42 protein-coding genes and 1 tRNA gene (1 of these 43 running past the window's edge) are annotated in these 57671 nt (G+C 62.5%); 27 read left to right on the top strand and 16 right to left on the bottom strand.

The features are described from left to right. Together AC1VS5_RS02535 and AC1VS5_RS02530 are read left to right on the top strand one after the other, a co-directional pair. On the top strand, positions 1–1021 hold the 3' portion of the coding sequence (locus AC1VS5_RS02535) for an isocitrate/isopropylmalate dehydrogenase family protein (protein ID WP_481217586.1). 62 nt of this gene lie to the left of the window's left edge; only the last 1021 of its 1083 coding nucleotides appear in the window; its start codon lies off the left edge, out of view; it ends in the stop codon at positions 1019–1021. 222 nt (positions 1022–1243) lie between these two features. Further along, complete coding sequence (locus tag AC1VS5_RS02530; protein ID WP_481217585.1) at positions 1244–2416, top strand: hypothetical protein; 1173 nt, start codon at positions 1244–1246, stop codon at positions 2414–2416. 313 nt (positions 2417–2729) lie between these two features. On the opposite strand, the gene AC1VS5_RS02525 is transcribed toward AC1VS5_RS02530, so the two are convergent. The 4 genes from AC1VS5_RS02525 to AC1VS5_RS02510 all read right to left on the bottom strand — a co-directional run bounded on the left by AC1VS5_RS02525 (position 2730) and on the right by AC1VS5_RS02510 (position 7188). Then, a tRNA-Thr gene (locus AC1VS5_RS02525) sits at positions 2730–2805 on the bottom strand. A gap of 258 nt (positions 2806–3063) precedes the next feature. Beyond that, entirely contained in the window at positions 3064–4746 is a 1683-nt protein-coding gene (locus AC1VS5_RS02520) for a UDP-glucose--hexose-1-phosphate uridylyltransferase (protein ID WP_481217584.1), read from the bottom strand. Beyond that, complete coding sequence (locus tag AC1VS5_RS02515; protein ID WP_481217583.1) at positions 4737–5927, bottom strand: galactokinase; 1191 nt, start codon at positions 5925–5927, stop codon at positions 4737–4739. The genes AC1VS5_RS02520 and AC1VS5_RS02515 overlap by 10 nt, the downstream gene beginning before the upstream one ends. A gap of 196 nt (positions 5928–6123) precedes the next feature. Next, a complete protein-coding gene (locus AC1VS5_RS02510; RefSeq protein ID WP_481217582.1) occupies positions 6124–7188 on the bottom strand; it encodes an aldose epimerase family protein in 1065 nt (354 codons plus the stop codon). 592 nt (positions 7189–7780) lie between these two features. Here AC1VS5_RS02510 and AC1VS5_RS02505 point away from each other — a divergent pair. From AC1VS5_RS02505 to AC1VS5_RS02440, 14 genes are all read left to right on the top strand, one after another. Next, entirely contained in the window at positions 7781–9583 is a 1803-nt protein-coding gene (locus AC1VS5_RS02505; RefSeq protein WP_481217581.1) for a glycoside hydrolase family 35 protein, read from the top strand. A gap of 1 nt (position 9584) precedes the next feature. Then, positions 9585–10049, top strand: coding sequence for a PTS sugar transporter subunit IIB (locus AC1VS5_RS02500; protein ID WP_481217580.1), 465 nt, complete (start codon positions 9585–9587; stop codon positions 10047–10049). A gap of 101 nt (positions 10050–10150) precedes the next feature. Beyond that, positions 10151–11053 (top strand): PTS mannose/fructose/sorbose/N-acetylgalactosamine transporter subunit IIC, encoded by a 903-nt coding sequence (locus AC1VS5_RS02495; RefSeq protein ID WP_276765655.1) that lies wholly within the window; start codon positions 10151–10153, stop codon positions 11051–11053. After that, the gene (locus tag AC1VS5_RS02490) at positions 11034–11885 is read left to right on the top strand and encodes a PTS system mannose/fructose/sorbose family transporter subunit IID (RefSeq protein ID WP_413464575.1); all 852 of its coding nucleotides are present in this window, start codon (positions 11034–11036) and stop codon (positions 11883–11885) included. The genes AC1VS5_RS02495 and AC1VS5_RS02490 overlap by 20 nt, the downstream gene beginning before the upstream one ends. 237 nt (positions 11886–12122) lie before the next feature. Beyond that, positions 12123–12785 (top strand): hypothetical protein, encoded by a 663-nt coding sequence (locus tag AC1VS5_RS02485; protein ID WP_329740233.1) that lies wholly within the window; start codon positions 12123–12125, stop codon positions 12783–12785. Positions 12786–12970: 185 nt separating this feature from the next. Then, positions 12971–13399 (top strand): PTS sugar transporter subunit IIA domain-containing protein, encoded by a 429-nt coding sequence (locus AC1VS5_RS02480; protein WP_019128874.1) that lies wholly within the window; start codon positions 12971–12973, stop codon positions 13397–13399. A gap of 95 nt (positions 13400–13494) precedes the next feature. Beyond that, a complete protein-coding gene (locus AC1VS5_RS02475; protein ID WP_417057243.1) occupies positions 13495–14214 on the top strand; it encodes a GntR family transcriptional regulator in 720 nt (239 codons plus the stop codon). A 66-nt stretch (positions 14215–14280) separates the two neighbouring features. Then, positions 14281–15447, top strand: coding sequence for an AgaS family sugar isomerase (locus tag AC1VS5_RS02470; protein ID WP_204627637.1), 1167 nt, complete (start codon positions 14281–14283; stop codon positions 15445–15447). 185 nt (positions 15448–15632) lie between these two features. Then, complete coding sequence (gene nagA / locus AC1VS5_RS02465) at positions 15633–16799, top strand: N-acetylglucosamine-6-phosphate deacetylase (RefSeq protein ID WP_418742177.1); 1167 nt, start codon at positions 15633–15635, stop codon at positions 16797–16799. Between the two features lie 183 nt (positions 16800–16982). After that, positions 16983–17696 carry an SIS domain-containing protein gene (locus AC1VS5_RS02460; RefSeq protein WP_481217579.1) on the top strand — a complete coding sequence of 238 codons (714 nt, stop codon included), beginning with the start codon at positions 16983–16985 and terminating at the stop codon, positions 17694–17696. 213 nt (positions 17697–17909) lie between these two features. Further along, positions 17910–18674 carry a DeoR/GlpR family DNA-binding transcription regulator gene (locus tag AC1VS5_RS02455; protein WP_481217578.1) on the top strand — a complete coding sequence of 255 codons (765 nt, stop codon included), beginning with the start codon at positions 17910–17912 and terminating at the stop codon, positions 18672–18674. A gap of 240 nt (positions 18675–18914) precedes the next feature. Continuing rightward, positions 18915–19343, top strand: a complete 429-nt coding sequence (lacA, locus tag AC1VS5_RS02450; protein WP_346679462.1) for a galactose-6-phosphate isomerase subunit LacA — start codon at positions 18915–18917, stop codon at positions 19341–19343. A 49-nt stretch (positions 19344–19392) separates the two neighbouring features. Next, positions 19393–19911 carry a galactose-6-phosphate isomerase subunit LacB gene (gene lacB / locus AC1VS5_RS02445; RefSeq protein ID WP_019128883.1) on the top strand — a complete coding sequence of 173 codons (519 nt, stop codon included), beginning with the start codon at positions 19393–19395 and terminating at the stop codon, positions 19909–19911. Positions 19912–20171: 260 nt separating this feature from the next. Then, entirely contained in the window at positions 20172–21107 is a 936-nt protein-coding gene (locus tag AC1VS5_RS02440) for a hexose kinase (RefSeq protein WP_287748465.1), read from the top strand. A gap of 290 nt (positions 21108–21397) precedes the next feature. Here the strand turns inward: AC1VS5_RS02440 and AC1VS5_RS02435 are convergent, their stop codons facing one another. The 4 genes from AC1VS5_RS02435 to AC1VS5_RS02420 all read right to left on the bottom strand — a co-directional run bounded on the left by AC1VS5_RS02435 (position 21398) and on the right by AC1VS5_RS02420 (position 26246). Beyond that, a complete protein-coding gene (locus AC1VS5_RS02435; protein WP_287748467.1) occupies positions 21398–22204 on the bottom strand; it encodes a DeoR/GlpR family DNA-binding transcription regulator in 807 nt (268 codons plus the stop codon). Positions 22205–22226: 22 nt separating this feature from the next. Then, positions 22227–23165 carry a DeoR/GlpR family DNA-binding transcription regulator gene (locus AC1VS5_RS02430; protein WP_287748468.1) on the bottom strand — a complete coding sequence of 313 codons (939 nt, stop codon included), beginning with the start codon at positions 23163–23165 and terminating at the stop codon, positions 22227–22229. Positions 23166–23291: 126 nt separating this feature from the next. After that, positions 23292–24212: a 1-phosphofructokinase family hexose kinase gene (locus AC1VS5_RS02425; protein ID WP_329740225.1), complete on the bottom strand. Its 921-nt coding sequence runs from the start codon at positions 24210–24212 to the stop codon at positions 23292–23294. Positions 24213–24284: 72 nt separating this feature from the next. Next, entirely contained in the window at positions 24285–26246 is a 1962-nt protein-coding gene (locus AC1VS5_RS02420) for a fructose-specific PTS transporter subunit EIIC (RefSeq protein ID WP_481217592.1), read from the bottom strand. A 980-nt stretch (positions 26247–27226) separates the two neighbouring features. Between AC1VS5_RS02420 and AC1VS5_RS02415 the strand changes: the two genes are divergently transcribed. Together AC1VS5_RS02415 and pyk are read left to right on the top strand one after the other, a co-directional pair. Further along, positions 27227–28078, top strand: coding sequence for a class II fructose-bisphosphate aldolase (locus AC1VS5_RS02415; protein WP_019128889.1), 852 nt, complete (start codon positions 27227–27229; stop codon positions 28076–28078). 708 nt (positions 28079–28786) lie between these two features. Beyond that, complete coding sequence (gene pyk / locus AC1VS5_RS02410; RefSeq protein ID WP_481217577.1) at positions 28787–30247, top strand: pyruvate kinase; 1461 nt, start codon at positions 28787–28789, stop codon at positions 30245–30247. A 562-nt stretch (positions 30248–30809) separates the two neighbouring features. Here the strand turns inward: pyk and AC1VS5_RS02405 are convergent. Then, positions 30810–31892, bottom strand: a complete 1083-nt coding sequence (locus AC1VS5_RS02405; RefSeq protein WP_481217576.1) for a threonine aldolase family protein — start codon at positions 31890–31892, stop codon at positions 30810–30812. 317 nt (positions 31893–32209) lie between these two features. On the opposite strand from AC1VS5_RS02405, the gene hisS reads away from it, so the two are divergent. After that, positions 32210–33523, top strand: a complete 1314-nt coding sequence (gene hisS / locus AC1VS5_RS02400) for a histidine--tRNA ligase (RefSeq protein WP_481217575.1) — start codon at positions 32210–32212, stop codon at positions 33521–33523. A gap of 288 nt (positions 33524–33811) precedes the next feature. Then, entirely contained in the window at positions 33812–36526 is a 2715-nt protein-coding gene (locus AC1VS5_RS02395) for a phosphoenolpyruvate carboxylase (RefSeq protein ID WP_481217591.1), read from the top strand. A gap of 392 nt (positions 36527–36918) precedes the next feature. Here AC1VS5_RS02395 and AC1VS5_RS02390 read toward each other — a convergent pair whose 3' ends face one another. Together AC1VS5_RS02390 and AC1VS5_RS02385 are read right to left on the bottom strand one after the other, a co-directional pair. Then, positions 36919–38079: a helix-turn-helix domain-containing protein gene (locus AC1VS5_RS02390; RefSeq protein WP_481217574.1), complete on the bottom strand. Its 1161-nt coding sequence runs from the start codon at positions 38077–38079 to the stop codon at positions 36919–36921. A gap of 349 nt (positions 38080–38428) precedes the next feature. Next, a complete protein-coding gene (locus AC1VS5_RS02385) occupies positions 38429–39499 on the bottom strand; it encodes a type IV toxin-antitoxin system AbiEi family antitoxin domain-containing protein (RefSeq protein ID WP_481217573.1) in 1071 nt (356 codons plus the stop codon). 341 nt (positions 39500–39840) lie between these two features. Between AC1VS5_RS02385 and rplM the strand changes: the two genes are divergently transcribed. From rplM to AC1VS5_RS02360, 5 genes are all read left to right on the top strand, one after another. After that, positions 39841–40284 carry a 50S ribosomal protein L13 gene (gene rplM / locus AC1VS5_RS02380; RefSeq protein ID WP_019128896.1) on the top strand — a complete coding sequence of 148 codons (444 nt, stop codon included), beginning with the start codon at positions 39841–39843 and terminating at the stop codon, positions 40282–40284. 3 nt (positions 40285–40287) lie between these two features. After that, complete coding sequence (gene rpsI / locus AC1VS5_RS02375; RefSeq protein WP_481217572.1) at positions 40288–40683, top strand: 30S ribosomal protein S9; 396 nt, start codon at positions 40288–40290, stop codon at positions 40681–40683. 394 nt (positions 40684–41077) lie between these two features. Next, a complete protein-coding gene (locus AC1VS5_RS02370; RefSeq protein ID WP_019128898.1) occupies positions 41078–41575 on the top strand; it encodes a PTS sugar transporter subunit IIA in 498 nt (165 codons plus the stop codon). A gap of 66 nt (positions 41576–41641) precedes the next feature. Then, positions 41642–42373 carry a glucosamine-6-phosphate deaminase gene (nagB, locus tag AC1VS5_RS02365; RefSeq protein WP_019128899.1) on the top strand — a complete coding sequence of 244 codons (732 nt, stop codon included), beginning with the start codon at positions 41642–41644 and terminating at the stop codon, positions 42371–42373. A gap of 695 nt (positions 42374–43068) precedes the next feature. Beyond that, complete coding sequence (locus AC1VS5_RS02360) at positions 43069–46170, top strand: AfsR/SARP family transcriptional regulator (protein WP_481217571.1); 3102 nt, start codon at positions 43069–43071, stop codon at positions 46168–46170. Between the two features lie 102 nt (positions 46171–46272). On the opposite strand, the gene yhbY is transcribed toward AC1VS5_RS02360, so the two are convergent. Beyond that, a complete protein-coding gene (gene yhbY, locus AC1VS5_RS02355) occupies positions 46273–46572 on the bottom strand; it encodes a ribosome assembly RNA-binding protein YhbY (RefSeq protein WP_087185904.1) in 300 nt (99 codons plus the stop codon). A 515-nt stretch (positions 46573–47087) separates the two neighbouring features. Here yhbY and AC1VS5_RS02350 point away from each other — a divergent pair. Both AC1VS5_RS02350 and AC1VS5_RS02345 read left to right on the top strand, forming a co-directional pair. Continuing rightward, on the top strand, positions 47088–50222 hold the full coding sequence (locus AC1VS5_RS02350) for a vitamin B12-dependent ribonucleotide reductase (RefSeq protein WP_481217570.1): 3135 nt from the start codon (positions 47088–47090) through the stop codon (positions 50220–50222). 447 nt (positions 50223–50669) lie between these two features. Continuing rightward, a complete protein-coding gene (locus AC1VS5_RS02345; RefSeq protein WP_329740215.1) occupies positions 50670–51407 on the top strand; it encodes a hypothetical protein in 738 nt (245 codons plus the stop codon). Positions 51408–51500: 93 nt separating this feature from the next. Here the strand turns inward: AC1VS5_RS02345 and AC1VS5_RS02340 are convergent, their stop codons facing one another. The 4 genes from AC1VS5_RS02340 to AC1VS5_RS02325 all read right to left on the bottom strand — a co-directional run bounded on the left by AC1VS5_RS02340 (position 51501) and on the right by AC1VS5_RS02325 (position 57582). Next, positions 51501–51926 carry a hypothetical protein gene (locus AC1VS5_RS02340; RefSeq protein ID WP_329740214.1) on the bottom strand — a complete coding sequence of 142 codons (426 nt, stop codon included), beginning with the start codon at positions 51924–51926 and terminating at the stop codon, positions 51501–51503. 319 nt (positions 51927–52245) lie between these two features. Further along, a complete protein-coding gene (locus AC1VS5_RS02335; protein ID WP_329740213.1) occupies positions 52246–53610 on the bottom strand; it encodes a PFL family protein in 1365 nt (454 codons plus the stop codon). A gap of 313 nt (positions 53611–53923) precedes the next feature. Next, positions 53924–54739, bottom strand: a complete 816-nt coding sequence (locus AC1VS5_RS02330; RefSeq protein WP_481217569.1) for a DNA/RNA non-specific endonuclease — start codon at positions 54737–54739, stop codon at positions 53924–53926. Between the two features lie 350 nt (positions 54740–55089). Then, on the bottom strand, positions 55090–57582 hold the full coding sequence (locus AC1VS5_RS02325; protein ID WP_481217590.1) for a homocysteine S-methyltransferase family protein: 2493 nt from the start codon (positions 57580–57582) through the stop codon (positions 55090–55092). Positions 57583–57671: the final 89 nt, after the last annotated feature.

The following is a 57671-nucleotide window of genomic DNA, read 5'->3' as shown; positions in this document are numbered from 1 at the left end:
GCGCCGCGTGGTCGAGGCGACCGGCGTCTCCATCACCTGGCACGTTGAGCAGGCTGGCGCGGGCGTTATGGACGAGTACGGGACGCCCCTGCCCCAGCGCGTGCTGGACGCGGTGTCCAAGGTGGGCGTAGCCATCAAGGGGCCCATCACCACACCGATTGGCACGGGTTTCCGCAGCGTCAACGTGGCTCTGCGCCATGCGTTCAACCTCTACGCCTGCGTGCGCCCGTGCCTTTCGCTTCCTGGAGACGGCTCGCGCTACCACGATGTCGACCTCGTGATCTTCCGCGAGAATACCGAGGACCTCTATGCCGGTATCGAATTCGATCCCGGCGCCCCTGAGGTTGCTGCGCTCGCCGGCCTCGTAGACCAGGCGGGCCTGCGCCCCTTCAGGGCAGACTCAGCCATCTCGATCAAGCCGATTTCCGAGGCGGGCTCGCGCGCCATCGCCGAGGCGGCGTTTGAGTATGCCGAGCGCTGCGGCAGGCGCAAGGTCACGGCGGTCCATAAGGCGAACATCATGAAGGCGACCGACGGCCTGTTCCTGCGCACGGTGCGCGAGGTCGCGTCGGAGCACCCCTCCATCGCCTTCGAAGACAAGATCGTCGACGCGGCGTGCATGGGCCTCGTGCAGGATCCGTCGAATTTCGACGTGCTCGTGCTGCCGAACCTCTACGGCGACATCGTGTCCGACCTGTGCGCGGGGCTCGTTGGCGGGCTTGGCATGGCTCCCGGTGCGAACATCGGGACCTCTTGCGCGATATTCGAGGCCACGCATGGCTCGGCGCCGGATATCGCAGGGCAAGACATCGCCAATCCCACCGCTGAGATTCTCTCGGCGGCCATGATGCTCGAGCATTTGGGCGAAGCGGAGGCTGCCGAGCAGATTCGCGCTGCCGTGCGCGCGACGCTTGCCGAGGGTGCTGTGGTGACGGCAGATGTGCGCCGAGCGCTCACGGGAAGCACCGAGGGGGCGGCGGGCACGAAGGCATACGCCGACGCCGTTATTGCGCACCTTTAGAAATGGGCGATTGAACCCGGCTCGAGTGACCGCGCGGGCCGGGTTTATCAATTATCGGGTTAAGTAAAGCCCAAGACGCGTAGAGCGGGCGGACGGCGGTATCCTAAACAGGATGCTGCGCGCGGCTGCTCGTAGCGCTGCTGTGCGCCATATCGTTTCGCGCATGCGTAAAAGCTGCTGGCTCCACGGAGCTGTTCGCTGGTTATCAGAGAGGTTGGACTCATGGGTTTGATTCTTAAGAAGGATGAATCGGAGCACGAGGTCATTGAGGGCATCGAGGTTATCGAGCGCTCGGATGTGCCGGATGATCTGCCTGAGAACCCGGTAGAGCTTGTTTCTGGTGCATCTGCAGAAGATATCGCATCTGGTGACGATGAGGCGCAGGATGCCCTGGCCGAAGGCATCGATGCCGATGGCCTTGACGACGAAGACGGCCGCGAGCCCGCCTCGGGCGACGGTGGCGATGGCGGCGACGATGGCGACGATGCCGACGGCGAGCCCGGAGACGACGAGCCGCTCGATGCAGACGATGACGAGCCTGCTCATACGGGCGTGCTCGCCAACGTGCCGCGTGGCGTGAAGATCGGCGGCGTGGCGGCCCTTATCATCGTTGCCGTGGTAGCTGTGGTGATCGGCTACGTGATCGGAAGCGGCGGGTTCGGCGGCACGGGTACCGGCACGGCGACGGTGGGTGAGGACCAGCTCGACACGGTGATCGCGTCCTATACCTACAACGGGGCGTCGCACGATATCACTGTGCGCAGCGCCATCGAGAGCGAGTACAGTCTCGAGTCCGCGCAGAACAGCGACGGCACGTACAGCGTTCCCTCGGCCGAGACCATCATCTCTACGGTTCGCAACAATATCCTCGTGAGCGAGGCGGAATCGCGCGGCATCGAGGTCTCGGATGACGAGATGGACCAGTTTGCCGAGTCCATGCTGGGAAGCTCCGACTACGCGACGCTCGCCACCCAGTACGGTGTCACCGAGGACCAGGCAAAAGAGATCGTCCACGAGCGCGCGCTCATCCAGAAGCTCTACAGCCAGGTTGTTCCGGAGGCATCGACCGCTACGGCTCCGACCGAGCCCACCGCCCCCGAGAATGGCGACACCTCGACGTCATCGGCCGAATATGCCCAGTACATCATCGACCTTGCGGGCGATGAGTGGGATTCCGAGAACAACACATGGGCGTCTACGGACGGCTCCTACTATGTGGCGCTCGGCGATGCCTTTACCGGCGATACCGCTACCTATGAGCAGGCTGTTACCGCGTACTATGTGGCATACCAGGAGTACAGCAACCAGATGTCGGGATATACGACCACGTGGACAGACTTCGCTAACGGGCTCTTCGCCAACGCGAACATCCGCCTCTATGGCGTTTACGCGTAGTGAGCATTGTGACGTACGGGCTGTTGCGATAGGAAGATAGTTTGAGGGACCGGAGCCGTTGTCGCTCCGGTCCCTTTTGTTTGCCGAGTTTGCTTGCCGGGCGGGATTCGGGCGCGCCCTGCGTTTCCGGGCCTAATCCGGACATTGCCGGGGTTTTCGGGCGACAATTCGCCATTTTGAGGGGTCTGAGCGTCCAGATCACGCCCGAGAACGAATTACATGTCCAAAAGTCGCCCGGCAACGCGCGGGTCATCTGAGCACCATAAAAACAAAACAGCCCGGATAGGCTACCTACCCGGGCTGCAACATACAATGGAGCCAGCAATCGGACTCGAACCGATGACCCCCGCTTTACGAGAGCGGTGCTCTACCAACTGAGCTATGCTGGCGGCCACATGCACGGCGCAAAGCGCCTGCGAACGACAATAATACGTGGAAACCGCCCACAGCGCAAGGTCACTCGCATAGAAATCCAAAAGCTACGGACAAAGCAGTAGCGGGATTGTGCTGGTGTGGCAATCTTCGGGCGCTTTTATGCAGCTCTGAGAGAAAAACCGGAACAGAATGCGAAAAAGCGCCCGAAAGAAATCGAGTGAAGATCCGCCGTTGCGGAAGGTCAGCCGCACCTGCGCAGCCGACAGGCCAGCTTACAGCGCGTCGATGAGGCGCTGCTGCGCCGCACGGCCCTCGTCGTCCCACTTGTAGACGCCGGCATCTTCGAGCACATGGCCGAAGACCTCGCCCACGCCCGCGCGCACGACGTCCTCCACGGTGTCCGCGGTTAGCGGCCCGTGGGCCTCAGCAAGCTCGAGTGCCCATGCGGCGTGCGGGGCGGAAAGGGCGTCTGCCTCGAGCGCCTTGGCCAGCGCGGCGGGCTCCCCCGAAAGCTCAACGAGGTGCTGCTCCACAGCCCCGAGCTCGTCAACCAAGCGTGGAGGCAGGATCGCCAAGCCCATGACCTCGATGAGGCCGATGTTCTCCTTCTTGATGTGGTGCCACTCCGCATGCGGGTGGAACACGCCCAGTGGGTGCTCGTCGGTGGTGACATTGCAGCGAAGCGCAAGGTAGAGCACGTAGTTCCCGCCCTCGCGGCATGCGACGGGGGTGATGGTGTTGTGGCGCTCGCCGTTGCTCTCCGCGATTACACCCACAGCCTCATCGGACCAGTCGCGCCACACATCGAGCACGTGCGCCGCAGCATCGAGCAACTGCTCGCGGTCGCGCGCCGCGAGTTTGAGCACGCTGAGCGGCCAGCGCACAACCGAGCACTCAACGTGAGGGAACCCGTCCATAGAGAATGTGGAAGCAACCTGGGCTTTCATCATGGGGAAGACGTGCCGCCCGCCCTGGAAGTGGTCATGCGAGAGAATCGAGCCGCCCACGATGGGGAGGTCGGCGTTCGAGCCCACGAAGTAGTGGGGGAACAGGTCCACGAAGTCGAGCAAGCGCCCCATGTTCTCGCGGTCAACGTGCATGAGCCGGTGTTCGGCGCTCATGGCGATGCAGTGCTCGTTGAAGTACGCGTACGGGCTGTACTGCAGGCCCCAATGCTCGCCACCGAGCGTGATGGGCACGATGCGCAGGTTCTGGCGAGCGGGATGCGCGCCGTTGGCCTCGCCCGCGCCGCGGCCGCGGTAGCCTTCGTTTTCCATGCAGAGCTGGCAGGCGGGATAGACATCGCCCGTCGCAGGGGCGGCGCCGGCCGCCGCGATGGCCTTGGGGTCCTTCTCGGGCTTGGAGAGGTTGATGGTAATCTCCAGATCGCCCCACTGCGTGGGAGAGGTCCAGCCGATGTTTTTCGCAATGGCCGCCGTGCGCACATAGCGCGCGTCGCAGCACATGCGGTAGAACCAGTCGGTCGCCGCCTCGGCACCGTCTTCGTCATAAAGCTCAGCGAAGGTGGCGCTTACCTCGGAGGGGCGCGGCATGACGAGGTCCATCACGCGGGTGGCGATGCGATCGGCGCCCGATGGCGTATCTTCCTCGCGCCCGTTCGCAACGCCTGCGGCAGCGATGCGCTCGATGACCGCCTCAAGATCGAAGCCATCGGTTGCGGGCAGCTCGAACTCGAGGACGCCTTCGGGGTCGGCAAGGTCGCGCGTGGGGGCAAGCGCGTATTGGTCGGCGAGCATCTCGGCCGCATGCGGAGCGCCTGGGCCGGTGGCGCCCATGCACTCGAGCACGGCGTTATAGGCCCACGTCTCATCTTCGGGGGCCAAGAGCCCGTTCGCTACGGCATAGCGCACGAGCGCTTCGATGTCTTGAGCGAGCGAGGGGGCCTGTGCGATAGTCTGTTCGCCTGCGACGGCCTGAGCATTGTTTACAGCCATGCGTATGCAGCTCCTTTGGGCACGATACGGTAATGACGGGAAGCGCCCTCGCCGAACCAGCTATCCATGCCGGCAAGGAAGGCGTCGACGCGCTCGACGGGAACGAAAGCCTGGATGCTGCCGCCGAAGCCGCCGCCGTGGATGCGGCAGGCGCCGCGGCCCTCGAGCAGACGCTCGGCAAGGCCCAGCGCGACCATAGCGGACTGCTCGGGCGCGCCTCCTACGGACACGTTCTGCAGGAACATGGCGGAGCTGGCTCCGGACTCGCGCGTGAGCTCCAGGAATGCGTCGATATCACCAGCCTGGAGGGCGTTCCAGCGCTTGAGCACGAGGTCGTTCTCGCGCCAATAGTGCAGGGCGCGCAGCACCGGGCGGTCGCCCAGCTCGCGGCGCAGGCGTACGACCTCGCTGTCGAAGGCAGCAGGATCAACCTCGCACAGGCGCTCCTTGCCAAAGACGGCGGCAATCTGCTTCATCTCGGCGGGGACGGCGGCGTACTCGCCGGTCAGAGCGCTGTGGTCGCTGCCCACGTTTACCAGCACGAGCGCATAGCCCTTGTCTTCGAAGTCGAAGGCGAGCTTTTCGGTGGCAGGGGTCTCGGGGTCGGCGAAGCTCATGTGGGCGAGGCCGCCGAGTGCCTCCGCAAGCTGGTCGAGCAGGCCGCAGGGCTTGCCGAAGTAGTTGTTCTCGGTGCGCTGGGCCATCTTGGCGAGCGTCACGGCATCGATTGCCGTGCCCTCCCAGAGCGCTTCCATCGCGCGACCGAAGGCGAGTTCCACAGCTGCAGAGGACGAGAGGCCGCTGCCGGAGGGGATGGAGCTCTGCATGATGAGGTCGAAGCCCTGGGGCGTACGCCCGGTCGCGGCGAGCTCGGAGGCCATGCCACGGGCGAGCGAGGCGGTCGTTTCCTGCTCGGAGGCCTGTACGGCGAGGTCGGAGAGGTCAATCTCGAAGCCGCCGTAGCCTACGCTCTCGATACGGGCGGTGCCGGTGCCGTTAAGCGCGCAGACGGCTTCGATGCGCGCGTCGAGCGCGCCGCCGATGACGTCGCCGCCCTCATGGTCGGTATGGTTGCCAGCGATCTCGGACCGTGCGGGCACGGTCACGGAAAGCAGGGGGTTGCCGGTGTTGCCGAAGTGTTCGGCAAAGCGGTCTACGAGCGGCGTTGTTGGTGAAGACATTGGTTCCTCCCTTTCCTGAGGCTGATGCTGACGATGGTGGCGAATACATATAACAGGGGACGGCTTGTCGATGCCATGGGGCGGACTGTGGGCGAAGCGAGCCCGTTGCCTTGCTCGTGAGGCTCGGTGCCGCGTGCGTCGTGAGGTCGTGCGTCCGCGGTATCGCGTGCGCTACCGGGGCACCGTGTGTGCCCCGCTATGCAGTGAAGAAGCGATATTCGTTGTGCGCGCGATAGGGGTGCGCCTCATCGAAGATCGCTTGCGGGAAGGACGGATGCGAGGGCGTTGCAGGGAAGAACTGCGGTTCCAGCGCGAACCCCTCCTGCACGCGGTACGTGCTATCGCCTTTACCGTGATCTTCATCGAGGAAGTTGCCGGTATAGAGCTGCATGCCGGGAAGCGAGGTCCAAACCTCCATGCCGCGTCCGCTCACGAGGTCCAGGGCGCGCACCGCAAAGCGGGCAGTGCCTCCATCCGCGGCGTTCGCGGTATAGCCATCGATGCAGAAGCAGTGGTCATAGCCATGGGCGAGCGCGAGCTGCTCGTCGCTGCCGGCGATGTCCTTCCCAATGAGCTTGGGTGCACGGAAGTCGAAGGGTGTACCCTCAACGGGCCGGAGCTCGCCGGTGGGTATCGAGGCCGCGTCGATGGGCAGATAGCGTTCCGCGGCAATCTGCAGTTGCTGGCCGTGGACCGAGCCCGAGCCCGCTCCCGACATATTGAAATACGTGTGGTTCGTTAGGTTGAAAAACGTCGCCGTGTCGGTGGTGGCGGTGTAGTCGGCCAAGAGTCGCATCCCGTCGAGCGCGTAGCGCACCGTGAACGTGCGGTTTCCGGGAAGCCCGTAGGCACCGTCGTCGACAGCGCGGGTGAACGTTATCGCGCATGTGTCTTCGTTAACATCTGCGTCCCAGATGAGCGCGTGCAGCCCGCAGGCGTGGTCGGTGTGCAGGTTGTTGCTGCCCTCGTTGCGCGGCAGGTAGTAAACCGTGCCGTCGATAGGCACCTCTCCGCGGAAAACGCGGTTGGCGCTCGGGCCAACGGTCGCACCGAAGAAATAGGGTGTGTTGGGATAATATGCCGCCGCATCATCGTAGCCGAGCACGATATCGGCGAGTTCGCCTTGCGACCCCGGTGCATCGATGCCCACGATAGTCGCTCCCAGGTCGGTCACGCGCACGGTGATCTGGCCGTTGCTCAATAGGTACAACGTTGCGGAATCTCCGGTTGGAAGGGTTCCGAACGGTTGCGACTCGATCATGACAACAGCCTCCAACCCCCGCCCACCGCTTTTACGATGCAGCCACTCAAGCGATGCGACGGATGCAATATGAGTATGTGCGCATGAGTAGCATAACGCACCTGCACCGGCTTGCAGTCCGAAGAATGCCGGTCTTGCGGGGAGTGGGGGCGAAAGGGCGTGTGTTTCAAACGCGTCTCGAAAGCGTTGCGATTCTGGGGACCGCTGACCGGACGAAGACGACCGTTCACGGAAGCTTCATACTATGCGTCATGGAGAGGGGAGGGCGGAGCGCTGAGAATCACGTTTCCACTGGTATACCTACTGGTTAAGTGGTTGTAACCACCTCGAAATACGATGCACTTGTATCGGAAATGAGTACCACCTTTCTCATACCAATTTACCTGCGGAAATAAAGATTTACCGCTCATGGGCAAAAACCAACCGTTCGCAGGCGCTTCATAAGTTTTCAATTTTTGTGGTGAGAATGTGGTTATACTGGTCTACCTGAGGCACCAATCTGTCACGCCGACAGGGTGCCGTGAAGGCGAAGGGACCGTGAGGATCAAGCCCGGTCTGCGCCTTGGTCGATTCGCTTGCCGTTGGGAGGGTCATGCACACCTTTGAGATCAGCAATGAGTTCCTACTTGATGGGGAACCTTTCACGATCCTCTCTGGTTCGATCCACTACACGCGTGTCCATCCCACCGATTGGCACCATTCCCTCTATAACCTGAAGGCCATGGGTTTCAACACGGTTGAGACCTACGTGCCGTGGAACATGCACGAGCCCGAGCCCGGTGTATTCGATTTCGCCGGCATCAAGGATCTCGCCCGCTTCCTCGACGAGGCTGCCGAGCTTGGCCTTTGGGCCATCGTGCGTCCCAGCCCCTTCATCTGCGCCGAGTGGGAGTGGGGCGGCCTGCCCGCGTGGCTGCTGCCCGAGCGCTCCATGCGCGTCCGTGCGAACGACCCCGCCTTCCTGGCACACGTTGCGAGCTACTACGATCACCTCATGCCCATCTTGGTGGAGCGCCAGATCACGCATAGTGGCAACATCATCATGATGCAGATTGAGAACGAGTACGGTTCGTACTGCGAGGATAAAGACTACCTGCGCGCCATCCGCGACCTCATGGTCGAGCGCGGCGTGAATGTACCGCTCTGCACCTCCGACGGCCCGTGGCGCGGTTGCCTGCGCGCGGGCACCCTCATCGATGACGACGTGCTCGCGACCGGCAACTTCGGTTCGCGTTCCGCGGAGAACCTCGCTGCCCTCAAGGCCTTCCACGAGGAGCACGGTAAGAACTGGCCCCTCATGTGTATGGAATTCTGGGATGGCTGGTTCAATCGCTGGGGCGAGAACGTGATTCGCCGCGATGCTCAGGACCTCGCCGATTGCGTGCGCGAGTGCCTCCAGGTTGGTAACGGCATCAACCTCTACATGTTCCATGGCGGCACCAACTTCGCCTTCATGAACGCCTGCTCCGCGCGCCATACGCACGATATCCATCAGGTGACTTCGTACGATTATGATGCGCCGCTCAACGAGGAGGGCAATCCCACCGAGAAGTGGTATCTGCTTCGCGATGTGGTGCGCGAGCTCTTCCCGAGCGCTTGGACCGGCGAGCCCCTCATCAAGGAGGCCGTCGCCGTCGAGAGCATCGAGTGCAAGGAGCGCGTGAGTCTCTTCAACGTGCTCGACGCCCTCTCCGAGCCCGTTACCTCTCAGTATCCGCAGCCCATGGAGGACCTGGGCCAGAGCTATGGCTATACCCTCTACACGACGCAAATTGAGCGCGATACCGCGCCGGACGCCGAGGAGCGCATCCGCGTGATCGACGGCCGCGACCGCGCCAAGGTGTACGTCGAGGGCACCTGTGTTGCCACGCAGTACCAGGAGCATATCGGCGAGGACATCAAGTGCGTGCTTCCCGCCGAGCAGAACCGCCTGGACATCCTCATGGAGAACATGGGGCGCGTGGGTTACGGCCACAAGCTGCTGGCCGATACGCAGCACAAGGGCATCCGCACGGGCGTCTGCGTTGATCTTCACTTCATCACCGGTTGGGAGCAGCGCTGCCTGCCGCTCACCGACATTTCTGGCATCGATTATTCCGCTGGGTTCGAGGAGGGCCAGCCCGCCTTCCACCGCTTCGAGTTCAATCTCGATGAACCCGCCGATACTTTCATCGACACGACGGGCTTCGGTAAGGGCTGTGCGTTCGTGAACGGGGTGAACGTCGGGCGCTTCTGGGAAGTTGGCCCCATCATGACGCTCTATGTTCCCCACGGCTTCACGCGCGCCGGCGTGAACGAGCTCGTTTTGTTCGAAACCGAGGGCGTGTACGAGAGCACGATCTCCCTGCGCTCAGAGCCCCTCATCAGGCATCTTGAGAAAGAAGGAGTTGAGTAACATGATCGTAGGCGCTCGTATCGATTTCCGTCTGATTCACGGCCAGGTCGCGAACCTGTGGGCCAACGCCCGTCAGGTGAGCCGCTTCATGGTCGTCGACGATCAGGTGGCTGAGGACGCCACCCAGAAGCAGGTGCTGCGCATGGCGACTCCCGCCACCTGCAAGCTCTCCGTGCTTCCCGTGGAGAAGGCCGCTGCCAACATCAACGCTGGCAAGTATGACGCTCAGCGTCTGTTCATCGTGGCCAAGAAGCCCGAGACCTATCTACGTCTGCTCAAGGCCGGCGTGAAGCTCGACGAGATTATCGTGGGCAACATGACCACGATGGATAGCGTCAAGAAGTTCGGCCTCAACATCAACTGCGACCAGAGCGACCTCGACGCATTCGCCGAGATCCAGGCCATGGGCGTGCCCATGGTTATGCAGCTCACGCCGCAGAACACCCCGGAGAAGTTCACGGTCTAACTTCCCGGACGCCAATTTGGCGCTACGCCGCGAGGGGAGATGCGCGGCTGTCCATAGCGTAGGAACGTATTGTTTCGAGAAATGTTAGAAGGGGGAAAACCATGATTGCTTGGTGGCAGATTATCTTGCTCACCCTGTACGCCGGCTTCCAGATCATGGACGAGCTGCACTGGTACTCCAGCGCCGGCTCCGCCGTGTTCTCCGGCTTCATCACGGGCCTCATCATGGGCGACATGGCTACCGGTCTCTACATCGGCGGCTCCATGCAGCTCACCATCCTCGGCGTCGGCACCTTCGGTGGCGCGTCCCGTATCGATGCTAACTCCGGTACGCTGATCGCCACGGCCTTCGCCGTGAGCTCCGGCATGGACCCGGAGCAGGCGCTCGCCGTCCTCGGCGTGCCCGTGGCGGCCATCCTCGTCTACACCGACATTGCCGGCCGCTTCGCCAACACCTTCTTCGGCCACATGTGCGACTCCGATGTCGAGAAGATGAACTGGAACGCCTACAACGTGCACTACTGGCTCGGCGCCGTCTCCTGGATGCTCAGCCGTATGCTCCCGGTCTTCCTGGCCCTCGCCTTCGGCCAGCCGGTCGTCGAGGCCATCACCGCGGCCCTCAACGGCGACTTCGCCTGGCTCGGCGCCGGCCTGACCGTCGCTGGCGGCGCGCTGCCCGCGGTCGGCTTCGCCATCCTGCTCCGCTACCTGCCGGTTAAGAAGCACATCGCCTACCTCATCCTCGGCTTCGTCATCGCCGCCCTCCTGGGCACGCTCTTCACGAACGTCGCGGGCGTGGCTGGCGACGTGGCCACCCTCGGTGGCGCCGTCACCCTCCCCGAGGGCACCGCGCTCGCCGGCGGCGACTACAACAGCCTGTCGATGCTGACCATCGCGCTCATCGGCTTCGCGCTGGCCTACATCTACTACGTGCAGAACAAGGCGCAGGCTGCTGCCCCCGCTGCGGCTGCCGCTGTGGAGGGAGATGACGACGATGAGCTCTAATGAGAAGCTTCTCCCGAACGGGACCACGGGCTATAAGCTCACGAAGGAAGACTTCGCGCAGATCAACCGCCGCAACCTCATCGGTTTCCAGGCTGGCTGGAACTACGAGCGTATGCAGCACTCCGGTTACCTGTGGATCATTCTTCCGCAGCTCCGTAAGATCTACGGGGACAACACTGAGGGCCTGAAGACCGCTGCTCGCACCCACTGCGCACCGTTCTTCAACACCTCCAACTTCCTCAACACGATCATCACCGGTATCGACCTGGCGATCGAGGAAGAGGAAGGCCTGCAGAGCCTCGAGACCGTCGCTTCGCTGAAGACCGGCCTCATGGGCCCGCTCGCCTCCATCGGCGACTCCATTTTCGGTTCGCTGCTGCCCACCATCTTCGGTGCTCTGGCCGCTAACATGGCCATCGCCGGCAACCCGATCGGCATCTTCATCTGGATCGCCGTGAACGTCGTGGTCGACTGGTTCCGCTGCAAGCAGACCCACATCGCCTACGACCAGGGCATGAAGCTCGTCACCACGATGAGCGACCAGCTCAACGCCATCACCGACGCCGCTACCGTCATGGGCGTGTTCATGGTGGGCGCCCTCGTGTCCACCAACGTCGGCATCGTCATCTCCGCCCCGATCGACCTGGGCGGCGTGACCGTCGACCTGCAGCACATCTGCAACATGATCTGCCCGAAGCTCGTGCCCGCCGCCCTCGTGGGCGCCGTGTACTGGCTGCTCGGCAGGAAGGGCATGACCTCGACCAAGGCGATCTTCATCGTCCTGATCATCGCCATCGTCCTCGGCGGCCTCGGCTGGATCGCCAAGGGCTAAGCCTCTCTGCTTTGGTCGGTGCTCGTTCGCTTGCGGGCGGGCACCGTTCCCTTCGGGGATTGCGAACAAGACGGGTGCACACCTCACGGCTGGAGCCTTGCTTCGCCACGTTCTCCCAGGAGGTGCGCGCCCGTTTTTTCGTATCATATGACTGCGCTGGCGTGAGCCGGCGTATCGCGCACGGGCGCACGCCCGCAGCTGCGCGTGTCATACGAGCTCGGTCGAAAGGTTCTATTCGTGAGACCAGAAGTCATCATCTTCATCGCCATCGTGGTCGTCTACTTCTTGGCGAGCACCATTCTTCGCCATTATCTCGATGTGAAGATCCAAGCGCTTTATTCGGCTGGGCTCTATGATGATGCGTTCAAGACGCTCAATAACTTTTTTGCTCGTATCCTGCTGCCTACCTTCAGGCAGTACACGCTGCGCTTCATGGTTCACGAGGCTCGCGGCGAGCGCGAGATGGCAACGCGCATGATGGAGCTCATGCTGCGCATGCGCAATTCCAAGAAGCGCCAGGCGCAGGTAACCGTCATGGGGTTCAACTACTTCATCACCATCGACGACAAAAAGCGCGCCAAGGAGCTGCTGAGCGATGTCAAGCAGCGCTGCGACCAGGCCGTTGCGGCAGATTGCCAGCTCACCTACGATATCATGTGCGGCAAGCGCCATGACTATATTGAGCGCATGGAGGGCATGCTCGATAGCGCGGATCCCGCGCTGAAGAGCAAGCTCTACCTGCTCATCGCGAAGCAGTATCGCAATGCCGGCGATACCAAGAGCGCAAAGAAATACGAGCAGATGCTCGATGACCTCGCAAAGGAATTCGAGTTCTCCATGCCCCAACCGGGCAGTGGGGAAAAGGCCGGCACCGTGCCGGCGGACAAGAAGGACGCCTAGGAAGGCGCCACCGTGCTCGGCTCAAACGGCCGAGCGCCCTGTTGGAAATTCGATGTCCGCATGCAATCGAGCATCGAGTTTTCGAACAGCTGGTAGTAACCAGTTACCACTCGCAGGCGGTAACAGCAGATGGACCGGAGCCTCGCGAGCGCAAGCGAACGGTCCACCTTTGAAAGGAGTATTTGATGATCGGCTTCATCCTTACCGGCCACGGTGACTTCTCCCTCGGCGTGAAGAGCGCTGTCGACATGGTCGCCGGCGACCAGCCCGCGTTCAAGGCCGTGCCCTTCGAGGGCTCCCAGGCCGCAACCTACGGCGAGGACCTTCGTGCCGCCATCACCGAGATGCGCGAAGAGTGCGAGGGCGTCCTCGTGTTCTGCGACCTGCTCGGTGGCACCCCGTTCAACCAGTCGATGCTCATCTCCCAGGATGTCGACAACGTCGAGGTCGTCGCTGGCACCAACCTCCCCATGCTCATCGAGCTCGTCATGACCCGCAGCTTCGCGAACGCCACGCTCGAGGAGATGGCAGAGCAGGCGGTAACCGTTGGCCAGGCTGGCGTTTGCCACAAGAAGCTCGAGCCGGCGGGCGACGACGAAGACGACGAGATGTAGGATGCACCGCTCGCCCTTCGGGCGGTAGCGCCATGTAGGGCCGAGAGGATGCCGAGACGTTTACGCGGAAAGGAGGGGCTTTCGTGGCTGTGAACATGAGACGCCAGCCGCTGTATGATCAGCTGGTCGATATTCTCTCCGAGAAGATCGAGTACGAGTACCGGCCGGGTGACCTCATGCCTTCCGAGCGCGAGCTCTCGGAGCGCTACGGTCTGTCGCGTACGACTGTGCGCTTGGCCCTGCAGGAACTTGAGCAGTTGGGGCTCGTGGTGCGCCAGCACGGGCGCGGCACCTTTGTTGCCGATCGCTCTGCGCAAACCACGAACCTCATGCAGTCCTATAGCTTCACCGATCAGATGCGTGAGATGGGGCGTGAGCCGCACACCACGATCTTGGAGTTCAGCGAGATTGAGGCAGACGCGAACCTCGCCGACCATCTGGGCGTTCGAGAGGGCGACAAGCTCTTCAAGCTCAAGCGCCTGCGCTCTGCGGACGATATTCCCATGATGGTGGAGCGCAGCTATCTGCCCATGCGCAAGTTCCTTTCGCTCAAGCGCCCGCTGTTGGAGAGCAAGCCGCTGTACGAGATTATCGAGCACGACTTTCACGAGAAGATCCGCGTGGCCGAGGAAGAGTTCTTCGCGAGCATCGCGCGCACGGCCGATGCCCATCTGCTCGGCATCAACGAAGGGGCTCCCGTGCTCGACCTCGTGCGCACCACATTCAACATGAGCAACGAGATCGTGGAGTACACGCTTTCGGTTGCCCGTGCCGACCAGTTCAAGTACAAGGTCTACCACCACCGGGGAGAGTAGGCTGCGGGTTTAGAGCGGCGCGGGCGTATGGACCCGGATGATGACCATAGATAAGGGGAAACGCAGATGTTTACTAAAACCGTCGAGGAGCTGAAGGAGCTCGGTGCCGATATCACGACCGCCGAGATCATGCAGCAGCCCGATCTTTGGGAGGACACCTTCCAGATCTATGCCGATAACAAAGAGGCCATCGAGGCCTTCCTCGCATCGGCCAAGGCCATGGCCGAGGGTCGTGTCTCGGTGATCTTCACTGGTGCCGGCACGTCCGACTATGTGGGCGATACGGTCGCGCCCTATCTGCGTCACGCAGGCGATACCGACGCGTACGATTTCAAGCCGATCGCTACGACCGATATCGTCTCGGCGCCGCGCGACTTCCTTCGTCCCGAAGACCCGACGATTCTGGTGTCGTTCGCTCGCTCCGGCAACAGCCCCGAGAGCCTTGCCGCCGTCCAGGTTGCCAAGAGCTACGTCAAGAACATCAAGTTCCTGAACATCACTTGCGCGCCCGAAGGCAAGCTCGCCGTGGAGAGCGCCGACGATCCGGATGCGCTTACCCTGCTCATCCCGCGCGCGAACGATAAGGGCTTCGCGATGACCGGCAGCTACAGCTGCATGGAGCTGCTCTCTGCCCTCATCTTTGACACCTCCTCCGACGAGCAGAAGCTCGCTTGGGTGCGCGAGGCGGCGGAGATGGGCCGCGAGGTCGTGGCTCGCGAGGACGAGGTCGCCGCGTACCTGGCCGGCGACTTCAACCGTGTGACCTATCTGGGCTCCGGCTCCTACGTGGGCCTTGCCCAGGAAGCGCAGCTCAAGATTCTCGAGCTCGCCCATGGTCTCGTTGCGACCTCGTGGGATAGCTCCATGGGTTATCGCCATGGGCCCAAGAGCTTCGTGGACGACAAGACCCTTGTGTTCGTGTTCGTGAACAACGACGCCTACACCCGCCAGTACGATCTCGACATCTTGAACGAGATCGCAGGCGACGAGATCGCGCAGAAGACCGTCGCGATTCAGCAGGCTGGTGAGACCGGTTTCGCGGGTGAGTCCTTCACCTTCGAGGGCCATGGCGAGCTGCCGGAGGCCTACCTCGCGCTGCCGTTCGTGATGGTTGCCCAGACGGTGTCGCTCATCAACTCCGTGCGCGTGGGCAACACCCCCGACACGCCGAGCCCCACCGGTACGGTGAATCGCGTGGTGAAGGGCGTGACCATCCACCCTTTTAGCGCCTAACTAACCCGAACGGCCTTTCCAGCTGCTGCGACTTCGCCCTCATTCGTCGCTTGCGCGGAAAGGCCGTAAACCGGTCATTTTGGGACGTGTTCAAAATGACCCAAATGGGGCGTTTTGGGACAGGTTGACCTGACAAGCGAACCCGTCTCTGACGTCGAATGGGCCTGTTGTTGAGAGGAGTTCTCTTGAGTACGTTTGCCATCTCGGCAGCCAAGTTCGTACTGCCGGGCGCCACCATGCAGGGTGGCTACCTCACCATCGAGGATGGGAAGTTCGCGGGTTGGACGGCCGAGAAGCCGGCGTGCGAGGTCGTCGAATATCCCGGCGCCATCGTGGGCCCCGGCCTTGTCGATACGCATATCCACGGCTTCCATAACCACGCGACCACCGATTGCGATCCCGCCGCTATCGACGACGCGAGCGTTGCGCTCGCCAAGTCGGGCACGACGACGTGGCTGCCCACGACCTTCACCGAGTCCGTCGAGGACATCGGCCGAGCTTGCGCCGCCATCGCGCAGGCCGACGAGGCCCGCAGCGAGGACTACGTGGGCGCGCACATCGGCGGCATCTTCCTCGAGGGGCCGTTCTTCACCACGGCGCACGTGGGCGCGCAGAACCCCAAGTTCCTCATCGATCCCACGGTCGAGGTCTTCGATGGCTGGCAGGAGCAGGCCGGCGGTCGCATCGTTAAGAGCGCGCTTGCGGCTGAGAAGGATGGCGCGCTCGAGTACATCGCGGCGCTCGATGCACGCGGCGTGGTGACGGCCATCGGGCATTCGGACGCTACTTATGACGAGGCGCTCGCTGCGGTGAACGCCGGTGCCAGCTGCTTCGTTCACACCTACAACGGCCAGCGCGGCCTGCATCATCGCGACCCAGGTGTGACCGGTTGCGCCATGACGACGCCCGAGACCTATGCCGAGATCATCTGCGACGGCAAGCATGTGGTGCCCGCCGCCATCAAGGCGCTTGTCGATGCGAAGGGTTGGCAGCATACGGTGCTCATCACCGACTGCCTCATCTGCGGCGGCATGCCCGAGGGCGAGTATGTTTCGGGCGGCATGCCCGTCGTCATGAAGGGCGGCCTGTGCTACGTCAAGGCCGAAGACGGCTCGACGGGTACCATCGCGGGTTCGGTTCTCACGCTTGCCAAGGGCGTGAAGAACATGGTCGACTGGCAGATCGTTACAGCCGAGCAGGCCATCCGCATGGCGACGGAGGTTGCGGCGAGGAGCGCGAAGATCGACCACGTGTGCGGCTCTATCAAGCCGGGTCGCGCGGCGGACCTTACCATCTTCAACGCCGACATGACGCTTGCGGCCACCTACGTGAGCGGCACTCTCGCCGAATAGCGCATGCTGCCCCGCGCGGGGTGGATACACTTGAATCGCGGCCTCGCTCTGGGCAGATGGGCGTCATTTTGGGACGTGTCTCAAATGACCCAAATGAGACGTTTTGAACACGTCCCAAAATGACCGCCAAAATGACCGATGGGCGGGGCCGCTGTTTAGTGCCTATGTGAAGGGAGCAGGGGAATGCTCAAGACAGCTGAGCGTTTCAAGGCAGAGATTCTGCGTCGTTTGGACGAGGTGACGGAGGGGCAGGACGAGGCCATCCACGAGGCGGCCGTCATCATAGCCGACACCATCGAGCGCGGTGGCATCATTCGTGCATTCGGCTCCGGCCATAGCCACGCGAACGCACTCGAGATCTGCGGGCGAGCGGGCGGCTACATTCAAACGAAGATCGTGCGCGAGCCGGCACTCGGCATCTACGAGATGCTCGATGGCGTAGGCGACCAGTTCTGGCTCAAGCTCGATGTTCGCCCCGAGGACTGTCTGGTGCTCATCTCGAATTCGGGTAGGAACCCGTTGCCGGTGGAGCTTGCGCTCCATGCGCGCGAGGCCGGCATCAAGGTGATCGTCGTGACCGCGCGCGAGGTGTCTGCTGCGGGTACGTCGCGCAGCAAGACGGGAAAGCTCCTCTATGAGCTGGGCGACGTAGTGCTGGACAACAAGTCGTGCTTCGGCGATGCGGCGCTCGAGGTGGAGGGCATTCCCACCAAGGTGGGCGGCACCTCGCTCTATACGGGCTGCCTGCTGCTTGACTGCGCGGTCATGGAGTCGCTCGACATCCTGCTCGAGCGCGGCGTGCAGCCGCCGCTCTACATGAGTGCCAACGTTGACGGTGGCCCGGAGTTCAACCAGAAGCTCCTCGACCAGTTCAAGGACCGCCTGGCGGAGTACTAGCGACAGAACGTGACGCCGGTGCCAGGGGAAACTGCCACGCATGGCAGCGGCGTGACACCGGTGCCGGGGGCTGTCACGCGGGCATGTGCGTGCCCGCATAAGGACGCCCGGGTTGGAGTCGCATCCGACCCGGGCGTCTTGTTGTCCATAAACCTTGTTCGTTTGTGAGAAAATCGAACATGTTCTATCAGGCTGGCGAAAGGGCAAGGTGCCATGATCAAGGCTGAGCGGCAGGAACGCATAAGGCAGTTGGTGGAACAGCGCGGCGCTGTGTCTGTTAAGGAAATTGCCCAAGCCTTGGATGTGTCCGAGATGACCGTTCGGCGCGACCTTGAAGAGATGTCGAATCTCGGTGATCTGGTCCGCGTCCATGGAGGCGCGCGAAGCGGTGGCTCGCGACGCCAGTCGATGCTGCGTGGAGAGTCAAGCCATGTGGAGAAACGCGGCAGAAACGCAGCGGCAAAGCTTGCGATTGCGAGGCGTGCAGTATCGCTCATCGAGCCTGAGAGCACGGTATTTCTAGGGGCGGGGACCACGGTTGAACAAATGGTGCCGCTGCTGCCCAAAACGCATCTGCGGATTGTGACCAATTCACTCTCAGTGTTTAACATGTTGGAGGGTGAAACTCACTATGACCTGTTTCTTATCGGTGGCGCTTTCAGGGCTCGTACCGCTGCTTTTGTAGGGCCACTTGCCGAGGAGGCAATCTCAAAAGTTGGCCTCGATATCGCGTTTATCGGCGCAAATGGAGTATGCGACGGGGAGGTCTCGACTTCGAATGCGGAGGAGGGGCACTTCCAAAAGCTGGCATTCGATAAAGCTGACGTTCGATATCTTGTGGCGGATGCAAGCAAGCTTGGGCGTCGGGATTTTTTCTCGTTCTATCGGCTGAACGACCTCGATGGCTTGATATGCGACGACGCCATCTCCTCTACAGAGCGGGCCGCGGTTGAAGAATACACGGATATCGTGCTGTAGGATTCCTCATTTCTGAAGCTGCTTCATATCAAAACAAACTAATACAAACAAAATCGAACTTAATAACTTGAAATAGATGTTAGATTGTGTTCAAATGAACATAATGATAGATGGTCGATAAGGTGCGATACGAGAAGCCTGCAGCATTCGTCGATTGCGTCGATGAGCTCGCTTCGGTCTTTGCGCTTTGTTGCCAGCTCGTCTGCACGCACGGCGTTTTTCGCGCACAAAGGAGGACACATGAGAGTCGTCATCGCATCCGACGCCGAGGGCATGTCCCTCAAGGAAATCATCAAAGATGTGCTCATCGCCGATGGTCATGAGGTGGTCGATTATTCCGAGGAGCCCGCAGCGGACTTCGTGGATTCCGCGCTCGCTGTGGCGCACGACCTGCTCGAGCACGAGGGCTCGCTCGGCTTCGCCTTCGACGGCTACGGCGTGGGCAGCTACATGGCTGCTACCCGGGTGAAGGGCATGGTGGCCGCCAACATCTCCGACGAGCGCTCCGCCTACATGACGCGCGAGCACAACAACTGCCGCATGGTGTGCATGGGCCCCAAGGTCGTCGGCCCCGAGGTCGCTACGAAGATCGCGCGCGAGTTCCTCGCCGCCGATTACGCCGCCGGACGCCATCAGATTCGCGTTGACATGCTCAACAAGATGGCTTAGCCAGCGTGAAATCAGGACAGAGGATTTTTTACATGAGAGGGGACTCGGTATGATTATCGCACTCGGTTGCGACCATATTGTCACTGATGAGAAGACCTACCTGCACGACCGCCTCGAAGAGGCGGGCTACGAGGTGCTGGACCTCGGCACCTATAGCCACACGCGCACCCACTATCCCATCTACGGCAAGGCGGTGGGCGAGGCCGTGGCATCCGGCCGCGCCGACCTGGGCGTGGTGCTCTGCGGTACGGGCATCGGCATCACCAACTCCGTTAACAAGGTTCCGGGCGCCCGCTGCGCCCTCGTCCGCGACATGACGAGCGCGCTCTACGCCCGCCGCTGCCTCAACGCCAACGTGGTCGGTTTCGGCGGCAAGATTACCGGCGAGTTCCTCATGGCCGATGTCATGCTCGCGTTCCTCGAGGCAGAGTACGAGGCCACGCCGGAGCACGATGCGCTCGTGGCGAAGCTCGACGCTATCAACCAGGCCGATCCCGAGGCGCAGGCCGACCCGCACTTCTTCGATGAGTTCCTTGAGAAATGGGACCGCGGCGAATATCACGACTAGCGAGATGAGACAGTTGTACCGGGTTAAACTGTCTCACGCACGCCGGGGGAGACAGTTGTGCCAGGCTAAACTGTCACGTTTTGCGGCTATCGGTAACGAGCCCTGATCGGTCGTCTTGCACCGCCCCATCTCCCAAGGTTGCCTCGCGGTAGCATCGACGAAGTCCCGTTCGCATTTCAGCGAGCGGGACTGCTCATGTCGCGAGGCCCTGCGGCGGGGGTTACAATATGGATACTTACATCCTGCTTCAAGGAGGAGCCATGATTCTCACGGTAACGATGAACCCGTCCATCGATACGGCGTACCACATCGACCACCTGGTGATCGATGACGTGAACCGCGTCGTGCCCGAGAAGACTGCGGGCGGCAAGGGCCTCAACGTGAGCCGCGTACTCGTGCAGCTGGGCGACGAGGTGCTGGCCACCGGCCTGCTCGGGGGCCATATGGGCGAGTTTCTTGCCGACCGCATGACGGACGACCATATCCCGAACGACTTCACGCCCATCGCGGGTGAGAGCCGCATCTGCATCGCGGTGCTCCACGACGGGAACCAGACCGAGTTTTTGGAGAGCGGCCCCACCGTCTCCTCGGAGGAGCTCGACGCCTTCATGGCGCATTTCTCCGAGCTGGTCGAGAAGGCCGACTGCGTGACGATCTCTGGCAGCTTGCCCAAGGGCGTGCCGGCGGACTGCTACGCCAAGATGGTTGCGGTTGTGGCCGCGGCGGGTAAGCCCGTGCTTCTCGATACCTCGGGCGCCTCGCTCGATGCCGCGCTTGAGGCCGAGGTCAAGCCGACGCTTGTGAAGCCCAACCTCACCGAGATCAATGGCCTTTTGGGCACGAGCTTCACGCCCGACGACCTGCCCGCCCTGCAGGCTGCCCTTGCGGCCGATGAGCGCTTCTCGGGCATTCCTTGGGTTGTGGTGACCATGGGTGGCGCAGGCGCCGTTGCCTTCCATGGCGAGAAGGGCTATCGCGTTGTCATGCCGAATATCCCGGCGGTCAACGCCACCGGTTCCGGCGATTCCACCATCGCCGGCTTCGCTCACGCGCTCGCGCGCGGTGCTGGCGACGATGAGGTCCTTCGTTGCGGCAACACCTGCGGCAAGCTCAACGCCATGGATCCCAAGACCGGTCACCTGGTCATCGAACGCTGGGACGAGGTCTATAACGCGGTGCAGATCACCGAGCTGTAACGAACGCAGCGACGCGGCACCCGCGCATTCACGGGCGCTTTGCCGCAGCACTATCGCGTTTGCGGGCACCCCACAGCGGCACCCGCGCATTCACGGGCGCCTTCCAACAGCACCGTCGATTTTCGGGCAGGAAATCGCAGAAAAAGAGGCTATAAAAAGCCCTATTCTGCGATATCCTGCCCGTTAACGTTTGGCTACGAATAGCGTGCTGGCGAGATGCCGTGCTTGTCGCCCGCTCAGCACGCAGCCGCGTTGCGCTGCCGCCTTCCCGCCGCAATCTGCTAGCCGGCCTACTGGTCGGCTGGAGCCACGATAAGCTCGCACCCCGCCTCCTCGGCATCGGCCGCAACGAGGCCGTGGGGATCGGCGTCTACCACGATGGCTTCGACGCCCTCGAGCGTTCCGAACCAAAGAAGCCCGGGCGCATCGATTTTCGAGGCGTCCATGAGCACGTAGGTCTCGTTCGCGCAGTGCAGGAACGCCTGCTTGAGCTCGGCCATCTCCTGGTTGTTGGTCATAAGACCACGTCCGGGCACGTATGAGGTGGGCGTTACGAACGCTTTGTCCGGCCTGAGCATCTCGAGCATGCGCAGGGTGAGCGGCCCCGTGATGTAACGATGCCCCTTGCGCAGGCTCCCTCCCAAGATGATGACATCGAGCGCCGGGGCGGACCGGTCGATATAGTCGGCGATGCTGAAATCGTCGGTAACGATGGTGATGCCCGTATGGTCGGCGAGCGCCCTCACGAATTCGAGCGCGGTGGTTCCGGAGTCCACGAGCACCGAGTCCCCATCTTGCACGAACGCGGCCGCGGTTCGCGCGATGGCGCGCTTTGCCTCGGCATTCACGTTAACGCGCTTGTCTTGGACCGATACGGTGAGCGTTTTGGACAGCGAAATGGCTCCTCCGTGCGTGCGCCTGAGCTTACCATCGCGGGCGAGGGCATCAAGATCCGCACGGGCGGTGACGCGCGAGACGCCGAAGCGTTCGGCAAGCTGGGAGACCTGCACCGAGGCGGTGCGGTCAAGCAGGGAAAGTATCTCGGCCCGACGTTCCTCAGGGGTACGCATGGCCTGCTTTTCCGCGGTGTCCAGCATGGCGGCTCCCAACTATGTGATGCTACGCGAGCGTCTCGAGGACCTGCACTGGCCGTGCCCCATCGTTGCAGGCAGAGGCAACGAGCCCCTCAGGGTCATAATCCATGATGACGCAGTCGACGTCGTGCGGCTTGGCGAAGCGCAGGAACAGCTGGCTCGCGCCGACCTTCGTCGCGTCCATGAGGATGATCTTGCTGCGTGCGTGGCGCATGAACTCGACCTTGGCGCGCGCGGTCTCCTCGTATTCAGCAAGGAAGCCAAAGCTCGGCTCGAAGCCATCCGCACCAAGAAAGACCTGGTCAACATAGACATCCGCGAGGCTTGCCGCGAGAAACGAGCCGGTGTAGTGGCGCCAGGTGCGTGCAAGCTGCCCACCCGTCGAGATGATCGTTACCTGGGGCATGTGCTGCTCGGCAAACTCGATGATGTGGCAGGAATTCGTAACGATCGTAAGGTTCTGCTTCTCGGTCAGAGCCTTCACGAATTCCAGAGTCGTTGAGCCCGAGCCCACAAGGATCATCTCGCCGTCGCGCACGCGCTCAGCAGCGGCTTGGGCTATGGCCTGTTTGGCGCGCACGTTCTTGTGGATGCGCTTCGAAACGACGGGAACGATGTATTCGCTTGCAGGCACCGCACCTCCATGGGTGCGCTTCAGGCGACCTTCGTCTTCGAGGTAGGCAAGGTCGTTGCGAATGGTCACTGCGGAAACCCCGCACCGCGCGCGAACGTCGGACACACTCACCGATCCGTGGTCGCGGAGCATGCTGAGGATGAGCCCGCGCCGTTCGCTGGCAAGCATGTGGCGGTCGGGGGCATCTGCTTGGGCGGAGGCCTGCTCGGATGCCGCCGTCGCGGCGCTGGGAGCGGGCGACTGCGCGGGCGTTGCGGTGGTTGCTGCGGCGTTCGCGGCAGCCCGTTCGGATGCCGGCGCCGATGGGGTCGATGTCGTTTGGTCTGCCATGACGTGCCTTTCCAAATGTCGCTGCATAAAAATGCGGCGCAACGAGATGATACCATCCCCTTGCGCCGCATCTCGTCCGTGCGCCTCGGGGCGCGCGGCTGCGAATGCGCCTTTAGGCTTGCGCCTCTACGCGACCTGCCTCACGTGCACGGTCTTGGCAAGCTCGTCAACGCGGGCGAAGTCTCCCAGCCCCGCACACATGGTAACGTTGGCGCCGGTTGCCATGGCGCGCGTGAGCGCCGGCTCCACGGCTCCGCGGTCGGCGAGCCACAGCGACAGGAAGCTTGCGAGGGTGGCGTCTCCCGCGCAAGCCGTAGAGAGAATCGAGTCCTTCTCGGCGGCGTTTGCATGCCACACGTGCTCTCCGTTCGAGAAATACGCGCCGTCACCGCCAAGGGTGAGCAGCACGTTTTGCGCGCCGCGCTCATGCAAGCGGCCGAGTGCGGCCACGGCGTCGGCGCGAGACTCGATGGCCTCGCCGAAGATATCGGCAAGCTCATCGTCGTTCGGCTTGATGAGCAGCGGCTTCTTCTCGATGAGCTCGCGCAGATGCGCATGCGAGATGTCGAGCACGAACTCGGCGCCCTTCTCTCGCACAATGTCGATGACCTCGTCATAGAAGCTCGGGTCCATCTCGGGCGAGAGGCTGCCCGACACGATGAGGCAGCTCATATCGTCGAGCCCGCGCAGCAGCTCGAGCAGCTCCTCCTGCTTGGTGCGCGGTACCGGGGCTCCGGCGTTCGGCATGACGAACTCGCCCTCCGGTGTGGAGAGGAACACGTTGATGCGCGTGATGCCATCGATTTCGATGGGTTTGACCGGGCAGATGCGCCCCGCCTCGCGAACGATGAACTCGCCGGAGAAGCCACCGAAGAAACCCAAGATCGTCGAGTCGACGCCGTAGTGCTTCAACGTGAACGAGACGTTGAGGCCTTTGCCGTTGGGCGTGTAGACCGCGTCGCGCGTCCGGTTGATGTGGTCGTGCGAGAGCGTGTCCGACGTGATGTTCATGTCGATGGCGGGGTTGGTGGTGAGCGTGTAAATCATGGAGGGCCTTTCTTGAGGGGAAGGGGAGCGAAGCGCGCGGCTTCACTCCCCGATGATACCCCTTGCGAGCGTTTAGGCGTTCAAGCGGTCGTTGATGAGCTTGGCGATGGTCGCCGCGTCATCGGTTCCCTTGACGGCGGAGCGGAATTCGTCGTCCATGAGCGCCTCGGCAACCTTGGAGAGCAGCTTGAGGTGCGTGGTGCCGGCCTCGGTATCGGGGATGAGGAGCGCGATTGCAACCTCGACGGGCTTCTGGTCGAGCGTCTCCCAGCCAGCAATGTCGGAGGTCTTGATGGCCATCACGGCGGCGTTGGTCACCGTGGTCGACTTGGCGTGCGGAATGGCGAAGTTGTCCGTCATGCCGGTGGTTCCCATGTCCTCACGGGCGATGAACGCGCTCATGAGCTCATCGGCGTCCTGGGCGATGCCCTGCTCCACGGCCTTCTTCGAGACGAAGGTGAGGAGCTCGTCGCGGGAGGCGAAGGACTCGCCCACGAAGACCTGCTCGGGCTTCACGAAGTCGGTGGTCTGCGGTGCCTGTGCGGCGGGCGCGGCCTTCACGGCAGCGGTCGCGGTGCCGGCGGTTTCGAGCACCGGCTGCTCGGCGTCCTTCTTGGCGTTCTTGTCGTAGTCGTACTTCTTGAACGCGGTGAAGAGCACGCCGCCCACCACGGTGCCGATGAGGATGGCGAGCACCCACAGCGGGCCGTTCTCGACGACCGGAAGCACGAGGAAGCCACCGTGCGGCGCGGGATCGTGAACGTTGAAGAAGATGGTCAGGATGGATGCGATGGAGGAGCCGATCATCATGATGGGCATGACCGGGATGATGTTCTTGGTCATGAACGGAATGGCGCCCTCGGTGATGTGGGTGCAGCCCAGGATGAGGTTGACGATGCCCGCGTCGTGGTCTTCCTGGCTGAAGTACTTCTTGCCCACGATGACGGCGAAGGTGGTGATGAGCGGCGGAACGATGCACGCGGCGGAGACGGCGGCCATGAAGTTGGTGCCGAAGTTGTAGGTCTCGGTGCCCACGCCCGCTTCAAGGGCGGTACCCAGAAGCAGCGTGCCGGTGGTGTAAGCGGCCTTGTTGACCGGGCCACCCATGTCGAAGGCGCACATGCAGCCAATGGCGAGGCCCAGAACCACGGGGCCGGAGCTGGAGAGACCCTGCAGGAAGTCCATCATGCCCTGGTTGATGGCGGCCATGGGGCCGGAGATGCCGAGCATGACGAGACCCACGATCGCAGTGGAGCACAGCGGATAGAGGAAGATCGCCTTGAGGCCGTTCAGGCTCTCGGGAATCTTGGAGAAGACCTTCTCGAGCAGCACGATGGTGTAGCCGGAGAGGAAGCCGCCCACGATGCCGCCAAGGAAGCCGAAGCCCACGCCCGAGCCGCCGGCGTCGATGAGGCCGGTCTCAGCGTTCACGGGCAGGCCCTGGATGGCGATCATGCCGGCCACGAAGCCGGGGACGAGTGCCGGGCGCTTGCCGATGGACTCAGCGATGTATGCCGAAAGGACGGGCACCATGAGGTTCATGGCGATGCCGCCGATGATCTTCAGCATGGCGGCGAAGGAGTTGTAATCCGAGGCGGTGGAGTCGTAAGACGTGATGCCCCACAGGAACGAGATGGCGGTGAGCACGCCGCCCGCGACCACGAAGACCAGCATGTGGCTGACGCCGTTCATGAGGTGCTTGTAGATCTGGTGGCCGATGGATTCCTTCTCTTCGAGGTCGTCATCGTCTGCCGCTGCAACGACTGCGGAGTCGTCGCCCTTGGCGGCGAGGGCACGGTCGATGAGCTTGCCGGCTTCTTCGACCGAGAGCGCCTTGGAGACGCCCACGGAAACCATGGGCTTGCCAGCGAAACGCTCAGCCTGAACGTCTTTGTCGGCGGCGACAACGACGGCGCGCGCCGAGGCGATTTCGCTGCGCGTGAGCTCGTTCTCGATGCCAACCTGGCCGTGGGTCTCGACCTTGATGGTGAGCCCGCGTTCGGCGGCTGCCTTCTCGAGCGCCTCCTTCGCCATGAAGGTATGCGCGATGCCCGTTGGGCAACCGGTGGCCGCGATGATGTCGTACTGTGCCACGCAGCCCTCCTTTCGAATTCTCGACGCCTGAGCGCCGAACCCTATGGGAACACGATTCCGCACCGCAGCGCCGATTGCTTGGCCGGCTCACGGCTTAGACACGATGCGACTTCTTGCGGTAATGGTATACGAAAGATTTCGAAAGAATCTATTGACCTGCAGAATTGATGCAAGTCTGTAGTTCACCGGTCAATTTGAACCGTTTATGCTTTCGATTTTGCCGAAATGATTAAAAACGAAAATGCGCGTGGTGGCGCGCTAGACGGGGAGGGCGGTGCGCTGGCGGAAGAGCGGCGCGCTGGCGGGAGAGCGGCGCGCTGGCCGGGACGAGCCGCGCGCCGACGGGGGAGGGCGGCACGCTGGCCGGGACGAGCGGCGCGCTGGCCGTGAACGAGCCGCGCGCTAGGGAAATGCTGATTATCGGGCGTCGGAGACGTCCACCCCGTCGAGGTTTCAACTTTTGGGCACTTCCCGACGCGGCGGGCGGGTAGAGGAAAGCGAGGGGAAGGGAAAGGCGCAGCTCAGGAGGCCGGTGCCCTCCCGGATGTGGCGTTGATACCCTGGCCCTCCGCTCCGAAGTGCCCAAAAGCTGAAATCGCGATCGCCCCAAAGATAAAAACAGCGTTTCCCGAGGGCGAGCGGCGTCCGCCCAGCTGGGAAATTCGACAGCCGGTTCCATGAATATGCAGATAGTGTGTTTCCTTTCAAGCTTAAAAAGAAAATAAAAGCAACAATAATGCTTTCCTTTATATGCAAAAAGCATGTAGAGTTCGCATTTCTAGCCATATTAGCCAAGTCGAGCCTTGTGTTTTCTTGCTCTTTTGGCGGAGCCCGCCCGAAGGATTCTGATTCTGCTCTTGCCTTGTGCTGCGTACAATAAACGCAAGGTTTAGCTGCCTTTGGCAGGGAGAGGAGACACAATGCTCGTTACCACTAAGGAGATGCTGCTCGACGCGCAGAAGAATCACTACGCTGTGGGCGCCTTCAATGTCGAGAACCTCGAGTTCGTGATGGCGGTCCTCGCCGCCGCGGAGGAGACCAAGTCTCCCGTGATCATGCAGACCACCCCCGGCACCATCAAGACTGCCGGCCTCGACTACTTCTACGGCATGGTTGCCGCCGCTGCCGCCCGCACCGACGTGCCCGTGGCGCTGCACCTCGACCATGGTGACGGCTACGACCGCTGCATGCAGGCCTTCCGCACCGGCTACACCTCCGTCATGATCGACGGCAGCCACGAGTCCTTCGAGGACAACATCGCCCTCACCGCGAGCGTTGCCCGCGCCGGTGCCGCCATGGGCGTGCCGGTTGAGGCCGAGCTCGGCAAGGTCGGCGGCAAGGAGGACGACGGCCCGGCGGTCGAGGGCGAGAACCCCTACACCGACCCCGAGGAGGCGCGCGAGTTCGTCGAGCGCACCGGCTGCACCTCGCTCGCTATTGGCGTGGGCACTGCGCACGGCGTCTACACCGAGACCCCGCACATCGAGCAGGAGGTCGTGAAGGCCATCCGCGCCGCCGTGGATGTGCCGCTCGTGCTGCACGGCACCTCCGGTGTGCCCGATGAGCAGGTGGCCGAGGCCGTGAAGAACGGCATCTGCAAGGTGAACTACGCCACTGAGCTGCGTCAGGCCTACACCAAGGGCTACATGGCCTTCATGGCCGAGAACCCCGGCGTGTTCGACCCGAAGAAGCCCGCCAAGCAGGGCATGGCCGAGATCACGAACATCGTGAAGGTTCGCATGGAGAACCTGGGCTCCGTGGGCCGCGCGTAGGTCCGAAGCCTTCCTAACTTCCGACGGTGGCGCCGGAGGTTCCACGCCGATGTCCTTGCGCTTTGCGCTGCGGATTACGGCTTGGGAACCTTCGGCGCCACTTGCATCTAGAGGCTTCAAATAGGGGATGGGAGTGCCGTGGTAAGGGCTTCGTTGCAGCTGCTGAGTTGGAGCGGCAACAGGGTCGGCGCCGCGGCAGTTGCGCCATCCGAGCGTCTTCTCGCACATTCATCCTCCCGCATAGCATCGCATTTTCGGGCGGGAATTCGCAGTAAAGAGGGGTTATTAATAGCTTCATTTTGCGATTATCTGCCCGAAAACTTTTTCGTCTAGTGGGGGATGGCCTGGTGGGGGGTTCGTCCTGATGGAAGGTTTCGCCCGGCTGGGTTCGTCCGGCTAGAAGACTTCGCTCGGCCGGTCTTGTCCTGTTAGAGGGTTCCATCCAACTGAGGGACTGTTCTTCCAGGGCATACGTGGTCCATGGGCGTCCAACGCAACCTTCGTGCAAGCAACAGGCAAACATTTGGTAAGAACTTCGTAGGACCCGCGCCATGCTGGGGGTTCTTGCTTTATGGTCTGAGGGGATGCAGAAAATGCGCGCGTCGCGTCATATCATTTCGACGTGCAATTCTCTACTATAGACAAATGGAACGGGCCAGCGCCGCGCCGCTCCGCAGGCTATGACGAACGGCTCAGATGGAGGAATTCATGAACAAGCGCACCAAGATCGTATGCACCATGGGACCGGCGTGTGACGACGAGAACATCCTTCGTGAGATGATTCTTTCGGGCATGAACGTCGCCCGCTTCAACTTCAGCCATGGCAGCCATGAAGAGCACCATGAGCGCATGGAGCGCGTGAAGCGCATCTCCCGCGAGCTCGACATCCCCGTGGGCATCCTGCTCGACACCAAGGGTCCCGAGATTCGCACCGGCTTCCTTGAGGGGCATGCCAAGGTCACGCTTGTTGCCGGCAACCAGGTTACGGTGACTGCCGCCGAGACCTCCGAGGAGCTCCAGGGCACCGCCGAGCATTTCTACCTCGACCACCTCGAGCTGCCGCGCGAGGTGCACGAGGGCAGCACGATCCTCATCGACGACGGCCTCATCGGCCTCACCGTCGATAGCGTCGAGGGCCAAGACATCCTCTGCACCGTTCAGAACGGTGGCGAGCTTGGTGAGAAGAAGGGCGTGAACGTGCCCAACGCGAAGCTCTCGCTGCCGAGCATCACCGAGCAGGACCGTTCGGATATCCTCTTCGGCTTGGAGGAGGGCATCGACTTCATCGCTGCCTCCTTTATCCGCGATGCCGATGGCGTGCGCGAGATTCGCCATCTCTGCCGTGAGAACGGCGGCGAGCACGTGGACATCTTCCCCAAGATTGAGTGCGCGCTGGCGGTCTATCACTTCGACGAGATCCTCAAGGTGTCCGACGGCATCATGGTCGCCCGCGGCGACCTGGGCGTAGAGGTGGCACCGGAGGTGTGCCCCACCATCCAGAAAGAGATCATCGCTAAGTGCAACGCGGCGAGCAAGCCGGTCATCACGGCCACGCAGATGCTCGATTCCATGATTCGCAACCCGCGCCCCACGCGCGCTGAGGTTACCGACGTTGCCAACGCGATCAACGACGGCACGGATGCGGTTATGCTGTCCGGCGAGTCCGCCGCTGGCAAGTACCCGCTCGAGGCCGTGCGGATGATGGCGAACATCGCGCTCACCACCGAGGCGACGATTCCCGAGCACAAGCCGTTCGATTTCGACCTTATCGATCCCGGCCGCAACCGCGTCAACGCCGCCGTGGGTCTCTCCGCGGTAACCACGGCGTTCAACGTGGGCGCCAAGGCCATCCTTACGCCGACGAACTCTGGCCGCTCTGCGCGCCTCGTGTCCAATTTCCGTCCGGTGCTGCCCATCCAGGCGGCTACGCCCAACGAGTGGGCCATGCGCAAGATGACCGTGTACTGGGGCGTTGAGCCCAAGCTTTCCGGCCACACCGTGGGGAGCATCGCGTACGTGGTGAACAACGCGATGGTCGAGGCCAAGGAGTCTGGCATCGTGAACAAGGACGACCTCGTGGTCGTGACCGCCGGTGACCCCGCGATCCCCGTGATCGTGCCGGGCAGCCAGGTGTCCACCAACGTGGTCTACGTCGCGCAGGTGCTGTAAGAGGTCTTCGAGCGCGAGGCGTGCTGGGGCGGGGCGCACCGTGCCCCGGTGGACGCCGCGATCCGGCGGGCCGTGCCCCAGTGGGCGTGTCTCAACGGACGCCGTGACCTCGGCGAGTGCCGCGCTGCGGCGGGCCGTGCCCCTGCCGCCTTCTGAATATGATCGCTGCGATGTGCAGGCGGAGGTCCAGAATTGGGCCTCCGCCTTGTGCGTTGCTGCCGCCTTTTCCTGCAGATGGTCGTTGCTGGCATATCGGTGTCGAACGAGCGTCGCCGATTTGGAGTTACATGAGGCCGCAACGCGTCGAATGCGGCAGATATGGAGTTATCGGCAGCGTCCCCCTCGCTCAGCGCTGCAGATACGGAGTTATTAACGGCGAGCGCTGCAGATACGGAGTTAAGGACGTCTGCCGGGGCCGGTAACTCCAGATTTGCAGCGCTCGGCGCGGGTAACTCCATATCTGCGACATCGAACGGCGCGTAACCCCTTATCTGCAGAGCTGAGCGGCAGCGTGCACGCACCGGGCCGGGCGAGTGCCGAGCGCATCGGCGCGGCGGCCGTCCTACTCCTTCACCGACCGGGCGAAGGTAATGGCCTCGGCGACAGCGTCCTGCGGGGTTGCCCAGCTGGTCACGAAACGGACAAGCCCGCGTCTGGTACCGGAAGGGTCGTCGGCCGCCATGGGTTCGCAGCCGAGACCCTCGGCAAGGCTCGCCGCCTCTCCCGGCGTGGCCCAGAAGAACTGCTGGTTGCCCGTTGTCGAAAGGAGCGGCTCGTAACCGGCGTCTGCGAGGCCGCGCGCGAGCTCGACAGCGCAGGCGTTCGCATGCCGTGCGAGCTGCCAGTAGAGCACCTCGCCCGCCGCATCGCGCGTTGCGGGGTCAAAGGCCGCCTCGTACATCACGCCCATCACGCGCCCCTTTGCGGTGAGCTGCCCCGCGCGCTTGGTGAGGTAGGGGAGCCGTTCGATGGCGCGTCTGCCGCGCGCGGTGCGCGGGTTCACCACGAGAGCTTCGCCGAAGAGCATGCCGTTCTTCGTTCCTCCCAAGGTGAACGCGTCCGCTCGCTCAGCGATGTGCTGAATGGTGAGGTCTGTGCCCGCCGCCATGCAGCCGCTTGCCATGCGTGCGCCGTCCACGTAAACAGCGAGCTCGCGCTCGGTGGCCCAATCACAGAGCGCATCGAATTCGGCGCGCGTATACACATATCCGAGCTCGCTTGTCTGCGAGAAGTAGAGCATGCCGGGGCGCGTGGTGGCGGCGCCGTTTGCCACGCTGGCGGCCCAAAGCGGCTCCATGCCAGAGCAGGTGAGGCGGCCCAAAGGGTCGCGCGTGGCCAGGAGGCGCCGTCCGCAGGCTTCAATCGCGCCCGTCTCGTGGATGGTGGGGTGCGCGTCGGCGGCGCAGAGCGGGCCCTCGAACTCCTCGGTCAGGCTTGTGATGGCAAGGATGTTCGCTGGCGTACCCCCCGGAACGAAGGCGACGGAGGCGTCTGGTTGCCCGATTTCGGTGCGGATGAGCTCGGCCGCCCGGGAGCAATGCTCGTCGGCTCCGTAGCCCACGCACTGCTCGAGGTTGGTTCGCACAAGCGCGTCGAGAATCGCGGGCGCGGCGCCCTCGCTGTAGTCGTTGCGGAATTGATGCATGGGTGCCTCTTTCATACGCGTCGGTTCGTGCGGCTGGATTGAAGGTGCGGCAGTGGGCCGGCAGCTGCTTCAGGGCCGAGGGCCGCTTCCGGCTCATTTGCCACGCCTTCACCGTCAACTCGACAGTTTACTCCGACTCCGCCATCGCGGCCCATTGCCAACTTATGTCGAGATTGCCCTTGCGGGTGGGCTCGGTTTGCGAGGGAAAACTCGCGCCCATATAATAAGTGCCCGAATAGCACGAGACCGTGGCGCGAGCGAGCTTCTCGGGTAGGCTGACTCGCCGCGCGGGGCGATTGACGATGGGAAGGCATGCCATGCAGGCACAGAAAGCAGAGGGCACCAAGGACCTGATCGGGCGCGAGATGCGCGCATGGCAGCGCATGCAGCGCGTGGCTGCCGAGGTGTTCGGGCCGTACGGTTTCGAGCCCGTGGAGACGCCTGCCATCGAGCAGGTCGACGTGTTCGTGCACGGCATCGGGCAATCTACCGACGTGGTGCGCAAGGAGATGTTCCGCGTATTCTCTGGCGCCAACCTTGAGCGCGCGCTCGCGGAGGGCACGGACGCCAAGCTCAAGGCCAAGCAGCGCCTCGCGCTTCGTCCCGAGGGCACGGCCGGCGTGGTGCGCTCCGTGGTAGAGAACAACCTCGTGCCGCAGGGTGCCTCGCCCGTCAAGCTCTACTATGCCGAGGCGATGTTTCGCGGCGAGCGCCCGCAGAAGGGGCGCCTGCGCCAGTTCCACCAGGTGGGTATCGAATGGCTCGGCGCGCCCGATCCGGCGGCGGATGCCGAGTGCATCATCATGCTCATGGAGTTCTACCAGCGCCTAGGCTTCGACCTTTCCAAGCTGCGCCTGCTCATCAACTCGATGGGCGATCCGGCGTGCCGGCCTGCATACCGCGATAAGGTGCGTCAGTTCATCCTCGACCATGCGGACGATATGTGCGACGAATGCCGCGAGCGTGCGGAGCTCAACCCGCTGCGCGCCTTCGATTGCAAGAACGACCATTGCCGCGAAATCATGAAAGACGCCCCGCTCATGCGCGATGAGCTGTGCGACGAATGCCGCGGCCACTACGAGCAGGTTAAGCGCTATCTCGATGCGGCGGGCATCGCCTATATCGAGGACCCGACCCTCGTGCGCGGTCTGGACTACTACACGCGCACGGTCTTCGAGGTGGAGGCGCCGGGCGCCGGCGTGGGTTCCATCGGCGGTGGCGGGCGCTACGATGGGCTCGTGGAGCTCGAGGGGGGTAAGCCGACCCCGGGTGTTGGCTTTGCGGTGGGCTTCGAGCGGGCCATGCTCGCACTCGGGGCGTTCGGCGTGGAGCTTGGCGACGAGCTTGAGCCCTGCGTGTACGTGGCGAACGCCGGCGACGAGCTTCGCGGTGAGGTGTTCGGCATCACCCATGAGCTGCGCCAGGCGGGTGTGCGAACCGAGGCAAACTATCAGGGCCGCTCCCTCAAGAGCCAGTTTAAGCAGGCCGATAAGCTCGGCGTGCGCCTCATCGCGGTGGTGGGTGGCGATGAGCTTGCCCAGGGCGTCGTGCGCCTGCGCGACATGGCAACGCATGACGAAGCGCTCGTTGCGCGCGATGAGCTCGTTGAAGAGGTTCGCGCGCGCTTGTGAGCCCCTAAGGCTCGGCTCTAGGGCTGCAGCTATAGTCGTGGTTCGCGGGTCGCGGGACCCCGGTTGCAGCTATAGTCGTGGTTCGCGATATGAACAGAGATATGAATAGTCGTTATCGCTTCGGCGGCATGCGGCCGCAACGGAGCAACTTCCCTATAATGTGACGCGGCGTGCCCATTGTGGGATGTTCCCGACCAGTAAGGAGGCACCGTGAAGAGTGTAAGCAACGGCGGCTATCTAGGCGGCGAGGTGGCGGAGCATAAGCTCGGCGCTGCCGACACCGACCTCGTGATCAGAAGCTACGCTGAGATTGAGCTGCCCGAGAGCCTGCGCGATAACCTGGCGCTTTTCATGCGCTTGGAGCGGCAGGTGCTCCGCGACTACAGTCCGAAGCTTTGCGACACCTTTGATCAGCTGCTCAACAACGTGACCCGCGCCAACGAGGGCGATCCGGGCGGCATGGCGGCGGCTGAGACCACCGACGGGGAGGGTGTCCCGACCGCGGACACCGAGAGCGCCCGCGCGTTCCGCGATGCGGTGGCTATGCTCGACAGCCTTGATATCGACGAGAAGCAGATGGTGGTGCGCGCGTTTACGTCCTTCTTCCATCTGGCGAATCTCTCCGAGGAGAACTACCGCGTGGAGACGCTCCTTGAGCGCGAGCGCGAGGTTTCCATCGATTCGGCCATCGATTCGTCGAATGAGCTCACGGTGGCCTACGACCAGCTCGTGCGCGAGATGGGGGGCGGTCCGGCGACGCAGCTCTTGGCCAAGCTCGAGTTTCACCCGGTCTTTACCGCGCACCCCACCGAGGCGCGCCGTAAGGCCGTCGAAGGCAAGATCCGTCGCATTTCGCAGCTGCTGGGCGAGCATCCGCGCCTTGGCGGCTCTGCTCTCGTGGAAAACGAGCGGCATCTCTTGCAGGAGATCGACGCTCTCGTGCGCACGAGCCCCATCGCGGTGAAGAAGCCGACGCCCGTCGAGGAAGCCGATACCATCATCGATATCTTCGACAACACACTCTTCGACACCATTCCCGAGGTATATCGTCGTTTCGACGACTGGGTTCTGGGCGAGTATGCCGGCTCGGTGCCGCCGGTGTGCCCGGCGTTCTTCCATCCCGGTAGCTGGATTGGTTCGGATCGCGACGGCAATCCCAACGTCACCGCTAAGGTATCGCGGCAGGTAGCGGCTAAGTTCGCTACGCATATGGTTCAGAAGCTTGCCGAGAAGTGCCGCCGCGTGGGACGCAACCTCACGCTCGAGGCACGCTACACCAAGCCGTCCGACGAGCTGCTCAATCTCTGGAACCATCAGGTCGAGATGAGCGAGGTGCTCACGAGCCGCGCCGATGCCATCAGCGCGTCCGAGCCGCACCGCGCCGTGATGCTCGTCATGGCCGATCGCCTCGACGCCACGGTGCGTCGCAATGCCGACACCATGTATCGCTCTGCCGACGACTTCCTGGCCGATCTGCGCATCGTGCAGCGCTCGCTTGCCGATGCCGGCGCACCCCGCGCGGCGTACGGTCCGGTGCAGACGCTGATCTGGCAGGTCGAGACATTCGGCTTCCATATGGTCGAGATGGAGTTCCGTCAGCATTCGCTCGTGCACACGCGTGCGCTGGCCGATGTGCGCGAGCATGGCCGCCACGGCGACCTTGCGCCCATGACGCGCGAAGTGCTCGATACGTTCCGTGCGATCGGTTCCATCCAGAAGCGCTACGGCGAGAAGATGGCGCACCGCTACATCATCAGCTTCACCAAGAGCGCCCAGCACGTGGCCGACGTGTACGAGCTCGCTCAGCTTGCCTTCGCTCACCCGGAGGACGTGCCCGCGCTCGACGTGATTCCGCTCTTCGAACAGCTCGAGGACCTCGAGGGCTGCGTCGACGTGTTGAACGAGATGCTCGAGCTGCCCGCCGTGCAGAAGCGCCTGGCACAGACCAACCGCAAGATGGAAGTCATGCTCGGGTACTCGGACTCGTCGAAGGACGCCGGCCCCACGACCGCTACGCTCGCGCTCCACTCCGCGCAGGCGCGTATCGCCGAATGGGCAGAGAAGAACGATATCGACCTCGTGCTCATGCATGGCCGCGGCGGCGCCGTGGGCCGCGGCGGTGGTCCCGCCAACCGAGCGGTGCTCGCGCAGCCCAAGGGCTCGGTTAACTGCCACTTCAAGGTGACGGAGCAGGGCGAGGTCATCTTCGCGCGCTACGGCAACCCGCTTCTGGCCCGTCGCCACATCGAGAGCGTTGCCGCGGCGACGCTGCTCAACTCCGCGCCTTCCGTGGAGCGGACCAACACCGAGACCACCGAGTGCTATGCAGAGATGGCGGAACGCCTGAACGATGTCTCACATGACCGGTACCTCGACCTGCTGAACACCGACGACTTTGCGCCGTGGTTCTCTATCGTGACGCCGCTTACCGAGGTGGGCTTGCTGCCCATCGGCTCGCGTCCGGCCAAGCGCGGCCTGGGGGCGCAGTCCCTCGACGACCTGCGCACCATTCCGTGGGTGTTCTCGTGGTCGCAGGCGCGCATCAACCTGGCGGCTTGGTACGGCCTGGGAAGTGCTTGCGAGTCGCTCGGCGACCTTGAGCTTTTGCAGCGCGCATACCGTGAATGGCCGCTTTTCAGCACCTTCATCGATAACATCGAGATGTCCATCGCGAAGACCGACGGGCGTATCGCCAAGATGTATCTGGCGCTCGGCGACCGCGATGACCTTGCGAAAAAGGTGTACGACGAGATGCAGCTCACGCGAAAGTGGACGCTCGCCATCGTGGGCGACGCGTGGCCGCTGGAGCATCGCCATGTGCTTGGCCGGGCGGTGCGCGTGCGCAACCCCTATGTGGATGCCTTGTCGCTCGCGCAGGTGCGCGCGCTTCGCGTGGTGCGCGAGCAGCAGGAAGAACTCTCCGAGGAGGCGAAGGCGGAGCTGTTGTCGCTCATCCTTTCGACCGTGACCGGCGTTTCGGCGGGGCTTCAGAACACGGGGTAAGCAAAGGCCGTTCGCTCCCGACGGAGGGGCGGGCATATCGTGCTGCACTCAAACAGTCCTCGAACAAGGGTCCCTTCCGGGGCCCTTGTTCTGTGAAACTGCGCCAGCGCGATATGTCCGCCCTCCTGCGCTTACGGCCCTCGGCTTGTGGAGGAAGAAAAGATGGCGGCCTCCTTTATGTGCGGAGCCTCGCGCCAGCGCGATATGTCCGCCCGTCTTGCAAAACTGCGCCAGCGCGATGGTAGGCAGTGCCGTCGCCGGATTGCGTTTGTGCTTCTCGCTATGATTGTCGTACGAATTGTCGCTTTTGACTTTGAAAATCGTCCATTTCATTCGACAATTTTCGCGATAGCACTGAGTGGCATCGCAGCGGCATCAGGTGATCGGGGCCATCACTCAGCATCGAGTCGTTTTGCGAGAGCCGCATACTCGGGGCTCTGCGCGAGAGCTCCCCAGAGGCGTGCGTCGAGAATCATGTGTCGAGCGGCCTCGGGGTAGCGGGCGTAGCTTGCGCTCTCGCGCATATGGGCGAGCGCCTCATCGTCGGTAATCGCGGGCAGCATGTTGCTTGCGACGCGGTTTCCTAGCGGGTTCTCTGGAATGCGCCCGTTGCCGAGAGCGCATACCTCGCCTGACGCTCGCTCGAGCAGCTCGAGTGTCGCCGCATCATCGCCGAGCGTGTTCATGATCGTTGCGGCGGCGATATGCATAGCAGGCAGCGTTGGTGCGGAGCGATGAGAGAGGTCGAATGCGCGGTCGATTGCTTCCATCGCATGGACATATGCGGCGACCTCGGTCGCGGATGCTGCGCGCGTTAACAAGGTCCCTGCTAGCGAGGTCAGCTCTAAAGCGGATGCCGTCACGCATGCGGCGAGCGTCGCTGCGGCTTCTTCCTGCTCGCCGGCGGCCAGCTGCGCGGAGGCGAGTTCTGTTCCTACGCGATGCGTTTGCGCTTGGTAGAGTGGCGTGAGCCGCGCAATCGCTTCGGTGGGGTTGCCCGTGAGCACGGAGGACGCCGCGCAAACGCGCGTGGCATCAGCCATGAGCTCCGCGTCGCTGCATCCATCAAGCACCGGTTCGCAAAGCGAGCGTGCGTCCTCAGCTAGTGCGCACATCGTCTCTCGCGCACGTTCTTGTGCTCGCTCGTCATCAGGTGCGTCCTGGCAGATGCCGAACGCCACGTGGTTTGCAGCGCTCAGCAGCTCTGATGCCAAGCGAACGAGCAATTTCCAGCACGAACGATGCTCGCGTGCGCGCATTCGAACGTACGTCGCCCCTTGAGACGCATCGGCAGCGAGCTTCTCGCGAGCGGTTTGCGCGCACGTCTCGATTTCGGCATCGGTGAGGTGCGCTCGCCAATCAAAGAGCTCGTCAATGCTGAGCGCGAATTGCGCCGCAATGCTTGGTAGCAGCGCCGCGTCGGGCATGCTCTGACCAAGTTCCCACTTCGAGACGGCTGCTTTGGTTACTCCTAAGCGGCGCGCGAGTTCCTCCTGCGTGAGGCCGAGCGCTTTGCGTTCGCGGGCAACGACAGCTCCTATACGGTTGTCCATGGCGGTCCTTTCGCTTGGAAACGATACCCAGATGCATCCGCAACCATTGTGCGATGGATAAATCGGCAGGTAAAGCGAGTAATAGTTGACCTTTGCGGCTTGCTCGTCAACCGTTCGGTAGCCGGCGTGCGCGTCCAGCGGCGACCGCCGCGGCAACCGGCACCCAGGCTCGCGGGCGCCCCGTGATCGGTCCCAACTCTGCAGGCGGTAGACGTTGCCGGACCCAAGTGCGCGGACGCCCCGTGCACGGCCCCAACCCTGCAGGAGCAGACGTCGCCGGCACCCAGGCGCCCCGTGCTCCAGGGCTCTTTGCTAAGAAAATCGTCGTAAAGTTTGTCGATAATTGCATTCAAGAAGCGATAAATTGTTCGATAATTTCTTTCGGAATCCTCATTTCCTGATACAAGAGGGCAGTGCGCGGAGATTTCGCCCCCAAACGCTTGATGGCGTCAGCAACATGCGGATCGCGCGGAATCCCATAGGCGGTGAGCTTCTCTACGAAGTGTTTGGTGTTGATGAGATCTTGGTACGAGAGCCGGAGTATCGGCATGCGGTACATGGTGAGCTGCGCCTCGCGGTGTTGCTCGTCGGCCAGCGCGCGGATGGTCGTTTGGCCGCGCCGCGCTGCGTCTCGGGTGTACTTGATCATGCCGTCGACCTCGCCGATAACCGATCGTCCGCTTGCATGCTGCCAGAAGAAATCGACGCGATACGAGCGATCGGATTCAAGCGGGCGCGGAAGCTCGACCTGGAGGTCCGGTAGCGCGAATCCTTGGGTAATCATGAGCGCTCGAGCTACTGATTCCGCCCAGCTCTCGCTGCGCGCGTTGGCGTAGCTCAGGGTGCCGATAGCGCGGCTGATGTTGGCGCACCCTTTGCCGAAGCGCGCGAACGCGTCCTGAAGACGCTGCGGCCCGCTGTTCAAAAGCGCAAGCCCTCGGTCAGCGAGAGGGAGCCCCTCGACAAACGTGCTTGAGCGGAGGCAGTCAAACAGCGTCCGCTCGAGCGAGGTGACGCGCACGCCCTCGACGACGGTTTCGCTGTCCCCCTCGATGACGTGCCAAATGACGTTGCCGCCAGACCGTCGCATTGCGCGCGTGTTCACGACATGAATCGCGTCCATGCGGCGGTAGGTGAGCGGCAGCCCCCACACAAGAGCTGCGGATTCATGGCAAAACGTCCACGAGGGATGCAGCTTCTGCAATCCATGTACGATGCGGAGCGCTTGCTCGTCGGGGCGAAGCGCATTCCAGTATGCCGTGCGAGCAAAGAGCGAGCGGCGCGGCCGTACCACGTGCCCTGCGCGTGCCCGTTGGTTCAGCAGGCGGGCTGTGCGCTCACTTGGGGCAACCAAGCAGGTTTTGGAACGCTCCGCCTCGGCAAATAACCGGTCAAGTTCCTGGTCAACAGCCCTGCTCATACGGGCCTCCCCACATAGCCGAAAGCCGTAAAGCGCCACAACGGCGTGCGATGGCGCAACGCAGCGCCCCATCTCTCAGAATTATCGAATAATTTATAGAAAGTAGGAACGAAAAATCGATAAAAAGTTCGACAATTTAGCCACAGAGAACGCCGCAACGGCATAGAACGGTCATGTGCGAAAAAAAGCCCCTGTGGAGCAAGGCCGGCTTCAGCCGCCTTCCGGATGCGAAGACTCTGAGAAAAAACGTTGACCCTGCAGCTAGATGAGGTATACTTCTACGGTCATTTGCAGAGCCCCGTGAATCTCTGTTACGACACGTCTTATTGGAGGAGTCCGAAGTGATTTCAAAGTCGACTCACTACGCCAAGCAGGGTGAGGTCGCCCGCAACTGGGTCCTCATCGATGCTGAGGGCAAGGTGCTCGGCCGTCTGGCCACGCAGATCGCCATGATCCTGCGCGGCAAGAACAAGCCGCAGTACACGCCCAATTCCGACTGCGGCGACTTCGTGGTGGTCATCAACGCCGATAAGGTCCAGCTTACCGGCAACAAGGCCGACCACAAGACCTACTATCGCCACACCGGATACAACGGCGGCCTCAAGGCTGAGAGCTTCCGCACGGCGATGGAGAAGCACCCGGAGAAGGTCATCGAGCGCGCCGTTCGCGGCATGCTCCCCAAGACCACTCTTGGTCGCAAGCAGCTCGCCAAGCTCAAGGTCTATGCTGGCTCCGAGCATCCGCACGCTGCGCAGAATCCCGTCAAGATCGAGGTGGAGGCATAAGCTATGGCTGAGAACACCGTTGTCTATCAGGGCACCGGGCGCCGCAAGAACGCCGTGGCCCGTGTCCGTCTCGTTCCCGGTACCGGCAAGGTGACCGTCAACAAGCGTGATGCTGTCGAGTACTTCGGCCGTCAGCAGCTGCTCGATGGTGCCCTCGCCCCCTTCAAGGCGACCGATACCATGGGTTCTTTCGACGTCATCGCGCTGTGCGATGGCGGCGGCATCTCCGGCCAGGCCGGGGCGCTCCGTCTGGGCATCGCCCGCGCGCTCCTCGCTGCCGGCGATTACCGTGCTGACCTCAAGCGCGCTGGCTACCTGACCCGCGACTCCCGCGTGGTCGAGCGCAAGAAGTACGGCCTCAAGAAGGCCCGTCGCGCTCCGCAGTTCTCCAAGCGCTAAGGTCTTATCGGCGTTATACCGATTCCTTTGCGGAGCCCACCGACTCGATCGGTGGGCTCTTTTTCTTTGCGCGTTCTCGCGGGCAGACGGTTGTGCGAGGGATGGGGCGGCGACGCGCCCGCGCGTGGGATGACCATGGCGCGTGGGAGGGCGTGCCGCGCCGGCGGGCGGCTGCGCGAGGGGCCGTGCTGGCACGCGGCTGCGCGAGGGCCTCGTTGGCACGCGGCTGTGCGAGGGACTGTGCTGGCAGGGCGCCTGCGCGAGGGTAGCGTCGAGCGCTTCAAAGCGGGGGCGGCGACTCGATGGGTTCGAAAGCTCCCCGCTCCATTCGATTTGCGGTACGATAGTGCCGATTCAATTCCGTCTGAGCTCATTGGTTGTTCCAAGGGGGATCATGCTCAAATCGTTTTTGAAATCGCTTCGCCTGCACGGGCGCGATAGCGTGCTGCTTTCGCCTCTGGCCGGCAAGGTGATCCCGCTCTCAGACGTCAAGGACCCCACGTTTGCCTCGGGCTCGCTTGGCGATGGCGTCGCGATCGAGCCGACGGGCAGTAAAGTTGTTGCGCCCTCGGATTCAAAAATCCAAGCGATCTTCCCCACGGGCCATGCCGTCGCGCTCCATACGAACGAGGGGCTCGATGTGCTCATCCACGTTGGGCTCGATACCGAAAAACTCGATGGCCGCCATTTCACCGTCCACGCCGCGGTGGGCGACACGGTCAAGAAGGGCGACGTCCTCATCGAATTCGACCGCGACGCGATATGCAAAGAGGGGTACGATATTACCGCACCTATCCTGATATGTAATTCCGTCGAGTTTTCCAGCATCAAGGGGAATGTTGGGGACACGGTTTCTGAGCTAGAGCAGCTCATCACGGCGCGCGAGCGGTAGCGCGCGGAACCTAGGCACGTCGAGCCAATCGGGCTCGCAGTCATACCCAGGTGAAAGGGGTTCGGTATGTTGAAGATCGTCAGCGCGCGCGACTACGATGACATGAGCCGCAAGGCGGCCAACATCATCTCCGCTCAGGTCATCCTGAAGCCGGATACGGTGCTGGGCCTTGCCACGGGCAGTACGCCCATTGGCGCGTATCACCAGCTCATTGATTGGTACAAGAAGGGCGACGTCGACTTTTCCCAGGTTCGTACCTATAACCTGGATGAGTATCGCGGCTTGAGCCACGACGACCCGCAGAGCTATCACTATTTCATGCGTGATAACTTCTTCGATCACATCAACATCGACCTGAACAACACGCATGTGCCCGATGGCGCCAATCCGGATGCCGAGGCGGCCTGCGCCGAATACGACAAGATGGTTGCCGATGCGGGCTACCCCGATCTTCAGCTTCTTGGAATTGGCAACAACGGCCATATCGGCTTCAACGAGCCCGATGACCACTTCTCCAAGGGCACGCATTGCGTCGACCTCACCGAGTCCACGATCAAGGCGAACAGCCGCCTCTTCGAGCGTGAGGAGGACGTGCCGCGTCAGGCATACACCATGGGCGTGCAGACCATCATGTATGCCCGCATGATTCTCGTGGTCGCCAACGGCGCGGCCAAGGCCCAGGCTGTTCACGATATGTGCTTCGGACCGGTTACGCCGCAGTGCCCCGCCTCGATTCTGCAGCTGCATCCGAACGTCGTCCTCGTTGCCGACAAGGAAGCGCTTTCGCTCTGCGAGTAGGGTGAAATAAAGAGGCTCATAGGGGTCATTCCGCCTGATTGGAAAGGGGCGCTCTCTTCGCTGGGGAGCGCCCCTTCTTTGCATGGAGGGCCCCGCTTTCGATACCGCCCAAGTTCATTCAGGGCACGGTTTATGAGAGAGCATAGAAGAGATCGTGCTCGATAAAGGCTTTTGGATGTCGCGTAGGCTCTTTTAGGGCGCAGCCGCTTGACACGATGGTTAGCTGTTCCATCGTGGATGGCGGCCGCGCCTTTTGCTGTTGGGTGGGTGCCGGTGCATGATTCTCTATCCTGTGCAGTTTTCAACAGAGCTTCTAGGTTTTCAACCGAGACGCACAAGAGCTGGCTGCAATCTGAACAAATGCTGGTAAGAACGGGTTCTCACGGCATGTAGAGGAGTGTTCCTAGTTGGTCCAAGTGTGCAATCAAAATTCTGTGAGAGGGGCTGCATAATACGTAGACGGTTTTGTGTGAGACCACGAATGTTTCATTTGTGTTGCACGAGATATCGGGTGAACCATTACACGGCCCATTAACTGCTATAACGCGAGAACCATTTATTGACACATTAATGTACCCCCACCTAAACAAAATCTGATCCTATTCTAAATCGGTGCGATGTTTGCAGGGACACGTCGCGGTATGTGGTCGCATGTCCCGGTACCGTGTGTTGTAGGGAAGGATGAGGAGTTGGGGATGAACACGACGGTAAAGAAACGCAAGAGCTCAGCGCCTTCAGCGAAAGCAAACAAGACGGGTCGTAGGCGCATGCGCGAGACGGAGGTTGGGCGCGTTCACGACGCGCAGTGGCCGTTGCCCATGGGGCCGAGTTTCACGGTTGCGAGGACGCAGCTCATTCGAGAGATGGTCCGGTCAGTGCGACGATCGGGGGTCGTCGTGCTATGCGCCCCGAGCGGATTCGGCAAGACTGCACTGCTGCTGCAGTTTGCCGACGAGGTGCGCAGAGATCCCGGTAGGGGAACGGTTCGCGTGGTCGATGCGCGAGAGGCGATGCTCGACGAGTTGATTGTTCAACTCGATACGATTGAACGTGAATGCGCGCAGGTGCTGCACCCGGTCATTGCCATCGACGACCTTCCCGCTTTCGAGGGCGAGGCGGCAAAGGAGTTTGTCGCCCATGTGCGCGGCATGCGCGAGCAAGGTGTGGAGTTTGCCATCGCCTGCACGCCATTGGCTGGAGAAACGGTGCGGTTGCTCTCAGATTCGGCGAAGCTCACGGCCAAACAGCTCGCGGTGCGCCCGCGCGAGTTCGCTGAGTGGTCGCGCGTGCTCGCCATTTCCAGCAAGCTTGATGTCTATAAGCTCACTCAGGGCGTACCGGCGCTGGTGGCGGCCTTGCAGGCGACAGTCGATACGATGGGGGAGGAGCGGCAACCGCTTGCCACGGCGACCTGCAATCTGTACAGTTCGGTCCTCGACGAGCTGGAGCGCGCCGATGATGCGATTAGAATACTTGCGGAAACGCTTCTTCTCGTGGGAAGTGGATCCCTGAGGGATTTTGCGGCGGCGGGAACGCCGGTAGATATGTCGTGCCTGCAGCGGCTCGTGCATGATTATCCGGTTTTCGGATACGATGCCGCGACGAACAACTTCGCGTGCATGGGGGCAGACGAGGGTGTTTTGCAGCCAATAGGAAAGCGTATCGCGAAGGGCATGCCGCAGATTGTGCGCCGTGCCGTGCGCATCCAGGTGAGAGCAGGGAGAGCGGGCCGGGCGGTTGAGCTTCTGGACCGATTCCTATCGCCTGCCGACGCTCTCCATGTGTTGTCGCACGATCCTATGCGATTCGTGCTTTCAGGGCAGGCCCCCTTCATCAATAGGATTATCGGCGGGTCGAAAGGTTTGGAGGAGCAAACGAATGCCGATCCCAACCTCGAGCTTGCCGTGTATGGCGCGGCGCTCATCTCGGGCGATATGCGCCTTGCTCGCACCTTGGCAGGTACGTTTGCGATACAAGCGGAGGGCCTTGCTTCGCACGTTGATCGGCATGATTGGGAAGTGGCCCGCGCATTGGGGTCTCTTTGGTCCTCCTGTCGTGGCGTCGGGCTTCCGGAGGTTTCGGGGTTCGCGGCGCTTTCTCCGGGCTCCTGCCAAGATGCAGAAGCGCTTGCCCTTCATGAGCGCTGTTTTCGCGGCCTCATCGAGCAGGGAGCATGGACGGGCGAGGTCGAGCGCTTCCTGGAGCGAAGAGTTGGAAAGCCCTTTCCGCTCGCCTCGGATTCGGTTGCCTGCGGGATTGACATCCCGAATCTTCTGCTTACCTGCGATGTGCTGCTTGCGGAGGCGCTCACTGGGGTGCTCGGCCGCATCGACGAACGAGATAGCGCGCTTGCGGCGCTCGTCGAGCCGCTCCGTGAGCAGCGCCTGCTGCCAATCTTGAATCACGTGCGGCTCGTGTGCTCGGTCCGAAGGCTTCTTTCGGGCACCCCGCTGGTCGACGAGCAAGCGGTGGTAGACGCCAACACGCTGGCGGTAAGGACGTCCGACCTGTCACTGCAGCTGTTCAGCACGATTATGGAAGGGTGGCAGGATCTCACGGTCAATCAGGCGGGCAGCGCGCGGTTTCGCGGGCAGCAGGCGGCAAGGCTAGCCGATGCCCGCCACCCGTTTCTAGCACGCGGAGCGTTCTTTCTCGAGCGGGTAGCGAGCCTGCGCAGCATATCGCAGCTCGCCATTCGGGAGGAAGCTGGTGCAATCGATCTTAACCGGCGCGATGTAGATGCCGAGGATGTGTGGGCTTGCGCGCTCTACCTGTCTGCAGCCCATTGCGATGCGGAACTGACGGCTTGGTGCTCGCTGCAGAAGGATACGCTGTTCACTCCTTCGTTCAGGCTGTTCGCACGCTTGGCGCTTTCGGTGATGGGCGAGAAGGCGGACGCACTTCGAAGGATGCTGCCTCGCCCCATGCTTCCGTACTACATCTTGGATGTCGGCGTGGTGTCCGCCCCATTGTTCGACGAGCCCGATCGCGCGGCCAAGCAGGAAGAGGCAGTGGGGCACATTACCTTCCGCATGCTCGGAGGGTTTTCGATTGAGCGCAACGGGCACATCATCACGTCAAACATCTGGAAGCGCAAGAAGACGGGCATGCTCGCGGCCCGGCTTGCCTTGGCACAGGGCGGGCTTGTTGATCGTCAGGTGCTGTATGACGAGTTCTGGCCCGAGATGGATTACAAGCACGCTCGCGAAAACCTCTACGCAACGGTATCGATGCTTCGGCATTCGCTCGGCGAGAACGGGAAAGATGGCCCGCAGTACATCGTGCTTCAAGGGGGAAGCATTGGCGTCAATCCGGAGTTCATTTCTTCGGATGTGCAGTTCTTCGAAAAGCTCGCGCGCATCGTGCTGCTCGGCCATGTGCAGCTCAGCGCTCCGAAGACCATAGAGCTCTGCCTGCGCATCGAGCAGCTCTATACAGGGCCGCTATTTGTCCCCACGGACGGCGTCACGACGTACTTCCAAAGGATGAAGCACGTGTTGCAGTCGAAGTTCATCGACTGCATGGTTCGCGGGATAGATGTTGCCCTCGCCGAAGAGGACCTGACATCGGCACTTTGGATGGCAGAGGCTGGTCTTCAACAGGATGCAACGAGAGAAGACTTGATGCGCAGCGCAATGCACGTTTACGACGAGCTGGGACGGCGAAAGGATATCGTGGAGCTCTACGGCGCGCGCATGCAGAGCTTGGAGATGCAGGGGAAGGGAGGCCCAGAGCCGGAGACGAAGCGGCTCTACCGTGAAATCATCGAACGGTATCGCTTGCGCAGCATCATGTAGCGGCGATGATGCTCGTCCACGCGGTCCGGCTGGGCCTTGGGGCCTGGCCTCGTGGTCTGGCCTAACATAATCCGGCTGGGCCTCGGGGCCTGGCCGATGGAACTAGTCGAGTTTGATCTTCTCGACGTCATCTCGGGAAGTTTCGCGGTAGATCGAGAACTTCCTGCCGATAACCTGGACGACTTCAGCACCGCAGCGCTCGGCGAGTTCGTTGGCGGCTTCGCGGACGTCGAGGCTCGAGGTGTCGAGCACTGAGCATTTGATGAGCTCGTGTGCCTCGAGCGCGGCGTTCGCCTGCTCGACCGTGCCGTCGTTCACGTCTCCCTTGCCGATGATGATGGTGGGGTTGAGATGGTGCGCCAAGCTGCGCAGCTGTCTGATGTTCTTGCCGGTCAATGCCATGGTTTTGCTCGCTTTCCGGGTGTGCTCGCATGCATGTTCTATAAGCCCGAACACGATACCGTAAAGAGCCGGTCAACGGCAAGGATGCATGCGAGACTTCACAGCTTCCGAGCAGGGTGGTCCTCACGTTTCACGTGGGCGGCCCCCCGCCCGGCGGCGGCTATCTCCAGGACGGCGCCGTGTGGCGTCGGGGGGTGCAGCGCGTATCTTGTGTGAAGGACCTCGTGCAGAGAACAAGGAGGGCGTGGTCTCTGCCTGCGTCTTTTCGGTGCGTGCGCGGTGCGTATTTACCCGCGCCGACGTTTGCGCAGGATGCACTCAAGGCCATCAACTATATGTTGTGATACCGTTCACGGAATGACACAAGATATTGGATGCGTGTTGACGGGATGTTGATAGAATCGAATACAGCTGTCGCGGCTTCGGCTCTTGGGCCGGAGTCGGTCCTATTCTGTCCGCACGCGGCGCAATACTCCATGTACCGCGAAGCGCCCTCAAGAAAGCGAGGCATATCCATGGCGACCACGATTGACGAGCTCGTAAGCCGCCGGTTCACAAGCGACCTCGAGCGGCCCGAGAATGCCGGGAAAACCGTCTACGACCTGTTTGACTGGTCGAAGCGCGACGTGCTTCTCACGGACTACAAAACGGGCAAGACGCTCTGCGAGATGCACGATCTTGAGTTTCCCGTGAGCTATTCCCAAAATGCGGTGGATATCATCGCGTCCAAGTATTTTCGCCGCGCCGGCGTTCCCGGCACCGAGCATGAGGTGTCGCTCCGCCAGGTGGCGCATCGCATGGTCGATTTCTGGGTCGCCGCGCTCATAGAAGAAGGCATGATCGAGGAGGGCGAGCAATCGCAGATACTGTATGACGAGCTCGTTTACCTCATCTTGGACCAGCGGTTTGCCCCCAATTCGCCGCAGTGGTTCAACACCGGGCTCAAGCGTTCGTACGGCATAGCCGGCGAACCTCAGGAGATGTATTACGTAGACCCTCAGAGCGGTGAGGTCGTCGAATCGATTGACCAGTACACCCGAACCCAGGCAAGCGCGTGCTTCATCGTGAGCGTCGAAGACAAGCTGTTGGGCGAGCACTCGATCTCGGATGAATATGTGACGGAGACCAAGCTCTTCAAGGGCGGGTCGGGCACCGGCTCCAACTTCAGCGCGCTTCGCGCCGAGGGCGAGAAGCTCTCGGGAGGCGGCGTTTCGAGCGGCGTCATGAGCTTCTTGCGCGGCCTCGACCGCAACGCCGACGCCATCAAGAGCGGCGGCACCACGCGCCGGGCCGCAAAGATGGTCTGCCTTGATATCGACCACCCGGATATCGAACAGTTCATCACGTGGAAGGCGAAAGAGGAGGACAAGGCCCTCGCCCTCATGAAGATGGGCTACGACGGCGATATCAACGGCGAGGCCTATTCCACCGTCTCGGGCCAGAATTCCAATAACTCGCTGCGCATTGACAACGAGTTCATGGCGAAGGTCATGGAGCTGCCGGAGAACCCCGAGGTGGCCTACGAGCTCAAGGGGCGCGTGGACCCGTCGTTCGATCACAAGGTTTCCGTCAAGCACATCTGGGACACGTTTAACGAGAGCGCGTGGCGTTGCGCCGACCCCGCCCCGCAGTTCAGCGACACGTTCAACGAGTGGCACACCTGCCCGGGCGGCGAGGACGGTGTGGTGGGCGCGAGCTACAACCGCCTGAACTCCACGAACCCGTGCGGCGAGTACGCATTTCTTGACGATTCGAGCTGCAACCTCGCATCGATCAACGTCTATCGTTTCTACGACCCCGCGACGGACCGCTTCGATGTCGAAGGGTACGAGCATGCAATCGACTTGATCCAGCTCGCGCTCGAGGCGTCCATCGCATGGGGCCAGTTCCCCACGAAGGACATCGCGCGCAAAACCTATCGTTTCCGTGCCACGGGCCTCGGCATCTCTAACCTTGCGAGCCTGCTTATGGCGAAGGGGCTGCCCTATGATTCTGCTGCCGCCCGCGCCCTTGCCTCGGCACTTGTGGGCACGCTGACCGGGCGCAGCTACACTGCTTCCGCCATCATGGCGCGCAAGGTGGGGCCGTTCGATTGCTTCGATATCAACAAGCGCCATATGATGCGTGTGATTCGAAACCACGCACGTGTGGCAGGCGCCCGCAACGATGCCTTCGAGGGCCTCACCGTCGAGCCGCCCATCGTGGACTTCGACCTGCTCGCCGCTGCGGGCGAGGAGGAGCTCGCTTCGGCGCTCATCGAGAGCTGGACGTTTGCCGAGGAGCTCGGCGAGCGCTACGGGTATCGCAACGCGCAGGTGAGCGTCATGGCACCGACGGGTACCATCTCGTTCGCTATGGACTGTGGGGCCACCTCCATCGAGCCGTTCTTTAGCCACATGGCGTACAAGAAGCTCTCGGGCGGCGGGTTCATGACCATCGCGAACCCGGTGATCGGCGATGCCTTGCGCCATCTGGGTTACACCGAGGACGAGGTGGAGGACATCCTCGCCTACGTGCAGGCAACAGATGAGAATGGCATGATCGTTGACGGCAAGATTGAGGGGGCACCGCATCTCAAGCGCGAGCATCTGCCCGTGTTCGACACGGCGAATGTTTGCGGCTCGGGCGAGCGCTTCATCGCTCCGCGCGGGCACGTGCTCATGGTGGCGGCGCTCACACCGCTCGTCTCCGGCGCCATTTCCAAGACGGTGAACTTGCCGCGCGAGGCTACGGTTCAGGATTTCAAAGACGTCATCATGCTTGCCTGGCAGACGGGTTGCAAGGGCATCACGCTCTATCGCGACGGCTCCAAGAATGCGCAGCCGCTCAACACGACGCTTGCCGACGACACCGACGAGAAGGATTTGGGCGAGCTCTCGTACGAGGCGCTGCTCGCATATGCGCGCGATGCACAGGGGCGCCTCGCCACCGCCCAGAAGCCTGCCCAGCGTAAGCGCATCGTGGGCATCCGCGACGGGCGCACGCATCTGGCGCAGATCGACGGCGTGAAAATCTACACGACGGTGAACCGAAACGATGCGGGCAAGATCTCCGAGCTCTTCGTAACGACCGACCGTGAGGGCACGACCATCATGGGCCTTCTGAACTCGCTTTCGAAGACCATCTCGGTCATGCTGCAGTACGGCATTCCGCCGGAGAGCATCTCCAAGATGCTGCGCGGTCAGATGTACGAGCCCTATGGCTTTGTTCAGAGCCATCCGAACATCAAGTACGTGACGAGTATCTCGGACCTTATTTCCAAGGTGATCGATATCGAGCTGGGGGACTACACACGCGTGCAGGTGAAGCCTGAGGGTTGGAGCCAGATTGCCGGCGCCACGCCCGCGCCGCCGGCGGCCGTGCCGCGCGTGGCCGAGCCCGATCCCGACGAGGAGCCAGTAGCCACCGAGGAAGAGCTTTCGCGTCTTACAGCGGTGAAGGAGCAGGAACTTGCCGAGGAGACGGGCGCTGTCGATACCGGCGATGTCTATACGGCGGCTTTTGTGAACGAAGCCGTGCATGACGCCGCCCTTCACGGAGAGCGCCTGTATGACGGAAGCACCTGCCCGACCTGCGGAAGCTCCCGCATGGTGCAGAACGGAACGTGCAAGGTGTGCATGGACTGCGGTACTACGACGGGGTGCAGCTGATACCGCTCGATAACCCATACGCGTCTTGGCATCCGGGTGCGTCTTGCCATTCGGATGCCTGTCCGCGCGGTATCGTCTGCCTGCGAGGTGCCGTTCACCGAGATCAAGGGTGTCTGGCTGCAATCCGTACCTTTTTGGTGGGGAGCCGGGGCTTCGAGGTGCGCGATGGTAAGCTGAGGGCTTGTTACGCGAGACAAGGGAGTTCCCATGTCACGAGAAGCCAAGCCTTCCCAGCCTCATCAGGCACCATCTTCTCGGCAGCCTGTTCATCGCTCCGCGCCTGCCGCGGGCGGCTCCCAGTCCCAGGCAGCCCATCACTCCGTGCCTCCCGCTCGCGGTGTCCAGCGCTCTGAGGCCGCTTATCGTTCCGCGCCTGCCGCTAGCGACGCCCATCGTCCCGCGCGAACTGGAGGCATCCGCCGTTCCGCATCCGCTGCAGGCGCCCATATGCGCGCGCCCGAGCGCGAGGTCCCTCGGCCTGCGGCGTCTGTCGGCCGCACCGCTGGAACCCATGCGAGCTGCGCTGCTCAGGCGCCTATCAACGCCGTTGACGCGGCTCACCGGGCCGCCCGATCCGACGCCGGGCAGGCTGAGCGGTTCCGTCGAGAGGCGGCCGGGCATGCGGTTGCTGCAAAAGCATCGCCTGAGGCGGGCAGATCGGGCCGCGCACTCGTAGTCGTTTCGGTGCTCGTTGGCATTGCGCTCGCGGTGGCGTTGCTCGTTGTGGTGGGCAGCGCGGTGGTCGGCGCCTTGTTGCAGGATGAGCAGCCTCGTACTGAGGTTGCAGCAAGCGATAGCGCGGCGAGTACAACGCCCGAGGACGTGTTTGTGCTCGCCACGGACGGTGGGGCGATAGAACTCGATGGCTCGGCCTACTCGCTCGTCTCGTCCGGCGACGGGTATTCCTTTGCAAGCCAGCGAGTGGGCTCGACGGATGAGCCCATGGCGCTTTTTGAGGTCACGGGAGAGCCGGTCGGCTTCGCGATCCATCGCGGCACGTTTTATGTGGTGTCAAATGCGGATGGCTCATGTTACGTGCAGTCTTTCGTTCCGAGCGACGGGTCGATCCCTGCGGATTACTACAGCGGCACGGGCACGATTTCGACCATCGATATCAAGAATGCGCAGCTCATTCTCACCGATGACGCGGGCGAGCAGCGCGCTATCGATTTGCCACAGGGGTAGGCTGCGCCCCGGGGTTGGCTCGCGAGGCAGGCGGCAGGGAAGTTGGGCATGTGGAAGCAGTCGCCGATCTGCCCTGCCGAATATCATTCGCAGCTATAGGTAGGCAAGGAGCGAGACGTAAGATTGGGCGCTTTCGGGAACGGAGAGCGTAAGCTCTTGGCCCAAGGCATCAACCGTGACGTATGAGGGATCGGCATAGGTGGTGACCGTTGCGCTTGCTCCTTGGTAGGTGGTGTTGAACGTTCCGCTTGCGGATGCATCCGAGGGAAGCGTCGTCACGCTCCACGATTCGATGTTGAGCTGGTCGATGGCGGAGACAACCTGGCTCTCGCTCATGCCGGTTGCAGAAGCGATAGCCGAAACGTTCTCGCGCAGCGTGCTGTCGATCTGACCCTTGATGCCCGATGCATCAAGGGCGGCGTTGGCAACGCCGGTGCCGATCATGTCTTCGAGCGGCGTGCCTTTGAGCGCAAAGTTCCACGCGGCCGAGAGCACGCCCAGCACGATTACAATTCCCAATAAGGTTCCGGCAATGGCCCGCGTAACCGTTCTCAAATTCTTCCGCCTCCTCAGCCCCGTTTACGTCTTGCATTTCCGTATGCCCAAACAGCCTGCATCGATCTTTATCTAGTGCGAGGCTCCCAAAAAGCCCACACCGGTCAAGCCCACGGCAGCGCCCATCGCCCCATGTGCCCGTACCTGGCCTTTGCCCTGCAAGTACGTAGCGCAGGGGCCCGGCATCTTCCTCCGCTGCGAGTTCCGCAGCTGCTCGTAGCTTTGCTACGAGCAGCGAGGACTGCTCGAGCGTCGGAGGAAGATGCCGGGCCCCGCCGGGAGCCTAGTTCTTGAGCGAATTGAGTGGTGCCGGGAATCGCCCACCGCGGTGCGCAAAGACCGTACCGGCGTGCGGGTTCACCTGCATGACCGGAGCGCGTCCAAAAAGACCGCCGTACTCGACCGTGTCGCCCACGCCCTTGCCGATGGCAGGGATCACGCGCACGGCCGTCGTCTTATTGTTGATCACGCCGATAGCCATCTCGTCGGCGATGATGCCCGCAATCGCCTCGACCGGCGTGTCTCCGGGGATGGCGATCATGTCCAGGCCCACCGAGCACACGCAGGTCATAGCTTCGAGCTTTTCGAGCGACAGGGCGCCTGCCTCGACCGCTTCGATCATGCCAGCATCTTCCGACACGGGGATGAACGCACCCGAAAGGCCGCCCACGCTCGAGGTGGCCATGACGCCGCCCTTCTTCACGCAGTCGTTGAGGAGCGCCAGCGCCGCCGTGGTGCCGGGGCCGCCGCAGGTGCCCACGCCGATGATCTCGAGAATACGTGCCACCGAGTCGCCGATAGCGGGCGTCGGGGCGAGCGAGAGGTCTACGATGCCCTTCTCCACGCCCAGGCGCCGCGCAGCCTCGCGGCTCATAAGCTCGCCGGCGCGCGTGATCTTGAACGCAGTCTTCTTGATTTCTTCGGCCACTTCCATCATGTTGGCGGTCTCAGGCAGTTGCTCGAGCGCGGCGGCCATCACGCCGGGGCCGGAGACGCCCACGTTGATGACGGCGTCGGCCTCGCCGGAGCCGTGCACGGCGCCGGCCATGAAGGGGGAGTCCTCGACCATGTTGGCGAAAACCACGAACTTCGAGGCACCCACGGAGTCCTCGTCGGCGGTGAGGCGCGCTGCATCGAGGACCGTCTGCGCCACCATGAGCACGGCATCCATGTTGATGCCAGCGCGCAGGCTCGCCACGTTCACGCTCGAGCACACGCGGCTCGTGTTGGCAAGGGCCTCGGGAATGCTTTGGATGAGCCGTCGGTCGGCGTCGCCGACGCCCTTTTGCACGAGAGCCGAGAATCCGCCAAGGTAATCGATGCCGAGGGTTTCGGCAGCGCGGTCGAGCGCGTGCGCGAGCGGGGTGAGGTCCTCTTCGGCGCAGCACGCGGCGATTTGCGCCACAGGGGTAACCGAGACGCGCTTGTTCACGATGGGAATGCCGTATTCGCGCTCGAGGCTCTCGGCCGTTTCCACCAGATGCTCGGCGGTCGACGTCACGTGGTCGTAGACCTTGGTGCACATGCGGCCCAGATCCTCATCGGCGCAGCCCATGAGCGAGATGCCCATGGTCACGGTGCGAATGTCCAGATGCTGCTCCGCGACCATGCCGCGGGTTTCGGCGATTTCTGCCGGGGTGATAGCCATAGGAGCTCCTGTCTGCCGTTTCACGTCCGTCTATTCTACCGTGGGCGGGTGCTAGGCTGCGCCGAAGCGCGGCGTTACCCGCACGTTAACATGAGAATGGTACGAACGTGGCACGCAGACGATCGGCGTGCGAAGGCGAAGGCGGGCGCCTGCGGCGCGCGAGCAGCGCGCGTGGACAAGGGCAGGCGCGCGGGTGCGAGCGGCATGCGAAGGCAAGGACGGGCGTGCGTTCGCGCGGCGTGCGCGGCCGCGAGCAGCGCGTGCGGTCGAGAGCGGGGCATCCTTGCGCGAACGAGGTCCGCGGGCCCTGTAGTTATGCAGCTTGCACGTCACCAGTGGCGTAGTCGATATCCCAACCATTGGCGGTGTTGTAGACAAGCACCCGTTCATCGATGCTCCCGTCGTCGGTCCTGATGTCCACGACCACGGCGCGGGGGATGGTCTCGTCACCTTGATAGATGGGGGTCGCAGCGTACCAGAGCATGCCTTGCGGGTTTTGGTCGAGCCACGTGCGTGCGAGGTCTTCGGTGTAGCCCATACCACCGGGCGAAACATTGTCACCGATGTTTTGAGTGCGGGTACCGGGCACGATATTCGCTGCTTCCATGGAACCGCCTAGACTCCAGGCGACGAGATGGCTGCGGTTCCACAAGCGTCCGTGGTAGGTGCGTCTTCCGTCAATTCCCTCGATTGAGATCTCGGGGTTTATGCGTGGCCAGCCAACAGGGTCTGCAGGGTCGGGTGCGTCATTGCGGTCCTGAGCCCTCACGGCGGCGCGCATCTCGCCCGTGATCCAGCCGCCCGCCCAGGTGGCTCGCCCAAGAGCGTCGAGGTCGCCGTAGGCAATGCCCGGATCGGCGCCTTCATCAACATCTTGCGCCGTGCCGAGCACGCGGTAATAGTCGGGGTAGTCGTTAGCCGACCAGGTGAGATCTGCTTCGCCTAGCTGCGCGATTCCATTGTTGGCCTGTTCAGGCGACCTGGTGTCGGTAGCCTCGATAAAACCCGATGCTGCGAGCAGCGCGTCAAGCGGATTTGGCCCATCGACGGCGGCGTAGCCGCCCAGCGCGGCGAGCACGGCGACCATAGCGGCGATCCATCGGGCAAAACGGCGGGGCAAGCGGGGCATCATCTCTCCTTCGGTAGCGGTTTGAAGCAAAACTTGCCTCAAAGGATCGAATTTTGGGCTAAGGGTCAAGTAGCAGAAAATCAGGCGCCCTCGTGAGCTGGTGTTTCTTGCTGCTGTGTAGGCAGTGTACTAAGGCTGTCCGCGAAAAAACGATCCTTTGGCAGGAGTTTTGCAAAAACGGGCGAAGCATGGTCCTGCTTGCGCGCGTTATTGCCGCGCCCGGGCCGTGCTTCGCCCATTGCACGCATTCTCGACGGCGCGTGAGGTCGGCATCGGCCTTGGGCGCACCCGCGACGGCGCGTGAGGTTGGCATCGGCCTTGGGCGCACCCGCGACGGCGCGCAGCCGGCATCACTCTTTGAGCACGTCTTCGACGATGCGCGCCGTCGCGGCGGCATCCTTGGCGTAGAAGTCCGCGCCAATCTGCTCGGCGTATTCCGGGGTGAGCACGGCCCCTCCGACGATGATCTTGACTTCCGGTGCCTCGCGGTGCAGAAGCTCGATCGTCTCTTCCATATTGGCGACTGTGGTGGTCATGAGGGCGGAAAGCCCCACGAGCTTGAGGTCGCGCTCGCGCACGGCATCGAGTATCGCGTGCGGGTCCACATCGCGTCCCAGGTCGAAGACCGCGTAACCATAGTTTTCAAGCAGCATGCGAACGATATTCTTGCCGATATCGTGGATGTCGCCCTTTACGGTGGCGAGCGCAATGCCGCCTTTGTCGCCGAGCTCGCTGGCCGGCATGACCGCGCGGATGGTGTCAAAGCCTGCACGCGCCGCTTCCGCCGAGGCCATGAGCTGGGGAAGGAAGAAGGCTCCGCGGTCGAATCGGTCGCCAACCTCATCGAGCGCAGGGATAAAACATTCGTTGATGAGCTTCATGGGTTCACATTTTTGTAGCGCCGTACGCGTGGCGGCTGGCATATCGCCCTTGCGTCCAGTGATGATGAGATGGCGAACGGTGTCGCTTACGTCGGCTGAAGAGGCGCCGGGCTCAGCGGCGCTACCGCCCGTGGTGCTCGCTGCGGCAGCGTTCATCGTGGCAGGTGCCGCCATGGCGTTGCCGCTACCTCCAGTGAGGGAAGCCTCGGCGCGCCCATCGGCAGCCTTATAGGGGTCGGGGGCACCCGCGTAGCGCTCGATGAATGCGGCCGAGCCCTCGTCTTCGGCGTTCAGCACGCGGAAGCTGCGCACCACATCCATATAACGATCCGAGCCGGGGTTCATGATGGCGGCATCGAGCCCCGCGCCGAGCGCGGCGGCGAGGAAGGTCGCGTTTAGGAGCTCGCGCGCAGGCAGACCGAAGCTCACGTTCGAGACGCCAAGCGAGGTGCGCACGCCCAGATGCTCTCGGCAGAGCTCGACGGCACGAAGGATGTCGAGCACTTGGTGCTGGTTCGTCGAGGCGGTCATGACGAGGCAGTCTACGAGAATCCGCTCGCGGCCGATCCCATAGCGTGCGGCTTCCTTCACGATGCGCTCGGCAATTTGCAGGCGCGCTTCCGCCGTCGCGGGGATGCCGGCCTCGTCGAGCGTGAGGGCTACGATGTCGCAGCCGTAGTGCGCCGCGATGGGAAGCACCGCATCCATGCTCTCGCGCTTTCCGTTTACCGAGTTGATGATGGGTTTCCCTGGGTAGCGTCGCACCGCAGCCTCGATGGCGACGGGGTTGGTCGAGTCGATTTGGAGGGGAAGGAGGGTCGAGCCCTGCAGCTCCTCGCACGCGCGCACCATCATGGCGGGTTCGTCGATCTCGGGCAGGCCTACGTTCACGTCGAGCACGTCGGCGCCCTGTTCCTGCTGGCTGATGCCCTGACCGACGATGTAGGCGAGGTCGCCGGCACGGAGCGCTGCCTGGAGCTTCTTCTTGCCCGTCGGGTTGATGCGCTCGCCGATGACGGCGATGCGACGGCCGTCGAGCATGGTGAGCTTTTGGGCGCTCGTGCAGGTGAAGGGATGTGTCGCCTGCCGCGGCTTGGGCTTATGGCCGCCAAGCTTCTGGGCGAGGAGACGGATGTAGGCGGGGGTGGTTCCGCAGCAGCCTCCAACGATGCCCGCACCATCGGCGATTATGTCGCCCACTGCTTCTGCATAGTCTTCGGGCGTGATGTCGTAGACGGTTTGGCCATTCTCCACGCGAGGGAGCCCGGCGTTCGCTTGAACGATAAGGGGCTTGTTGGTCACGGCGAGCATGCGCTGCGCGAACGGGCGGATTTCCCGCGGTCCGAGTGAGCAGTTGATGCCGAGGGCGTCCACCCCGAGCGCGTCGAGCGATGCGGCGGCGATCTCGGGCGAGGTGCCGAGGAACGTTCGGCCGTCGGCCTCGAAGGTCATCGTGGCGATGACGGGCAGATTCGTACACTCCTTGGCGGCGAGCACGGCTGCCTTGACCTCGAGGAGATCGGTCATGGTCTCGATGACGATTAGGTCGGCGCCCGCCTGCTCGGCCACACGTGCCTGTTGGGCGAAGAGCGCGTACGCCTCATCGAACGAGAGCGTTCCCAGGGGGCGCAGCAGCGCGCCGATGGGCCCGATGTCGGCCGCGACATAGCGCGGATGCGCGGCGCGTGCCGCCTGCACCGCAGCTGTGAAGACGTCCTCAACCGACGCTGCGTCGCCGAGCTTGAGCGCATTGGCACCGAAGGTATTGGTGGTGACCACCTCGCTGCCTGCCTCAACATAGGCGGCGTGCACGCGAGTGATGACTTCTGGGTTCGTGAGGTTGAGGAGCTCGGGGACCTCGCCCGCCGCCATGCCCGCAGCTTGCAGCATGGTGCCCATGCCGCCGTCGAAGAGCAGGTGGCGCCGGCCCTCGAGGACGAGGCGCAGGTCTTTGTCAGCGATGTGAAGTGTGTCGAGCGTGCGCGGGCGGTAGGTCTCGCCGGCGGCAAGTCGCTCGGTGAGCGGGGCGAGAGATGCGTTTGGTGTAGGGG

Source organism: Enorma sp. (assembly GCF_982429025.1).
The sequence above is the reverse complement of the archived record's forward strand: the minus strand, read 5'-3'. Positions and strand labels throughout refer to the sequence as shown.

What these genes read in the sequence shown, in the direction of transcription:
- AC1VS5_RS02505 (WP_481217581.1), top strand. Translation starts at nt 7,781, where the DNA reads ATGCACACCTTTGAGATCAGCAATGAGTTCCTACTTGATGGGGAACCT.
- AC1VS5_RS02370 (WP_019128898.1), top strand. Translation starts at nt 41,078, where the DNA reads ATGCTCAAATCGTTTTTGAAATCGCTTCGCCTGCACGGGCGCGATAGC.
- AC1VS5_RS02415 (WP_019128889.1), top strand. Translation starts at nt 27,227, where the DNA reads ATGCTCGTTACCACTAAGGAGATGCTGCTCGACGCGCAGAAGAATCAC.
- AC1VS5_RS02515 (WP_481217583.1), bottom strand. Translation starts at nt 5,927, where the DNA reads ATGTCTTCACCAACAACGCCGCTCGTAGACCGCTTTGCCGAACACTTC.
- AC1VS5_RS02420 (WP_481217592.1), bottom strand. Translation starts at nt 26,246, where the DNA reads ATGGCGAAGGAGGCGCTCGAGAAGGCAGCCGCCGAACGCGGGCTCACC.
- pyk (WP_481217577.1), top strand. Translation starts at nt 28,787, where the DNA reads ATGAACAAGCGCACCAAGATCGTATGCACCATGGGACCGGCGTGTGAC.
- AC1VS5_RS02385 (WP_481217573.1), bottom strand. Translation starts at nt 39,499, where the DNA reads ATGAGCAGGGCTGTTGACCAGGAACTTGACCGGTTATTTGCCGAGGCG.
- hisS (WP_481217575.1), top strand. Translation starts at nt 32,210, where the DNA reads ATGCAGGCACAGAAAGCAGAGGGCACCAAGGACCTGATCGGGCGCGAG.
- AC1VS5_RS02455 (WP_481217578.1), top strand. Translation starts at nt 17,910, where the DNA reads ATGATCAAGGCTGAGCGGCAGGAACGCATAAGGCAGTTGGTGGAACAG.
- AC1VS5_RS02350 (WP_481217570.1), top strand. Translation starts at nt 47,088, where the DNA reads ATGGCGACCACGATTGACGAGCTCGTAAGCCGCCGGTTCACAAGCGAC.
- AC1VS5_RS02435 (WP_287748467.1), bottom strand. Translation starts at nt 22,204, where the DNA reads ATGCTGGACACCGCGGAAAAGCAGGCCATGCGTACCCCTGAGGAACGT.
- AC1VS5_RS02470 (WP_204627637.1), top strand. Translation starts at nt 14,281, where the DNA reads ATGTTTACTAAAACCGTCGAGGAGCTGAAGGAGCTCGGTGCCGATATC.
- AC1VS5_RS02475 (WP_417057243.1), top strand. Translation starts at nt 13,495, where the DNA reads ATGAGACGCCAGCCGCTGTATGATCAGCTGGTCGATATTCTCTCCGAG.
- AC1VS5_RS02335 (WP_329740213.1), bottom strand. Translation starts at nt 53,610, where the DNA reads ATGGCTATCACCCCGGCAGAAATCGCCGAAACCCGCGGCATGGTCGCG.
- lacA (WP_346679462.1), top strand. Translation starts at nt 18,915, where the DNA reads ATGAGAGTCGTCATCGCATCCGACGCCGAGGGCATGTCCCTCAAGGAA.
- AC1VS5_RS02405 (WP_481217576.1), bottom strand. Translation starts at nt 31,892, where the DNA reads ATGCATCAATTCCGCAACGACTACAGCGAGGGCGCCGCGCCCGCGATT.
- AC1VS5_RS02440 (WP_287748465.1), top strand. Translation starts at nt 20,172, where the DNA reads ATGATTCTCACGGTAACGATGAACCCGTCCATCGATACGGCGTACCAC.
- AC1VS5_RS02460 (WP_481217579.1), top strand. Translation starts at nt 16,983, where the DNA reads ATGCTCAAGACAGCTGAGCGTTTCAAGGCAGAGATTCTGCGTCGTTTG.
- AC1VS5_RS02500 (WP_481217580.1), top strand. Translation starts at nt 9,585, where the DNA reads ATGATCGTAGGCGCTCGTATCGATTTCCGTCTGATTCACGGCCAGGTC.
- AC1VS5_RS02330 (WP_481217569.1), bottom strand. Translation starts at nt 54,739, where the DNA reads ATGCCCCGCTTGCCCCGCCGTTTTGCCCGATGGATCGCCGCTATGGTC.
- yhbY (WP_087185904.1), bottom strand. Translation starts at nt 46,572, where the DNA reads ATGGCATTGACCGGCAAGAACATCAGACAGCTGCGCAGCTTGGCGCAC.
- AC1VS5_RS02345 (WP_329740215.1), top strand. Translation starts at nt 50,670, where the DNA reads ATGCGCGCGCCCGAGCGCGAGGTCCCTCGGCCTGCGGCGTCTGTCGGC.
- AC1VS5_RS02390 (WP_481217574.1), bottom strand. Translation starts at nt 38,079, where the DNA reads ATGGACAACCGTATAGGAGCTGTCGTTGCCCGCGAACGCAAAGCGCTC.
- AC1VS5_RS02490 (WP_413464575.1), top strand. Translation starts at nt 11,034, where the DNA reads ATGACGACGATGAGCTCTAATGAGAAGCTTCTCCCGAACGGGACCACG.
- AC1VS5_RS02425 (WP_329740225.1), bottom strand. Translation starts at nt 24,212, where the DNA reads ATGATTTACACGCTCACCACCAACCCCGCCATCGACATGAACATCACG.
- AC1VS5_RS02520 (WP_481217584.1), bottom strand. Translation starts at nt 4,746, where the DNA reads ATGGCTGTAAACAATGCTCAGGCCGTCGCAGGCGAACAGACTATCGCA.
- nagB (WP_019128899.1), top strand. Translation starts at nt 41,642, where the DNA reads ATGTTGAAGATCGTCAGCGCGCGCGACTACGATGACATGAGCCGCAAG.
- AC1VS5_RS02530 (WP_481217585.1), top strand. Translation starts at nt 1,244, where the DNA reads ATGGGTTTGATTCTTAAGAAGGATGAATCGGAGCACGAGGTCATTGAG.
- AC1VS5_RS02495 (WP_276765655.1), top strand. Translation starts at nt 10,151, where the DNA reads ATGATTGCTTGGTGGCAGATTATCTTGCTCACCCTGTACGCCGGCTTC.
- AC1VS5_RS02510 (WP_481217582.1), bottom strand. Translation starts at nt 7,188, where the DNA reads ATGATCGAGTCGCAACCGTTCGGAACCCTTCCAACCGGAGATTCCGCA.
- rpsI (WP_481217572.1), top strand. Translation starts at nt 40,288, where the DNA reads ATGGCTGAGAACACCGTTGTCTATCAGGGCACCGGGCGCCGCAAGAAC.
- AC1VS5_RS02430 (WP_287748468.1), bottom strand. Translation starts at nt 23,165, where the DNA reads ATGGCAGACCAAACGACATCGACCCCATCGGCGCCGGCATCCGAACGG.
- lacB (WP_019128883.1), top strand. Translation starts at nt 19,393, where the DNA reads ATGATTATCGCACTCGGTTGCGACCATATTGTCACTGATGAGAAGACC.
- AC1VS5_RS02480 (WP_019128874.1), top strand. Translation starts at nt 12,971, where the DNA reads ATGATCGGCTTCATCCTTACCGGCCACGGTGACTTCTCCCTCGGCGTG.
- AC1VS5_RS02360 (WP_481217571.1), top strand. Translation starts at nt 43,069, where the DNA reads ATGAACACGACGGTAAAGAAACGCAAGAGCTCAGCGCCTTCAGCGAAA.